Annotated in this window: 53 protein-coding genes and 1 pseudogene (1 of these 54 running past the window's edge); 31 read left to right on the forward strand and 23 right to left on the reverse strand. The window is 64.9% G+C overall.

The genetic code is table 11. The annotated features are described in order from the left end of the window. Window positions 1–150 precede the first annotated feature (150 nt). The 5 genes from XF30_RS06910 to XF30_RS06930 all read right to left on the reverse strand — a co-directional run bounded on the left by XF30_RS06910 (window position 151) and on the right by XF30_RS06930 (window position 5,568). A complete protein-coding gene (locus XF30_RS06910; RefSeq protein ID WP_035996972.1) occupies window positions 151–1,239 on the reverse strand; it encodes a TRAP transporter substrate-binding protein in 1,089 nt (362 codons plus the stop codon). 180 nt (window positions 1,240–1,419) lie between these two features. After that, a complete protein-coding gene (locus tag XF30_RS06915; protein ID WP_109142262.1) occupies window positions 1,420–2,733 on the reverse strand; it encodes an NAD(P)H-dependent oxidoreductase in 1,314 nt (437 codons plus the stop codon). Between the two features lie 153 nt (window positions 2,734–2,886). After that, window positions 2,887–3,687, reverse strand: coding sequence for a phytanoyl-CoA dioxygenase family protein (locus tag XF30_RS06920; protein WP_057028358.1), 801 nt, complete (start codon window positions 3,685–3,687; stop codon window positions 2,887–2,889). Between the two features lie 162 nt (window positions 3,688–3,849). Further along, complete coding sequence (locus XF30_RS06925) at window positions 3,850–4,527, reverse strand: GntR family transcriptional regulator (protein WP_109142263.1); 678 nt, start codon at window positions 4,525–4,527, stop codon at window positions 3,850–3,852. Window positions 4,528–4,668: 141 nt separating this feature from the next. Then, a complete protein-coding gene (locus XF30_RS06930; RefSeq protein ID WP_109142264.1) occupies window positions 4,669–5,568 on the reverse strand; it encodes a sigma-70 family RNA polymerase sigma factor in 900 nt (299 codons plus the stop codon). A gap of 100 nt (window positions 5,569–5,668) precedes the next feature. Between XF30_RS06930 and XF30_RS06935 the strand changes: the two genes are divergently transcribed. After that, on the forward strand, window positions 5,669–6,124 hold the full coding sequence (locus XF30_RS06935; protein WP_109145603.1) for a carboxymuconolactone decarboxylase family protein: 456 nt from the start codon (window positions 5,669–5,671) through the stop codon (window positions 6,122–6,124). 1 nt (window position 6,125) lies between these two features. Here the strand turns inward: XF30_RS06935 and XF30_RS06940 are convergent, their stop codons facing one another. Next, window positions 6,126–6,938: an alpha/beta fold hydrolase gene (locus XF30_RS06940; RefSeq protein ID WP_109142265.1), complete on the reverse strand. Its 813-nt coding sequence runs from the start codon at window positions 6,936–6,938 to the stop codon at window positions 6,126–6,128. 2 nt (window positions 6,939–6,940) lie between these two features. Further along, window positions 6,941–7,759 carry an alpha/beta fold hydrolase gene (locus XF30_RS06945; RefSeq protein WP_109142266.1) on the reverse strand — a complete coding sequence of 273 codons (819 nt, stop codon included), beginning with the start codon at window positions 7,757–7,759 and terminating at the stop codon, window positions 6,941–6,943. A gap of 134 nt (window positions 7,760–7,893) precedes the next feature. Here XF30_RS06945 and XF30_RS06950 point away from each other — a divergent pair, with 134 nt between their 5' ends. Beyond that, window positions 7,894–8,436: a methylated-DNA--[protein]-cysteine S-methyltransferase gene (locus XF30_RS06950; protein ID WP_036020854.1), complete on the forward strand. Its 543-nt coding sequence runs from the start codon at window positions 7,894–7,896 to the stop codon at window positions 8,434–8,436. A 128-nt stretch (window positions 8,437–8,564) separates the two neighbouring features. Here the strand turns inward: XF30_RS06950 and XF30_RS06960 are convergent, their stop codons facing one another. Both XF30_RS06960 and XF30_RS06965 read right to left on the reverse strand, forming a co-directional pair. Then, window positions 8,565–10,109 carry an acyl-CoA synthetase gene (locus XF30_RS06960; protein WP_109142267.1) on the reverse strand — a complete coding sequence of 515 codons (1,545 nt, stop codon included), beginning with the start codon at window positions 10,107–10,109 and terminating at the stop codon, window positions 8,565–8,567. 118 nt (window positions 10,110–10,227) lie between these two features. After that, window positions 10,228–11,400 carry an acetyl-CoA C-acetyltransferase gene (locus XF30_RS06965; protein WP_109142268.1) on the reverse strand — a complete coding sequence of 391 codons (1,173 nt, stop codon included), beginning with the start codon at window positions 11,398–11,400 and terminating at the stop codon, window positions 10,228–10,230. 232 nt (window positions 11,401–11,632) lie between these two features. On the opposite strand from XF30_RS06965, the gene XF30_RS06970 reads away from it, so the two are divergent. From XF30_RS06970 to XF30_RS07000, 7 genes are all read left to right on the forward strand, one after another. Continuing rightward, entirely contained in the window at window positions 11,633–12,211 is a 579-nt protein-coding gene (locus tag XF30_RS06970; RefSeq protein WP_244608878.1) for a TetR family transcriptional regulator, read from the forward strand. Between the two features lie 55 nt (window positions 12,212–12,266). Beyond that, window positions 12,267–13,025, forward strand: a complete 759-nt coding sequence (locus tag XF30_RS06975) for an SDR family NAD(P)-dependent oxidoreductase (RefSeq protein ID WP_024337318.1) — start codon at window positions 12,267–12,269, stop codon at window positions 13,023–13,025. Between the two features lie 240 nt (window positions 13,026–13,265). After that, on the forward strand, window positions 13,266–14,072 hold the full coding sequence (locus tag XF30_RS06980; RefSeq protein WP_109142270.1) for an enoyl-CoA hydratase/isomerase family protein: 807 nt from the start codon (window positions 13,266–13,268) through the stop codon (window positions 14,070–14,072). Between the two features lie 43 nt (window positions 14,073–14,115). Further along, window positions 14,116–15,987, forward strand: coding sequence for an AMP-binding protein (locus XF30_RS06985; protein ID WP_109142271.1), 1,872 nt, complete (start codon window positions 14,116–14,118; stop codon window positions 15,985–15,987). A gap of 158 nt (window positions 15,988–16,145) precedes the next feature. Continuing rightward, window positions 16,146–17,273 (forward strand): acyl-CoA dehydrogenase family protein, encoded by a 1,128-nt coding sequence (locus tag XF30_RS06990; protein ID WP_109142272.1) that lies wholly within the window; start codon window positions 16,146–16,148, stop codon window positions 17,271–17,273. A 118-nt stretch (window positions 17,274–17,391) separates the two neighbouring features. After that, complete coding sequence (locus tag XF30_RS06995) at window positions 17,392–18,633, forward strand: acyl-CoA dehydrogenase (protein ID WP_109142273.1); 1,242 nt, start codon at window positions 17,392–17,394, stop codon at window positions 18,631–18,633. A 127-nt stretch (window positions 18,634–18,760) separates the two neighbouring features. After that, the gene (locus XF30_RS07000; RefSeq protein WP_035997043.1) at window positions 18,761–20,005 is read left to right on the forward strand and encodes an acyl-CoA dehydrogenase; all 1,245 of its coding nucleotides are present in this window, start codon (window positions 18,761–18,763) and stop codon (window positions 20,003–20,005) included. A gap of 69 nt (window positions 20,006–20,074) precedes the next feature. Here XF30_RS07000 and XF30_RS07005 read toward each other — a convergent pair whose 3' ends face one another. Beyond that, a complete protein-coding gene (locus XF30_RS07005) occupies window positions 20,075–21,670 on the reverse strand; it encodes an ABC transporter substrate-binding protein (protein ID WP_035997046.1) in 1,596 nt (531 codons plus the stop codon). Window positions 21,671–21,869: 199 nt separating this feature from the next. On the opposite strand from XF30_RS07005, the gene XF30_RS07010 reads away from it, so the two are divergent. The 12 genes from XF30_RS07010 to XF30_RS07065 all read left to right on the forward strand — a co-directional run bounded on the left by XF30_RS07010 (window position 21,870) and on the right by XF30_RS07065 (window position 34,942). Continuing rightward, window positions 21,870–23,531 carry an ABC transporter substrate-binding protein gene (locus XF30_RS07010; RefSeq protein ID WP_109142274.1) on the forward strand — a complete coding sequence of 554 codons (1,662 nt, stop codon included), beginning with the start codon at window positions 21,870–21,872 and terminating at the stop codon, window positions 23,529–23,531. A gap of 193 nt (window positions 23,532–23,724) precedes the next feature. Next, window positions 23,725–24,678: an ABC transporter permease gene (locus XF30_RS07015; protein WP_074447673.1), complete on the forward strand. Its 954-nt coding sequence runs from the start codon at window positions 23,725–23,727 to the stop codon at window positions 24,676–24,678. 3 nt (window positions 24,679–24,681) lie between these two features. After that, window positions 24,682–25,587, forward strand: coding sequence for an ABC transporter permease (locus XF30_RS07020; RefSeq protein WP_035997066.1), 906 nt, complete (start codon window positions 24,682–24,684; stop codon window positions 25,585–25,587). Window positions 25,588–25,590: 3 nt separating this feature from the next. Beyond that, a complete protein-coding gene (locus XF30_RS07025; RefSeq protein WP_192893058.1) occupies window positions 25,591–26,652 on the forward strand; it encodes an ABC transporter ATP-binding protein in 1,062 nt (353 codons plus the stop codon). After that, window positions 26,649–26,846, forward strand: a complete 198-nt coding sequence (locus tag XF30_RS07030; protein ID WP_109142275.1) for a hypothetical protein — start codon at window positions 26,649–26,651, stop codon at window positions 26,844–26,846. Before XF30_RS07025 ends, XF30_RS07030 begins: the two co-directional genes overlap by 4 nt. Beyond that, entirely contained in the window at window positions 26,843–28,258 is a 1,416-nt protein-coding gene (locus XF30_RS07035; RefSeq protein ID WP_035997075.1) for an Asp-tRNA(Asn)/Glu-tRNA(Gln) amidotransferase GatCAB subunit A, read from the forward strand. The genes XF30_RS07030 and XF30_RS07035 overlap by 4 nt, the downstream gene beginning before the upstream one ends. After that, on the forward strand, window positions 28,255–29,232 hold the full coding sequence (locus XF30_RS07040; protein WP_035997077.1) for an ABC transporter ATP-binding protein: 978 nt from the start codon (window positions 28,255–28,257) through the stop codon (window positions 29,230–29,232). Before XF30_RS07035 ends, XF30_RS07040 begins: the two co-directional genes overlap by 4 nt. A gap of 102 nt (window positions 29,233–29,334) precedes the next feature. Beyond that, window positions 29,335–29,604: a GlsB/YeaQ/YmgE family stress response membrane protein gene (locus XF30_RS07045; RefSeq protein ID WP_109142276.1), complete on the forward strand. Its 270-nt coding sequence runs from the start codon at window positions 29,335–29,337 to the stop codon at window positions 29,602–29,604. 254 nt (window positions 29,605–29,858) lie between these two features. Beyond that, window positions 29,859–31,607 carry a type I secretion system permease/ATPase gene (locus XF30_RS07050; RefSeq protein WP_035997082.1) on the forward strand — a complete coding sequence of 583 codons (1,749 nt, stop codon included), beginning with the start codon at window positions 29,859–29,861 and terminating at the stop codon, window positions 31,605–31,607. A gap of 10 nt (window positions 31,608–31,617) precedes the next feature. Next, entirely contained in the window at window positions 31,618–32,949 is a 1,332-nt protein-coding gene (locus tag XF30_RS07055) for an HlyD family type I secretion periplasmic adaptor subunit (protein ID WP_109142277.1), read from the forward strand. 168 nt (window positions 32,950–33,117) lie between these two features. Next, on the forward strand, window positions 33,118–34,587 hold the full coding sequence (locus XF30_RS07060) for an AMP nucleosidase (protein ID WP_109142278.1): 1,470 nt from the start codon (window positions 33,118–33,120) through the stop codon (window positions 34,585–34,587). 46 nt (window positions 34,588–34,633) lie between these two features. Then, window positions 34,634–34,942 carry a DUF1488 family protein gene (locus XF30_RS07065; protein ID WP_225149371.1) on the forward strand — a complete coding sequence of 103 codons (309 nt, stop codon included), beginning with the start codon at window positions 34,634–34,636 and terminating at the stop codon, window positions 34,940–34,942. A 16-nt stretch (window positions 34,943–34,958) separates the two neighbouring features. On the opposite strand, the gene XF30_RS07070 is transcribed toward XF30_RS07065, so the two are convergent. Beyond that, complete coding sequence (locus XF30_RS07070; RefSeq protein WP_109142279.1) at window positions 34,959–35,441, reverse strand: CinA family protein; 483 nt, start codon at window positions 35,439–35,441, stop codon at window positions 34,959–34,961. A gap of 145 nt (window positions 35,442–35,586) precedes the next feature. Between XF30_RS07070 and XF30_RS07075 the strand changes: the two genes are divergently transcribed. From XF30_RS07075 to XF30_RS07085, 3 genes are read left to right on the forward strand one after another with little or no spacing between them, the layout of a single operon-like run. Next, window positions 35,587–36,645 carry an amidohydrolase family protein gene (locus tag XF30_RS07075; protein WP_035997107.1) on the forward strand — a complete coding sequence of 353 codons (1,059 nt, stop codon included), beginning with the start codon at window positions 35,587–35,589 and terminating at the stop codon, window positions 36,643–36,645. Window positions 36,646–36,670: 25 nt separating this feature from the next. Next, window positions 36,671–37,783 carry an amidohydrolase family protein gene (locus tag XF30_RS07080; RefSeq protein WP_035997110.1) on the forward strand — a complete coding sequence of 371 codons (1,113 nt, stop codon included), beginning with the start codon at window positions 36,671–36,673 and terminating at the stop codon, window positions 37,781–37,783. A 51-nt stretch (window positions 37,784–37,834) separates the two neighbouring features. Further along, window positions 37,835–38,248, forward strand: coding sequence for a Rieske (2Fe-2S) protein (locus tag XF30_RS07085; RefSeq protein ID WP_109142280.1), 414 nt, complete (start codon window positions 37,835–37,837; stop codon window positions 38,246–38,248). 77 nt (window positions 38,249–38,325) lie between these two features. On the opposite strand, the gene XF30_RS07090 is transcribed toward XF30_RS07085, so the two are convergent. Together XF30_RS07090 and XF30_RS07095 are read right to left on the reverse strand one after the other, a co-directional pair. Continuing rightward, the gene (locus XF30_RS07090) at window positions 38,326–39,654 is read right to left on the reverse strand and encodes an MFS transporter (protein WP_109142281.1); all 1,329 of its coding nucleotides are present in this window, start codon (window positions 39,652–39,654) and stop codon (window positions 38,326–38,328) included. 144 nt (window positions 39,655–39,798) lie between these two features. Then, window positions 39,799–40,698, reverse strand: a complete 900-nt coding sequence (locus tag XF30_RS07095) for a transcriptional regulator GcvA (protein ID WP_109142282.1) — start codon at window positions 40,696–40,698, stop codon at window positions 39,799–39,801. Between the two features lie 110 nt (window positions 40,699–40,808). Between XF30_RS07095 and XF30_RS07100 the strand changes: the two genes are divergently transcribed. Next, on the forward strand, window positions 40,809–41,012 hold the full coding sequence (locus XF30_RS07100; protein ID WP_109142283.1) for a DUF1127 domain-containing protein: 204 nt from the start codon (window positions 40,809–40,811) through the stop codon (window positions 41,010–41,012). Between the two features lie 68 nt (window positions 41,013–41,080). Next, entirely contained in the window at window positions 41,081–41,704 is a 624-nt protein-coding gene (locus XF30_RS07105; protein WP_109142284.1) for a GNAT family N-acetyltransferase, read from the forward strand. Window positions 41,705–41,886: 182 nt separating this feature from the next. On the opposite strand, the gene XF30_RS07110 is transcribed toward XF30_RS07105, so the two are convergent. Together XF30_RS07110 and XF30_RS07115 are read right to left on the reverse strand one after the other, a co-directional pair. After that, on the reverse strand, window positions 41,887–42,717 hold the full coding sequence (locus tag XF30_RS07110; RefSeq protein ID WP_109142285.1) for an enoyl-CoA hydratase: 831 nt from the start codon (window positions 42,715–42,717) through the stop codon (window positions 41,887–41,889). A 123-nt stretch (window positions 42,718–42,840) separates the two neighbouring features. After that, window positions 42,841–43,542, reverse strand: coding sequence for an SDR family NAD(P)-dependent oxidoreductase (locus tag XF30_RS07115; RefSeq protein WP_109142286.1), 702 nt, complete (start codon window positions 43,540–43,542; stop codon window positions 42,841–42,843). Between the two features lie 34 nt (window positions 43,543–43,576). Between XF30_RS07115 and XF30_RS07120 the strand changes: the two genes are divergently transcribed. The 3 genes from XF30_RS07120 to XF30_RS07130 are packed head-to-tail and all read left to right on the forward strand — an operon-like array spanning window position 43,577 to window position 46,681. Beyond that, a complete protein-coding gene (locus XF30_RS07120; RefSeq protein ID WP_109142287.1) occupies window positions 43,577–43,780 on the forward strand; it encodes a hypothetical protein in 204 nt (67 codons plus the stop codon). Continuing rightward, a complete protein-coding gene (locus XF30_RS07125; RefSeq protein WP_109142288.1) occupies window positions 43,764–45,548 on the forward strand; it encodes an acyl-CoA dehydrogenase family protein in 1,785 nt (594 codons plus the stop codon). The genes XF30_RS07120 and XF30_RS07125 overlap by 17 nt, the downstream gene beginning before the upstream one ends. A gap of 44 nt (window positions 45,549–45,592) precedes the next feature. After that, the gene (locus XF30_RS07130) at window positions 45,593–46,681 is read left to right on the forward strand and encodes a Zn-dependent alcohol dehydrogenase (RefSeq protein ID WP_035997137.1); all 1,089 of its coding nucleotides are present in this window, start codon (window positions 45,593–45,595) and stop codon (window positions 46,679–46,681) included. Window positions 46,682–46,825: 144 nt separating this feature from the next. Here XF30_RS07130 and XF30_RS07135 read toward each other — a convergent pair whose 3' ends face one another. The 6 genes and pseudogenes from XF30_RS07135 to XF30_RS07160 form a co-directional block, all read right to left on the reverse strand. Then, window positions 46,826–48,298 (reverse strand): amidase, encoded by a 1,473-nt coding sequence (locus XF30_RS07135; protein ID WP_109142289.1) that lies wholly within the window; start codon window positions 48,296–48,298, stop codon window positions 46,826–46,828. Window positions 48,299–48,391: 93 nt separating this feature from the next. After that, on the reverse strand, window positions 48,392–49,540 hold the full coding sequence (locus XF30_RS07140) for an alpha/beta hydrolase (protein WP_109145606.1): 1,149 nt from the start codon (window positions 49,538–49,540) through the stop codon (window positions 48,392–48,394). A 174-nt stretch (window positions 49,541–49,714) separates the two neighbouring features. Beyond that, complete coding sequence (locus XF30_RS07145) at window positions 49,715–50,584, reverse strand: MBL fold metallo-hydrolase (RefSeq protein ID WP_109142290.1); 870 nt, start codon at window positions 50,582–50,584, stop codon at window positions 49,715–49,717. A gap of 100 nt (window positions 50,585–50,684) precedes the next feature. Beyond that, window positions 50,685–51,296 carry a glutathione S-transferase family protein gene (locus tag XF30_RS07150; protein WP_109142291.1) on the reverse strand — a complete coding sequence of 204 codons (612 nt, stop codon included), beginning with the start codon at window positions 51,294–51,296 and terminating at the stop codon, window positions 50,685–50,687. Between the two features lie 133 nt (window positions 51,297–51,429). Continuing rightward, window positions 51,430–52,271 (reverse strand): annotated as a pseudogene (locus XF30_RS07155) (fumarylacetoacetate hydrolase family protein). Between the two features lie 84 nt (window positions 52,272–52,355). After that, complete coding sequence (locus XF30_RS07160; protein WP_192893059.1) at window positions 52,356–53,204, reverse strand: MBL fold metallo-hydrolase; 849 nt, start codon at window positions 53,202–53,204, stop codon at window positions 52,356–52,358. 125 nt (window positions 53,205–53,329) lie between these two features. On the opposite strand from XF30_RS07160, the gene XF30_RS07165 reads away from it, so the two are divergent. Beyond that, on the forward strand, window positions 53,330–53,806 hold the full coding sequence (locus XF30_RS07165) for a DUF3775 domain-containing protein (RefSeq protein ID WP_035997316.1): 477 nt from the start codon (window positions 53,330–53,332) through the stop codon (window positions 53,804–53,806). A gap of 160 nt (window positions 53,807–53,966) precedes the next feature. On the opposite strand, the gene XF30_RS07170 is transcribed toward XF30_RS07165, so the two are convergent. Together XF30_RS07170 and XF30_RS07175 are read right to left on the reverse strand one after the other, a co-directional pair. After that, complete coding sequence (locus XF30_RS07170) at window positions 53,967–54,749, reverse strand: SDR family oxidoreductase (RefSeq protein WP_035997153.1); 783 nt, start codon at window positions 54,747–54,749, stop codon at window positions 53,967–53,969. A 130-nt stretch (window positions 54,750–54,879) separates the two neighbouring features. Beyond that, window positions 54,880–55,392, reverse strand: a complete 513-nt coding sequence (locus tag XF30_RS07175) for a CvpA family protein (protein ID WP_036021099.1) — start codon at window positions 55,390–55,392, stop codon at window positions 54,880–54,882. A gap of 121 nt (window positions 55,393–55,513) precedes the next feature. Here XF30_RS07175 and XF30_RS07180 point away from each other — a divergent pair, with 121 nt between their 5' ends. Continuing rightward, a protein-coding gene (locus tag XF30_RS07180; RefSeq protein WP_109142293.1) for an SDR family oxidoreductase crosses the window boundary here: on the forward strand, window positions 55,514–55,879 show its 5' end (the start). The gene runs 396 nt beyond the window's last position; the window shows 366 of its 762 coding nt (coding positions 1–366); it begins with the start codon at window positions 55,514–55,516; its stop codon lies off the right edge, out of view.

Below are 55,879 nucleotides of genomic sequence, written 5' to 3' on the forward strand. Positions count from 1 at the left end.
CAAAGGCGCGCGATGCGCGCCGTGCCCACGTCTTCTCAGCTTCCACGTGGGTACGCTTCGCTTTGCCCACCCTACGAGAGCCGTTCAACGGCAAAAAGCCCCGGAGACATCTCCGGGGCTTTGTTTCAAGCGCTGCGAACCGTCGTCGCCTTACGTCCGCGTCCGCATCCGCATCATGAAGGTATCGAAGCTGAGCTCGGCCACCTGCATCCAGGCGAGCGACTCGCTGCGGAAGGCGGTGAGGCTCGCATACATCTTGCCGAAATGCGGGTTGTTCTTGGCGAGATCGGCGTAGATCTCGTTGGCTGCGCCGTAGCAGGCCTCGAGCACCTCCTGCGGGAACGGCTTCAGGATTGCGCCGGACGCCAGCAGCCGTTTCAGCGCGGGCGGGTTCACCGAATCGTACTTGCCGGTCACCCAGGTGAAGGTGTCCATCGATGCCGTGCTGATGGCGGCCTGGTAGTGCTTCGGCAGCCCATTCCACTTTTCGAGGTTCATGATGTTGTGGCCCTGGCCGGTGCCTTCCCACCAACCGGGATAGTAGTAGTACTTCGCCACCTTGACGAAGCCGAGCTTCTCGTCGTCATACGGACCGACCCACTCGGCAGCGTCGATCGTCCCTTTCTCCAGCGCGGGATAGATGTCGCCGGCCGCGATCTGTTGCGGCACGCCCCCGACCTTTGCGACAATGGTGCCGGCGAAGCCGCCAACCCGGAATTTCAGGCCCTTGAGATCATCGACGGTCTTGATCTCCTTGCGGAACCAGCCGCCCATCTGAGCCCCGGTCGAGCCGGTCGGCACGCCGATCGCGTTGTGCTCTTTCAAGAGATCATTGAGCATGTCCTGACCGCCGCCCCATATCAGCCAGGAAATGTGCTGACGCGTATTGAGGCCGAACGGCAGCGAGGTGCCGAAGGTGAATGCCGGGTTCTTGCCCCAATAATAGTAGAGCGCGGTGTTGCCCATTTCGACGGTGCCGTTGGACACGGCATCGAGCACTTGCAGGCCCCCGACGATTTCGCCGGCCGCGAAGGGTTGGATCTGGAATCTGTTGTCGGTGATCTCCGCGACCCGCTTGCAGAAATACTCGCAGCCGCCGTAGAGCGTATCCAGTGATTTCGGCCAGCTAGCCGCCAGCCGCCATTTCACCTCGGGCATTGATTGTGCGACAGCCGGCGCTGCAATTGCGCTTGCGGCAAGGCCCAGTCCGCCTGCCTTCAGAAATTTACGACGTTCCATGCGTTTCCCTCCTGCGGTGTCGTGTCCTCGACGAGGGATCGCGGTCTTGACGCCGCTTCATCTTTCGCCGGTGGCCGACGTTTCTTGGTGTCCGAAATTCAATGTTCCCGGATCGCAGGCAGCATGACCAAAGGGGAACAGCAAATCAAGCTCGCTTTGGTTGTGCGCCTGCCAAGCCGATCAATGCTGCGGCGCGAACGCGGCTTCCATGGCCTTGCGCGCCTTCACCGTTTCGTTGCCCGGGTCGAATTCGACATCGCTCCAGCGTACCAACGTGCCATGGGCGACGTCGTGCTTAAGCTTGAGGCGATGTGCGAGCCCGATCGGCAGGGCCCCAGCCCTGAGGCTCGCGGCCGCCGGTATCAGCTTGCCCCATACCGTGTAGCCGCCTTCGCCGTCGAGCATCTCCCCGGCACGCAAGTTACGTTTGGCCACGGCGGCGACGTCGCCGCGAAAGCCGTAAGGCTGCCCGGTGGGCTCGCCCCGCAGCGCGGCCGACAGCACCGAGATGTTCAGCTCGAGCCCGATCAGATGGTAGGGCTTGTACATCGCGGCATAGCGTCCGCTCCCATCGGTCTTGAGGCCGTATTGCCTGAAGCAATCGGCGGCATAGTCGTTGGGCGCCTCCAGTACCACATAGACGCCCCAGCGCAGGTCGCGAAACACCGGCCGGCCGTCGCGCTCGAGCGAGGAGACGACTTCGACGACACCGGATCGCTCCAGCACACCGCCGCGCGAGCGCGGCCGCATGATGTGCGGCAGATCATCGACGCCGCACGGCGGAAACGCCAGGCCGTCCGCGGGCACGTCGAGGCCGCAGGCATTGGCGATCGCGGCCATCTCGATCGCCGATTTGGTGCCGTCGAGGAACGAGTTGAACATCTGCGGATTCATGCCGGCCGACTGCGCTTCGCCCGCGGTCAGGCCGTAATGCTGCCAGACACCGTCGGGCGTCACGTCGTGATAGGCCGGCAGGTACTTCGTGCCCTTGCCGGCGGCAATGACGTGAAATCCAGTGGCGCGGGCCCAATCGACCATCTCCGCCGTCAGCGCCGGCTGGTCGCCATAGGCGAGCGAATAGACCACGCCGGCTTTGCGCGCTTCGTCGGCGAGCAGCGGGCCCGCCAGCACGTCGGCTTCGACATTGACCATCACGATATGCTTGCCCGCCGCGATCGCGGCGCGCGCGTGGGCAATGCCGACGGCGGGATTGCCGGTCGCCTCTACCACCACGTCCATGGCGCCGCCGGCAATGGCGCGCGCGCCGTCATCGGTGAACACGGTCGCGGCGATGCGTTCGGCATCCCAGCCGACGGTCCGGCAGGCCTCGCGGGCCCGGTCGCGGTCGATGTCGACGATGATGGGCACCTCCAGCCCCGGCGTGTGCGGCACCTGTGCGAGGAACATCGAGCCGAACTTGCCGGCGCCGATCAGCGCGACACGGACGGGCTTGCCGGCGGATGCGCGGGCTTGCAGGAGGCGGAAGAGGTTCATGGGGGGTCCGAGATCGCTATGGCTGTCAGGTGACACTGTCAAACTTCGTCATTCCGGGGCGCGCGAAGCGCGAGCCCGGAATCCATTTCTCCACAAGCACTGCGGCCCGATGGATTCCGGGCTCGACGCTCCGCGTCGCCCCGGAATGACAGGTTACTCCGCCGCCTGCCGTGGTGCCCGTGCCAGCCGCAGCAGCGCGTCGTCGTCCACCGTCTTGATCGGCGTGAAATCGCGATGCGCGATGTAGTCCGGCCGGGTCGGTGTACGGATATGGTTCGAGACCGCATTCAGCGTCAGGTACACGATCTTGCGCGGATAGGGCGTGATGTTGCCGCTGGAGCCGTGCACGAGATTGCCGTGGAACATCAGCATGCCGCCGGGCTTGCCGGTGGGCGCGACGATGCCGCCCTGCTTGACGAGGCGCGTGACCGTATCCTCGTCCAGCGTCCATAGCGGATAAGAGGTGGTGGCGAGATCGTGCGAAGCCTCGAGATCGCCGGCGTTCTGGCTGCGCGGCACCAGCATCAGGGGACCGTTGATCGGCATCACCTCGTCGAGGAAGATCGCGATGTTCATCGCCCGCGGCTCCGGCATGCCGTCATCGCGCTTCCAGGTGCCGTAATCCTGGTGCCATTGCCAGACGTCGCCGGTGAAGGCCGACTTGGCGTTGATCTTGAACTGGTGCATGTAGACGGGCTCGCCGAACAATTGCTCGACCGGCTCGATCATGCGCGGATGCGCGCCGAGGATCGCGAACGCCTCGTTGTAGAGATGCGCGGCAAAGGCCGTGCGCGGAGCGCCACTCTTCTCGCGCCAGACCTCGGGCCGGTTGGCGTCATAGATGGCGACCGCCTCGCGCGCGAGCAGGTCGACCTCCTCTGGGGCGAACAATTCGGGCAGGAACAGCCAGCCCTCGCGGTGGAAGAACTCCAATTGCTCCTGAGACAGTTTCATGGGTCGTCCTCCTGTTTGCTTTGTTTTGTCATTCCGGGGCACGCGAAGCGTGAGCCCGGAATCCATTCCTCCGCAGTCTCTGCCGCCCGATGGATTCCGGGCTCGACGCTCCCGGGCCGCGCTTCGAGCGGTCCCGTCGCGTCGCCCCGGAATGACGGCGTGCTACGCCGCCGCCTCTTCCGTCACCCGCAATCTCTCCTCGGTCATCCGTCCCGCCGTCTGCGCATGCGCCAGCGCCGCGCGTTCGGCCGCCTTCGCGCTGCCGCTCAGAATGTGTCCGGCAATATCGGCATGCTCCGCCCAGGCGCTGGCGCGATAATCGAGCTCGGAGAGCACCGTCGCCATCGAGCGCCGCATGTGCGGCCATTGCGGCGCCATGGTCTCCTCGATCACGGGATTGCCGGCGAGCTGATAGATCGCGCGGTGAAAATCGACGTCGAGCGCGATGAGCTCGGATAGCGTGGTGTCGCGGTCGCTGCGGCGTCCGGCGGCGAGCGCTGCCTCCAGTCGCGCGCGTCCCGCTGCGTCGCTGGCCGCGCGCTGAGCGGCCAGCCCGGCCGCCAGCGCATCGATGGCGCCGCGCACCTCGTAGAGCTGACGGATGCGCGCGGGATCGAGCTGTGTCACTTCAAAGCCGCGGCGGCCGCTCTCGGCGACCAGGCCCTGCCGATGCAACAGATGCAGCGCATGCGACACCGGCTGGCGCGACACGCCGAGCCGATCGGCGAGCTCGTTCTGCCGGATGCGCTGGCCGGGCCGAAGCGTGCGGTCGGAGATCGCCTCCAGGATCCGCGCATAGACTTGGTCGATCAGGTTCGGGAGCGGGTCGAGAGGGATCACACCGGCAGCTCCAGAAGAACGAAGGAATACGGAATTCCGTATTCGAACTTACGCTCGGCAAGGTGGAGCGTCAAGCCGTATCTCGGGCGATCCCAAGGGCTTCACGTCACCCGGGTAAGCTGTTGAATTTCCTGAGTCCGTCTACTGTGCATGGGGTTGTTTTCGCGACAACGGGTCCGGATCTGACCCATCCAGCACCTCCACCTCCATCGTGGCGATGTCGTCCGCATCGGCCACCGCCTCGATCGCCCCGATCCGCTCGCCCACGAACGTCACGCGCAGGGCAATGCGCAGCTGTCCGCCGAGGATGACGGCAGCACCCAACTCACCATCGACCAGCGCCGTGCGCGCCGTCCGGGCGCGGCCCTTGTAGAGCTGCGCGACAGCCTCGGCGCCGCGCACCTCCGCCAGCGAGCCGAGCCGCACCGCCGCCTGATCGGCGCGGAATACCACGTCGGGATCCAGCACCGCGAGCAGCCCTTCGAAATTGCTCTCGCGCGAGGCTTTAAGAAATGCATCGACGATCCTTCGCTGCTGCGTCAGATCCGTCTCGGGCACCGGTGCGCCCTGCACGCGCCGCCGGGCGCGGCTCGCCAGCTGCCACGAGGCATCGACCGAACGGCCGACGATCGGCGCGATCTCCTCGAACGGAACGGCGAACATGTCGTGCAGCACGAAGGCGAGCCGCTCCGCGGGCTGCAGCGTTTCCAGCACGACCAGCAGTGCCGCGCCGACGGAATCGGCCATCTCCGCCTCTCGCTCGCTTGTATCGTCGACCGGCTCGGGTACGTGCGGACCCATCGGATCCTCGCGACGCGATTTCCGGGCGCGCAGCATGTCGAGGCAGATGCGCGCCACGACCGTGGTCAGCCAGCCGCGCAAATTCGCGATGTCGGACAGGTCGTAGCGGCTGACCCGCAGCCACGCCTCCTGCACGGCATCGTCGACCTCGGCGCGCGAGCCCAGCATGCGGTAGGCGACCGCACGCAAATGATCCCTGCTCGCCTCGAACTGCTCGGTCAGAAAATTTTCTTCGGTCATCGGTCACATTCCCTCGTCGCGATCCGTCATGCCCATGACGAAGCCAATCCGGCCGATGTGACCGGAACCTTCGAAATTCGACAGATGGAGACGCAACATGATGCACGCCCGCATGAAACACCCTGTCATGGTCCTGCCGGAGGCCATGAATGTCCTTCAGTCCCTCGGCAACCTGACAAAGCAGGGTCTGCCGGAAAGGCTCCTCGAACTGGTGCACCTGCGCGCCAGCCAGATCAATGGTTGCAGCGTGTGCGTCGATATGCACCCGAAGGTCGCCCGCAGACTGGGCGAAACCGACGAGCGCTTGTTCGCCGTATCCGCCTGGCGCGAGGCACCCTACTTCACCGACGCCGAGCGCGCCGCGCTGGCCCTGACCGAAGCCGTCACGCGCCTCGCCGATCGCGAGGATCCGGTGCCCGATGCGATCTGGAACGAAGCCGCCAAGCACTTCGACGAGCGCGAGCTCGCCACGCTGATCGTTGCGATCGCGACGATCAACGTCTGGAACCGCCTGAACGCGACGATCAAGATGCCGGTCGGCGTGTGGAAGGTGTGAGCTACTCCGTCAGGAATCTGCTCACCACCTCGCCGAACTCGAGCGGCGCCTGCTCGAACATCCAGTGGCCGGCGTTCGCGATCACTGCCGTCTCGGCGCCCGCGATGTGCGCGGCCAGCACGCGCCACATCACCGACAGGCTGCCGGTGGTGGCGCCGCCGCCGATCAGCAGCGTCGGCGTCCTGATCGCCTGCGCATCGCTGAGGGTGTAGGGCCGGCGCTGCTCGTTGATCTGGCCAAGGAAGGTGAGCGCGTTGTCGCGGAGTTGTTGCTTGGCCGCAGCCGGCACGCGCCGCCAGGAACCGTCGCCCTCGATGCCTTCGTAGAAATTCCGCACCGCGCCCTCGAGGTCGCCGCCGCGGATCATCTCGACGGAGCGCGCCGTGCGGGCCGCCAGCGACGGATGCGCGGGCGTGCCTTCGAGCACAGGCAGGGATGGGTCGAGATCGCCGCCGGGCTCGGCCAGCACCAGCTTGTGCAACAGATCAGGCCGCGCCTGCGCCACGCGGAAGGCGATGTGGCCGCCGCGCGAATGGCCCATCAGGTCGACGGGGCCGGGCCTGACCTGCTCGATGAAGGCAATCGTATCGGCGACGTGCTGCGCCATCTTGTAGTCGTCGCCGACGGCGTCCCAATGCTCGGGAAAGAAGTGCCGCAGGCTGACCGCGATCACGCGATGGGATTTCGACAGCGGACCGAGCACCGAATACCAGGTGCGGAAATCACCGAGTGTGCCGTGCACACAGACCAGTGGCGGGCCCTCACCGACCTCGAGATAGGCCATGTCGTAACCGTTGACGCGGAAGCTTTGCATGGTCAGCTCGCCAGAAAATCCAAAACCACTTCGGAGAATTTCTGCGGCGCCTGCTCGAACATCGGATGCGTCGCGTTCGGGATGATCGCCGTCTTGGAATAGGGCACATGCGCGGCCAGCGCATGCAGCACTTTCGGCAAGAGGCCCTTGGTCCGCGCGCCCAGGATGAACAGCGTCGGCATCTTGATCGCCTCCGCATCCGCCTTCGAGAACGGCGGGCGGCTGTCGCGGACCTGGCCGATCAGCGTAAAGGCATTGTCGCGCAGGTTCTGCTTCACCATCGCGGGCAATCGCGGCCAGGTGCCGGGGCCTTCCAGCGTGTCAACGAAGACGGCGAGCCCGCCGTCGACATCGCCGGCCGCGATCTTCTCGGCCGAGGCCGTGAAGCGCGCCAGCAGCGGCGAGGGGCCGCCGACGTAGTCCGGATCAAGGCTCGCATCGAGCTCGCCCCCGGGCTCGGCCAGGATCAGCCGTCGCAAGAGATCGGGCCGCTGCTGCGCCACGCGGAAGCAGATATGCCCGCCGCGGGAATGGCCCATTAGGTCGACCGGCCCGAGATCGAGCTTGTCGATGAAGGCGATGACGTCCTCGACATGCTGGGCGATCGAATAGGTCTCACCGACGCCATCCCAGCGCTCCGGGAAGAAGTGGCGCAGGCTGACCGCGATCACCCGGTGCCGCTGCGTCAGCGGCCCCAGCACGCAGCCCCAGACGCGAAAATCGTTCAGCGATCCATGCACGCAGACCAGAGGCGGACGGCCCCTGTCTTCGCCCACATCGAGATAGGGCATGTCGTAACCGTTGACGTGGAGGCTCTGCATGATGGACTCGGGAGAGGATTGGAACGCCTGTGCAAGATTCCCGGAAACCGGGTGGATCGCAACTATTTCCAAGCCTAGATTTGGCACGACATCAAAGTGGGGGCCTGCAACGGAAGCAAGCCAGGAACCTAGACATGACCGACCAGCATTTTGCCCTGTTCGACACAAGGATCGGCCTGTGCGCCATCGCCTGGGGCCCGCGGGGCATCAACGGCACGCAATTGCCGATGGGCGGCGAGCAGAAGATCCGCACCCGCATCAGCCAGCGTCATGCCGACGCCGTTGAGACCGAGCCGACCGCCGAGGTGCAACAGGCGATCGACCGCATGACGAAACTGCTCGCCGGCGAGCCGGATGATCTCACCGACATCCCGCTCGATCTCGACGGCGTGCCCGAATTCAACCGCGGCGTCTACGACATCGCCCGCGCGATTCCGCCCGGCAAGACCGTCACCTATGGCGACATCGCCAAGCAGCTCGGTGGCGTCCAGCTGTCGCGCGACGTCGGTCAGGCGCTCGGCCGCAACCCGTGCCCGATCGTCGTGCCCTGCCATCGCGTGCTCGCCGCGGGCAACAAGCCCGGCGGCTTCTCGGCGAATGGCGGCGTGGTCACGAAGCTGAAGATGCTGGAGATCGAAGGCGCGCTGGTGAACCACACGCCGAGCTTGTTCGATTGAAGATACCAAAGCTTGCTCGGCGTCATGGCCGGGCTTGACCCGGGCATCCACCTGTTCCTTTGCGGTACAAAGAACGTGGATGCCCGGGACAAGCCCGGGCATGACGGTGTTGAGAGCGGCCGCTCGCCCTAAATCTTCGTCGCCGTCTTCGGCCAATACCGATCACGCAAATGCCGCTTCACCAGCTTGCCGGTCGGCGTGCGCGGCAGCTCGGCTTCGAAATCGACCGAGCGCGGGCACTTGATGGCGGAGAGGCGGTCCTTGCAATAGGCGATCAGATCGGCCTCGAGCGCCTTGCCGGCGCGGCTCATGTCGTGCGGCTGCACCACCGCCTTGACCTCTTCGCCCATCTCCTCGTTCGGCACGCCGAACACCGCGACGTCGGCGACCTCAGGGTGCGTGATCAGCACGTCCTCGGTCTCCTGTGGATAGATGTTCACGCCGCCGGAGATGATCATGTAGGACTTGCGGTCGGTGAGATAGAGGAAGCCGTCCTTGTCGAGATAGCCGACATCGCCGAGCGTCGACCATCCCTTGACGTTGTAGGCCTTCTTCGTCTTCTCGGGGTCGTTGTGATAGGTGAAGGCGGGCGCGTCGGCGAAATAGACGGTGCCGATCTCACCGACCGGCTGCTCCTCGTCGTTCTCGTCGAGAATCTTGATCTTGCCGACCACGGCGCGGCCGACGCTGCCGCGATGCTCCAGCCATTGATGCGAGTTGCAGACGGTGACGCCATTGCCTTCAGACCCGGCGTAATACTCGATCAGGATCGGCCCCCACCATTCGATCATCCTCGCCTTGACGTCGACCGGGCAGGGCGCGGCGGCGTGGATCGCGCCCTTCAGGGTGGAGACGTCGTACCTCGTGCGCACCTCGTCCGGCAGCTTCAGCATGCGCACGAACATGGTCGGCACCAGCTGCGATTGCGTCACCTTGTACTTCTCGACCAGCTTCAGGAACTCTTCGGCGTCGAAATGCTCCATGATGATGGAGGTGCCGCCGAGCACGATCGCCATCATGTTGAAGCGCAGGGGTGCCGCATGATAGAGCGGCGCCGGCGACAGATAGGTGCTCTCCGCATTCATGCCGCACATGTCGGCGCAGAGCACGCGGAGGAAGGCGTTCGGCACGTCGATCCTGTTGCCTTCGAAAGCCTTCTTGATTCCCTTAGGGCGCCCGGTGGTGCCCGACGAATACAGCATGTCGTAGCCGGCGACCTCGTCGGCGATCGGCGTCGTCGGCTGCGCGGCGGCTTCCTTGTCGTAGGAGCGGAAGCCGGGCAGCGGGTCGTCCATCATGTAGAAGATCGGCTCGCCGGGCGTGCCTTTGATCAGGCCCTTGATCTGGTCAGCGCATTTCGGCGTCGTGATCACGACCTTGGCGCCGCAATCGGCGATGATGTAGTCGATCTCGTCTTGCTTCAGGTAGCGGCTGATCGCGGTGTAATAGAGCCCGCTGCGCTGTGCCGCCCAGCACAGCTCCATGAAGGCGAGGCGGTTCTCCATCAACAGCGCAATGTGGTCGCCGGCCTTGAGGCCAAGCGAGCGGAACAGATGCGCGCCCTGGTTCGAGAGCTCGTCGAGCTCGCGATAGGTGATCGCCTTGCCGGTCCCGGCCATCTGGTAGGCGATCTTGTCGGGCGTCGTCTTGGCGTGGATACAGGGGTGGGTCATGGCGTTTCCTCAAAACGTGAAATGGCGAGTAGCGAGTGGCGAATAGGGAAGAAGGGCAAACCGCTCTTCGCCTACTCACCAGTCGCTACTCGCCACTCGCTACTCGCTTTTGTTTTTCTTACAGCCGCTCCACGATCGTCACGTTGGCCATGCCGCCGCCTTCGCACATGGTCTGCAGGCCATAGCGCTTGCCGCGCTGGTGCAGCGCGTGGACCAGCGTCGTCATCAGCTTGGTGCCGGAGCCGCCGAGCGGATGGCCGAGCGCGATGGCGCCGCCGTTGACGTTGAGACGCTCCGGGTCGGCGCCGGTGGTCTTCAGCCAGGCGGTCGGCACCGAGGCGAAGGCCTCGTTGACCTCGAACAGGTCGATGTCGCCGATCTTCATGCCGGCCTTCTCCAGCGCGCGCTTGGTGGCGTGCAGGGGAGCATCGAGCATGATCACGGGATCGCCGCCCGTCATGGTCATGTGATGGATGCGGGCGAGCGGCTTGACGCCGAGCTGCTTCAGGCCCTTCTCGTTCACCACCATGACGCCGGAGGCGCCGTCGCAGATCTGGCTGGCGCTGGCCGCGGTGAGCTTGCCGTTCTCGGCGATCAGCTTGACGCCCTTGATGCCGTCGAGCGTGACATCGAAGCGAATGCCTTCGTCGATGTGGTGAGTGTCCTTGCTGCCGTCGGCGCGGGTGATCTCGAGCGGCACGATCTCCTTCTTGAAGTGACCTGCTTGCGTCGCCGCGATCGCGCGCTGATGGCTGTCGTAGGAGTACTGGTCGAGCTCATCCTTGGAGAGGCCGTACTTCTCGGCCATCATCTCGGCGCCGGTGAACTGGCTGAACACGATATTCGGATACTTCTTCTCGATGCCCGGGCTCTTGTAGTTGCCAAAGCCGTTCTTGGCCGGAAGCTGCGATGACAGGCCCATCGGCACCCGCGTCATCGATTCCACCCCGGCCGCGATCACGACGTCCATCGCACCCGACATCACCGCCTGCGCGGCGAAGTGCAGCGCTTGCTGCGAGGAGCCGCACTGACGATCAATCGAGGTGCCTGGCACACTCTCCGGAAGCTTCGAGGCCATGATCGCGTTGCGCGCGACATTGTTGGACTGTTCGCCGACCTGCATCACGCAGCCCATGATCACGTCCTCGACCTGGGCCGGATCGACCTTGGTGCGGTCGACCAGCTCGTCCAGCACCTTCGCGGCGAGATCGGCCGGATGCCAGCCGGCGAGACGGCCCCCCTTGCGCCCGCCGGCGGTGCGCGCAGCGGCGACGATGTAAGCCTCGGCCATGTCGGTCTCTCCCTGAATTCTTTATTGGGTGGGTTGTCGGGCGGATTTAAGGGTCGGACCAGCGTTTAGTCAATCGATCAATTAACTCTTGTGATGAGGCGCTGCTTGCGCTTATCTGCGCCCCGCTTCCAGCGGCCAAACAGGGATCTCCGTGGCGACCAGCGTACCGAACAGGCTCCCCAGCGGGAAAAATTCCACGGCAGAGAAATTGCTGGTGGCCGCGAGCGAGCTGATGATCGAACGCTCCTCGATCGAGATCTCACTCTCCGACATTGCGCAGAAGTCGGGCGCCAACGCCGCGCTGGTCAAATACCACTTCGGCAACAAGGACGGCCTGCTGCTGGCGCTGCTGGCGCGGGATGCCGCGACCGAGATGACCAATCTCGAATATCTGCTGGCACAGCCGATCACGTCGACAGCGAAGCTGAAGCTGCACATCGCCGGCATCATCCGTGCCTATCACCGGTTCCCCTACATGAACCGGCTGATCCACTATCTCTTGCACGAAACCAGCGCGAGCTCTGCCGACGAAGTCTCGAAATTCTTCGTTGCCCCGCTGCTGGACTTCCACCGCCGCCTGCTGGCGGAAGGCGTCAGCCGCGGCGAATTCCGCCCGACTGATCCGGTACTGTTCTACACCAGCCTGATCGGTGCCTGCGATCACCTGTTCTTCGGCCGGCACGCGATGTCCCGCGCCACCGGCGTCGGCCCGGTCACTGACGATGTCTGCCGGCAATACATCAAGCACATGGAAACGCTGATCTGCGGCGGCATCCTCACGCAAGCCGGGGAAGCCGCTGCGGCCGGATAGTCCGGCCGACACGTGACAAGTCTAGAGAAGAAACGCTCAAGGAAAGGTACAAGCGATGCAATTAAAAGACGTAGCCGTTCTCATCACCGGCGGCGGCTCGGGCCTTGGTGCCGCGACCGCCCGCGCCATGGCCGCCAAGGGCGCCAAGATCGGCGTGATCGATCAGAGCAAGGAAAACGCCGAGAAGGTGGCCGCCGAAGTGAAGGGCGTCGCGCTGCACGCCGACGTCACCAGCGAGGAGCAGATCAAGGCAGCGATCGCCAAGGCGGAAGCCGCACACGGCGTCGCCCGCGTGCTGATGAACTGCGCCGGCATCGGCGGCTCGCAGCGCATCGTCGGCCGCGACGGTGTCTATCCGCTCGAAAAGTTCGCACGCATCATCAACGTCAATCTGATCGGCACCTTCAACTGCCTGCGGCTGTTCGCCGAGCGCCTCGTTACTGCGGAGCCGATCGGCGAAGAGCGCGGCGTCATCATCAACACGGCCTCGGTTGCCGCCTACGAAGGCCAGATCGGCCAGATCGCTTATTCGGCCTCGAAGGGTGGCGTCGTCGGCCTGACGCTGCCGGCCGCGCGCGATCTCGCCAGCCAGAAGATCCGCGTCAACACCATTGCGCCCGGCCTGTTCTTCACGCCGCTGCTGATGGGCCTGAACGAAGAGGCCCGCAAGAGCCTGGGCGCCCAGGTGCCGCATCCCTCGCGTCTCGGCGATGCCAACGAATACGGCATGCTCGCGGTGCACATCGTCGAGAACCCGATGCTGAACGGCGAGACCATCCGCCTCGACGGCGCGATCAGGATGGCGCCGAGGTAGGTGCTTTCTTCCTTCTCCCCTTGTGGGAGAAGGTGGCATAGGCGGCCTTAGGCCGCCGTTCTTAAGAACGCCGAAGCGAAGCTTCGGCTACGGCGCCGGATGAGGGGTTGTCTCCACAATCTCATTTGTGGAGGCAGACCCCTCACACAAGCGATTGTGCGGCTAGCGATTTACATGCCCTCTCCAAGGGGAGAGGGCGCAGCAATCGGCGCCGCGACTCGCGGCAAGTGCGAGGCACCCATGTCCCAACCGCTGCTGATCGAGCATGACGATGGCGTCGACCGGGTGACGCTCAATCGGCCCGAGCACCTCAACGCCCTCGATCCGGCGCTGATCGATGCGCTCAACGACTATTTCCAGGGCCTGCAACGCAATCGCGACACGCGCGTCGTCGTGCTCAAGGGCGCCGGCAGGAATTTTTGTGCCGGGCTCGATCTCAAAGCTGCGATGGCGCGCCGGGCCGGACAGCAGGAGCCGCCGGGCGTCACGGAGTCGCTGGATTCGCAGCGGCGCATCGCCGACATCGTGATGCTGATGCGGCGCTGTCCGCAGCCGATCCTGGCGCTGGTGCAGGGCGCGGCGGCCGGCGGCGGCTTCGCGCTGGCGCTGGCCTCCGACATCCGCATCGCGACGAGATCGGCGCGGATGAATTGCGCTTTCATCAAGCTCGGGCTCGGCGGCTGCGATATCGGCACCAGCTATTTTCTGCCGCGCCTCGTCGGCGTCTCCGTCGCATCCGAGCTGATCCTCACCGGGCGCTTCATCGGAGCGGAGCGCGCGCTCGCGGTCGGCCTCGTCTCGGAGATCGTGGACGAGGACAAGCTCGATGACGCGGCCGCGCCTTATGTCGAGGCGATGATGACGGCCTCGCCCGTGGGCCTGCGGCTATCCAAGGAATGCCTCAACATGAGCGTCGATGCCAGCTCGCTGGAAGCTGTGATCGCGATGGAGGATCGCAACCAGGTCCTGTGCAGCCGCTCGGAAGAGTTTTCGGAAGGCATCAGGGCCTTCCTTGAGAAGCGAAAGCCTGTCTATATCAGGCGCTGAACGATGAAGATCCGCAAAGGACAGTAATTCCGGGAGACGCAAAATGAGTGGAAGCGCGGCGGCAGTGATGACGAAGCCCGCCTTTCGCAAGGTGCAGTGGCTCGCGCGCGACATCGACGTCGAGCGTCGCGGCGACGGCACGGTGGTGCTGAAGTCGCGCATTCCGCTGCAGCCTCATGAGAAGCACATCCCGGCCTCGCTGGCGAAATGGGCCAAGGAAGCACCCGAGCGCATCTGGCTGGCGCAGCGCGGCGGCCCGAACCGCGAATGGCGCAAGGTGTCCTATGGCGAAGCCAAGCGCATCGTGGACGCGCTGACGCAAGGCCTGCTCAATCTCGAGCTCAAGGGCCGGCCCGTCACGATCCTCTCCGGCAATTCGATCGAGCATGCGCTGATGACGCAGGCCGCGATGCAGGCGCGCGTTCCGGCAGCGCCGGTATCGCCGGCCTACTCGTTGATGAGCCACGACCACGTCAAGCTCAAGTACCTGTTCGACCTGATCAAGCCGGCCGTACTGATGGTGCAGGACGGACCGATCTTCGAGAAGGCGCTGAAGGCGCTCGACCTCAGCGGCGTCACCGTGGTTCACGTCGCGCGGCCCTGCGAGGGCATCAAGAGCGTCAGCTTTGCCGAGCTCGCGGCAACGCGTGTCACGGCCGATGTCGAGGCCTCGATCGCGAAGATCACGCCGCAGACCGTCGGCAAGCTGCTGTTCACATCAGGCTCGACCGGCATGCCCAAAGCCGTCATCAACACGCAGGAGATGATGTGCGCCAATGCAGCGATGATGATGCAAGTGCGGCCGCGCGATCCGAACGGACCGATCTCGACCATGCTGGACTGGATGCCCTGGAACCACACCATGGGCGGCAATGCCGCGTTCCACCCGATCCTGGTCGACGGCGGCACGCTCTATATCGACGACGGAAGGCCGATGCCGGGCCAGTTCGAGGAGACCCTGCGCAATCTGCGCGAGATCTCGCCGACCTATTATGCCAACGTGCCGGCCGGCTATGCCGCGCTGGCAGCGGCCATGGAGAAGGACGACGCGCTCTGCCGTTCCTTCTTCAAGAATCTCTCGATCATGGCCTATGGCGGCGCGCGTCTGCCCGACGATCTCTACGAGCGCATGCAGGCCCTCGCAGTGAAGACCACCGGCGAGCGCATCGTGTTCTACACCGGCTGGGGTTCGACCGAGACCGCGCCGACCTCGACCGGCACCTATTGGGACACCGAGCGCGTCGGCCTGATCGGCCTGCCGTTCCCCGGCGTCGAGTTGAAGATGGTGCCGTGCGGCTCGAAATACGAGTTGCGCCTGCGCGGCGTCAATGTCACGCCCGGCTATTTCGGCCAGCCTGAGCTGACGAAGAAGATGTTCGACGAGGAAGGTTTTTATTGCATCGGCGATGCCGGCGTCTTCGTCGACGATTCCGATCCGGTGCAAGGCATCATCTTCGCCGGCCGCGTGGTGGAGGACTTCAAGCTCACCACGGGCACATTCGTACATGTCGGCTCGCTGCGGACCGATGCGATCGCGGCCGCCACGCCCGTGGTGCACGACGCGCTGGTCGCGGGGCAGGACCGTCCCTTCATCGGCCTCCTGGCCTGGCCGAACCTGCACGCCTGCCGGCAGCTGGTCGGCAATCCCGATCTCAGCTTTGCGGATGCTGTGAAGCATCCCGAGGTGATCGCTTGCTTCAGGCGCGGCCTGGAAGCCCACAACCGTGAATGCGAAGGGGCCAGCAGCCGTATCATCGCGCGCGCGATGCTGATGGTCGAGCCGCCCTCGATCGACGGCAACGAGCTCACCGACAAGGGCTACATCAACCAGCGCGCCGGCCTGGAACGCCGCGCGGCGCTGGTGGAGCGGCTCTATGCGGACAAGCCGGATCAGGATGTGATCGTGCTGAAATGAAGACGACACTCGCTCCATTCGTCATTCCGGGGCGCGCGCAGCGCGAGCCCGGAATCCATCGGGCCGCATATGCGTGGCGAAATGGATTCCGGGTTCGCCGCTGCGCGGCGCCCCGGAATGACGGCAATAAATGACAACGAATAAGAGGTAAGCCCGCCATGAACTTCGACTTCTCCGACGATCAAAAGCAGCTCCGCGACCAGGCGCGCAAGTTCCTCGCCGAGAAATGCTCGCCCAAGGCGGTGCGTGTCGTGCTCGACGGCAAGGCGCCTTACGACAAGGAGCTGTGGAAAGGCCTCGCCGAGATGGGCTTCCTCGGCGTCGCGATTCCCGAGGAGTTCGGCGGCGCCGGCGCCGGTCATCTTGAGCTGTGCGTAATCGCGGAAGAAATGGGCCGGGCCAACGCGCCGGTGCCGTTTTCCTCGACCGTGTACCTCGCCGCCGAAGCGCTGCTGATCGCCGGCAGTGACGCGCAGAAGAAGAAATGGCTGCCGGCGATTGCTTCCGGCGAGGCCATCGGCACGCTGGCGCTGTTCGAGGGCAAGGGCAACCCGTCGCCGAAGAACGTCAAGCTGACGGCTGCAACCGGCGTGCTCAACGGCGTCAAGAAGCCGGTCGCCGACGGTGCGATTGCCGATTTTGCGGTGGTCGCCGCGCGCACGGGATCGAGTGGGCGCGACAATGACATCTCGCTGTTCCTGGTCGATCTCAAGGCCGGCGGCGTCGATGTGAAGAGCCTCACCAACCTCGATCCGACCCGCGGACAGGCCGAGATCACCTTCAAGGACGCCAAAGCCGAGCCGCTCGGAGCTGCGGGCGACGGCTGGAGCATCCTCACCCAGGTGCTCGACCGCGCCGCGGTGCTGTGCGCGTTCGAGCAGGTCGGCGGCGCCGATCGCGCGCTGGAGATGGGCCGCGACTACGCGCTGGACCGCATCGCCTTCGGCCGGCAGATCGGCTCATTCCAGGCGGTCAAGCACATGCTCGCCGACATGTACGTCTCGGCGACGCTGGCGCGCTCCAACAGCTATTACGGCGCCTGGGCGCTCTCGACCAATGCGGCCGAACTGCCGGAAGCCGCCGCCGCCGCGCGCATCAGCGCGACGCAAGCGTTCCAGCACTGCGCCAAGAACAACATCCAGGTCCATGGCGGCATGGGCTTCACCTGGGAATTCGACTGCCACATGTACTATCGCCGCGCCAACGCGATGGCGCTCGGGCTCGGCAGCCTCACTTATTGGGAAGATCAGCTGATCGATCGGATGCGGAAGAAAAACGCAGCGTAACGACAGGTGCGTAGGGTGGGTTAGCCGAAGGCGTAACCTACCACCGACCGGCAGTGCTCGACAGAATTGGTGGATTACGCCTCCGGCTAATCCACCCTACGGACAACAGAGAACCAAGATGAACTTCGACGACACCCCGCAGGAAGCCGAGTTCCGCGCCACCGCCCGCGCCTGGATCAGTGCCAACGCGCCCAAGCAATACGAGGACGAGCTGCGCAAATCCTCACTCGGCCGCACCGTGCTCAAGAACGCTGACATTCTCGAAGTGGCAAAAGCCTGGCAGAAGAAAAAGGCCGACGCCGGCTGGGCCTGCCTGCACTGGCCGAAGGAATATGGCGGCCGTGGCGCCTCGCCGATCGAGCGCGTGATCTGGCAGCAGGAGGAGGGGCCGTTCGGCCAGCTGTCCCGCATGTTCATCATCGGTCACGGCATGTGCGGGCCGACCATGATGGCGTTCGCGCGCGAGGAGCACAAGCGGACCTATCTGCCGCCGCTCGCCTCCGGCGAGAAGGTCTGGTGCCAGCTGTTCTCCGAGCCCGCCGGCGGCTCGGATGTCGCGGGCCTGCGCACACGCGCCGAGAAGGACGGCGACGACTGGATCATCAACGGCCAGAAGATCTGGACCTCGGGTGCACATTATTCAGACTACGGCATCCTGCTCACGCGCACCGATCCGACCGTGCCCAAGCACAAGGGCCTCACCATGTTCTTCCTGGACATGAAGAGCCCGGGCGTCGAGGTGCGGCCGATCAAGCAGGCGAGCGGCGCCTCGGACTTCAACGAGGTTTATTTCACCAATGTCCGCATCCCCGACCATCAGCGCCTCGGCGAGGTCGGTGACGGCTGGAACGTCTCGCTGACCACGCTGATGAACGAGCGCAGTGCGATCGGCGCGGCCGTCTCGACCGGTTTCCCCGAACTGTTCGAGTACTGCTCCAGCCTGATGCTCGACGACGGCCCGGCGATCGAGGATCGCGCGGTGCGATCCAAGCTGGCGAACTGGGCGGTGAAGGCAAGCGGGCTGAAATACACCAGCATGCGCGCGATCTCGGCGCTGTCGAGGGGCGAACGCCCAGGACCGGAGAACTCCATCGGCAAGCTGGTGGCCGGCTCCATGATCCAGGACGTTGCGACCTATGCGCTCGATCTGCAGGGCGCGTCCGGAATCGTCAGCGGCGAGGATGGCGAACTGGCGGGCCGTTTCCAGGCCATGCTGCTGCGTGCGCCGGGTACACGCGTCGAGGGCGGCACCGACGAGATCATGCGCAACATCATCGCCGAACGGGTGCTGGGCCTGCCCGGCGACATCCGCGTCGACAAGGACGTGCCGTTCAACAAGATCCCGACGAAGGGAAGATGACTTCGAATTCGTAGGGTGGGTTAGCGAAGCGTAACCCACCACGTTCGCAACGATACTCGATAGAAGTGGTGGGTTACGCCTTCGGCTAACCCACCCTACGCACCGCGCAAGGATTGAGAGGTCCGCCATGAATTTCGACGACACCCCGCAGGAAGCCGCGTTCCGCGAGACCGCGCGCAAATGGATCGAGGCCAATGCGCCGAAGGAATTGCAGGCCGAGCTGTCAAAGTCCTCGCTCGGCCGCATCCGCCTTGCCAATCGCGACATCGTCGATGTCGGCAAGGCCTGGCAGAAGAAGAAGTTCGAGGGCAATTGGGCCTGCCTGCACTGGCCGAAGGAGTATGGCGGCCGCGGCGCGACGCCGATCGAAAAGGTGATCTGGCAGCAGGAGGAGGGCGTCTACGGCAAGCTGACGCAGCCGTTCCAGATCGGCGAGGGCATGTGCGGCCCGACCGTGATGGCGTTCGGCAGCGAGGAGGCCAAGCGCCGTTACTTGCCGAAGCTCGCATCGGGCGAGGAGATCTGGTGCCAGCTGTTCTCCGAACCGTCTGCCGGCTCCGACGTCGCAGGGCTTCGCACCCGCGCGGAGAAGAGGGGCGACGTTTGGGTCGTCAACGGCCAGAAGATCTGGACCTCGGGCGCCCATTATTCCGACTACGGCCTTCTGATCGCGCGCACCGATCCCAACGTGCCCAAGCACAAGGGTCTCACGATGTTCTTCCTGGACATGAAGAGCCCCGGCGTCGAGGTGCGTCCGATCAAGCAGGCCAACGGCATGCAGGAGTTCAACGAGGTCTATTTCACCGATGTCGTGATCCCCGACAGCCAGCGGCTGGGCGCCGTCGGCGACGGCTGGAACGTCTCGCTGACCACGCTGATGAACGAGCGCATGTCGATCGGTGCGCGGCTCGCGACCGGCGTGCCCGAGATGTTCGAGCTCTGCTCGAACCTGATGCTGGAGGATGGCCTCGCCATCGACGATCCCGCCGTGCGCTCGAAGCTTGCGAGCTGGGCGGCCAAGTCGAACGGCCTGAAATACACCAGCTACCGCACAATCTCGGCGCTGTCGAAGGGCGAGCGGCCGGGCCCGGAGAATTCGATCGGCAAGCTGGTCTCGGGCATGATGCTGCAGGACATCGCGACTTACGCCATGGACCTGCAGGGCGCGGCCGGTGTTCTCACCGGAAATGACGAGGAAACGGCCCAGGGCCAATTCCAGCAGATGCTGCTGTCCTCGCCCTCGATGCGCATCGCCGGCGGCACCGATGAGATCCTGCGCAACATCATCGCCGAGCGCGTGCTCGGCCTGCCGGGCGACATCCGCGTCGACAAGGACGTGCCGTACAACAAGATCCCGACCAAGGGGCGGTGATCGCGCGCGCTGAGCATGCACCAAGGGTGGGCAAAGGCGCAAAGCGCCGTGCCCACCCTTGCGTGTTGCTCACTCCACCCCGATCGTCGTCAGATCCTGGAACCAGTGCTGCGCCTGCACGAACTGCTTGATCTTCGGTGACAGCGCGTGCGGGTTGGTATCGTGGACGACCCACACCAGCGTGGCATCGTCCACAATCAGCGCGTGCGCCTGCGCCAGCAATTGGTCCTGCTTGGTGCTGTCGAACGTCTGCTTGGCCTCGTCGATCAGCGCGTCGACCTTGGGGTTCTTGTAGCCGCCCCAATTGACGCCAACCGGCGCGATCTGGCCCGAATGGAAGAAGCGGACGATGGCGTAGAGCGGATCCGAGGTGACATAGGCGATGTTGTTGGAGGTGATGCCGGCGTTCATCTCGTCGGCGGCGCCCTTGCGCCAATGCGTATAGAGCGTCTCCAGCTCGACCACCTTGAAGTCGATCTCGATGCCGATCTCCTTGAAGCTCTGCTGCAGGAATTCGTTCATCGGCAGTGACAGCATCTGGCCGGTGCCGCCTTGCGCGATGATGAAGGTGGTCTTCAGCGGCTTTGCTTTGGAATAGCCCGCTTCCTCCACCAGCTTCTTGGCGGCGGCGAGATCATATTTCAGCTCGAAGCTGGGCTTGCCGAACCACGGGCTCGACGGGTCGACCTGGCCCTTGGCGGGCTTGGCGAGGCCGTTCATCAGCCCGACGACTTCGTCGCGGTTGATCGCAAGATTCAGCGCCTTGCGCAGGCGGATGTCGGTCCAGGGCGAGCCCGGCAGCACGCTGAGGTGATAATTCCACACATGCGGCGTGACGTTGTCGACCAGCTTCATGCCCGCCGCCTTCAGCTGCGGCACGGCATCCGGGGCCGGCGTCTCGATCAGGTCGACCTGGCCGGCGAGCAGCGCATTGGTGCGCGTCAGCGCTTCCGGCATCGGCACCAGCACGATCTTGTCGGCCTTGGGAATGCGCTTCTTGTTCCAGTAGTCCGGATTTTTGCTGAGCTCGGCGAGCTCGCGCGGCACCAGCTTCGTCAGCTTGAACGGGCCGGTTCCGGAGGGCTGGCTGGCGAACTTGTCCCAATCCTTCCCGAGCTTCTCATATTGCGCCGGGCTCGAGACCAGGAACCACAGCATCTGATAGGGGAAGAAGGAATCCACCGTCTTGGTGGTGATCTCCACGGTGAAGTCGTCGATCTTGGCGTAGCTGGCGACGGAGGGAAGGCGGGTCTTGACCTGCGCGCTCTGCCGCTTGTCGAATTGCGGCGCCTTGTCGTTGAGCACCTTGTCGAGATTCCAGATCACCGCATCGGCGTTGAAATCGCTACCGTCGTGAAACTTCACGCCCTTGCGCAGGGCGAAGCGCCACTTCGTCTTGTCGGCGTCGTCCACCTTCCATTCGGTGGCGAGGCCCGGCACCAGCTTGCCGGGGCGGTCGGCGACGTCCATTTCCCAGGCCACCAGCGGATCGTAGATCGTATAGGCCGTGAACTGATAGGCGCCGGCGCCACGATCTGGCTGGCCAGTGGTGAGTGGAATATCCGCCATCGAGATGCCGTAACGCACCACCGTTTCGGCGTGCGCCGTGATTACGGACACCGCCAATGCAAGCACGGCGAGACAGGTCGATAGGCGAATACGCATGGCCCAAAGCTCCAGGGGGGATCTGGAACCGAACCTGCAATCTTGATGCCAGAATAGGCAGCGCGCCGATTTCGCCCGTGCGTCATCACAAGGACTTGTCGTCGCAGGGGCAATTCGCAGAAAAAGTTTTCCCTTGGCATAGCCATTGCATACGATTGCATCAAAATTAATCATCGGAAGCCGGAAAGGGACTGAGGCGATGTTTATCAAGAACAACAACACACGGGCGGCGCTGATCGCGCTGGTGGCGCTTGGCAGCGCAGCTGCATGGCCGCGGGTGGCGGCTGCCGAAACTGTGCTGCGCATCGGCATGACTGCTGCCGATATTCCGCGCACGCTCGGCCAGCCCGATCAAGGTTTCGAGGGCAACCGCTTCACCGGCCTCACCATGTACGATGCGCTGACCAGCTGGGACCTGTCCTCTGCCGACAAGGCGAGCGTGGTGATCCCCGGCCTTGCCACCGAATGGAAGGTCGACGATGCCGACAAGACCAAATGGGTCTTCAAGCTGCGCCCCGGCGTCACCTTCCATGACGGCTCGCCGTTCAACGCCGACGCGGTGGTGTGGAACGTCGAGAAGGTGCTGAAGCAGGATGCGCCGCAATTCGACGCCAGCCAGGTCGGCGTCACGGCCTCGCGCATGCCGACGCTGGCCTCCGCGAAGAAGATCGACGACATGACCGTCGAGCTCACCACCAAGGAGCCCGACAGCTTCCTGCCGATCAACCTAACCAATCTGTTCATGGCAAGCCCGGCGAAGTGGCAGTCCTTCTACGACAAGGCCGAAGGCGCCGATGCCAAGGCGAAATCGCAGGCCGCATGGACCGCCTTCGCCAGGAGCGCCTCGGGCACCGGCCCGTGGAAGATGGCGAGCTTCACCCCGCGCGAGCGGCTCGAGCTGGTCAAGAACGCGACCTACTGGAACAAGGCGCGCGTGCCCAAGGTCGACAAGATGGTGCTGCTGCCGATGCCGGAAGCCAACGCGCGCACCGCGGCGCTGCTGTCCGGCCAGGTCGATTGGGTCGAGGCGCCGGCACCGGACGCGCTGCCCGAGCTCAAGCAGCGCGGCTTCAAGCTCTATTCCAACGAGCAGCCGCACGTCTGGCCGTGGCAGTTCTCGCGCGTCGAGGGCTCGCCCTGGAACGACATCCGAGTGCGCAAGGCCGCGAACCTCTGCGTCGACCGCGAAGGCCTCAGGGACGGTCTGCTCGCGGGGCTGATGGTGCCGGCGTCCGGTACCTTCGAGCCCGGTCATCCCTGGCGCGGCAATCCCACCTTCCAGATCAAGTACGACAAGGCGGCTGCGCAAAAGCTGATGCAGGAGGCCGGCTACGGTCCCAATAAGAAGCTGACCGTGAAGACGCAGACGTCGGCGTCCGGCTCGGGCCAGATGCAGCCCTTGCCGATGAACGAGTATCTCCAGCAGGCGTTGGCCGAATGCTATTTCGACGTCCAGCTCGACGTCATCGAATGGAATACGCTATTCACCAACTGGCGCCGCGGCGCCAAGGATCCCAGCGCCAACGGCTCGCACGCGACCAACGTCACCTACGCGGCGATGGACCCGTTCTTCGCGCTGGTGCGCTTCCTGCAGTCGGGCATGGCGCCGCCGGTCTCGAACAATTGGGGCTTCATCAACAACCCCAAATTCGACGAGCTGGTGAAGAAGGCGCGCCAGACCTTCGATCCCGCCGCGCGCGACGCCGCACTCGCCGAATTGCACGCAGCCTCCGTCGATGACGCCGCCTTCCTCTACGTCGCCCACGACGTCGGCCCGCGCGCCATGAGCCCGAAGGTGACAGGCGTCGTGCAACCGAAGAGCTGGTTCATCGACTTCTCGCCGGTGTCGATCGCGCAGTAGCTCTGTCGATTTGCTCGGTGCACCCTCTCCCCTTGTGGGAGAGGGTGGCTTCGCTTTAGGGAAGCCGGGTGAGGGGTCTCTCTCCGCGGATGCGGACCCTTCGATTGGAAAAGTTGCGTCCGCGGACCGAACCCCTCATCCGGCGCTTGCGCGCCACCTTCTCCCGCAAGGGGAGAAGGAAGAAAGAAGACCAGTGCTCGCCTATACCGCCAGACGCATTGTCTACGTCGTCCCGATCGTCATCAGCGTCGCGCTGGTGTGCTTCTTGCTCGTGCACATCACGCCGGGCGATCCGCTGGTCGCCGTGCTGCCGGCCGATGCGTCGCAGGAGCTCGCCGCGCAGCTGCGCGCCGCCTACGGCTTCGACCGGCCGCTGCCGGTGCAGTTCGGCCTGTGGCTGTTGCGTGCCCTTCACGGCGATCTCGGCAATTCCATCGCGACGGGGCGTCCGGTGCTGGCCGAGGTGATGCGCGCGGTCGGCAACACCGTCACGCTCGCGATTGCCGCCGCCATCATCGGCTTCACCATGGGCGTCCTGCTCGGCCTGATCGCCGGCTATTTCCGCGAGACCTGGGTCGACAAGGTCGCGACCTCCTTTGCCATCGCCGGCGTCTCGGTGCCGCATTACTGGCTCGGCATGCTGCTCGTCATCATTTTCTCGGTCCAGCTGAACTGGCTGCCCGCGGTCGGCGCCGGCCCCAGCGGCTCCAATTCCTGGGCCTGGGATTGGGCGCACCTCAAATATCTCGTGCTGCCGGCGATCACGACGTCGGTGATCCCGATGGGCATCGTCACCCGCACGGTGCGCGCGCTCACTGGCGACATTCTCTCGCAGGACTTCGTCGAGGCTTTGCGTGCAAAGGGCCTGCGCGAAACCGGCGTGTTCCGCCACGTCATCAAGAATGCCGCGCCCACCGCGCTCGCGGTGATGGGGCTTCAGCTCGGCTACATGCTCGGCGGCTCGATCCTGATCGAGACCGTGTTCTCCTGGCCTGGCTCGGGCTTCCTGCTCAACTCGGCGATCTTCCAGCGTGACCTGCCGCTGCTGCAGGGCACGATCCTGATCCTGGCGCTGTTCTTCGTCTTCCTCAATCTCCTGGTCGACATCGCCCAAGCCGCGATCGACCCGCGCATCAAGCGGGGCTAGCCGATGAGCGAGCTTCCGTTGTCCGCCACCGCCAGCGATGCCGCGCTGCAGGCCGCGCCCGCCACCAAGGCGCGCGGTTATTGGGCGACCGTCGGCCGGCGCATCATGCGCGACAAGGTCAGCATGGCCTGCGCTCTGGTGCTGCTGCTGATCTTCCTGTCCGCGATCCTCGCGCCGTGGCTCGGGCTCGAAGACCCCTACAAGGGTTCGATGATCCGCCGCCTCCGCCACATCGGCACCACAGGCTATCCGCTCGGCACTGACGAGCTCGGCCGCGACATGCTGGCCCGGCTGATCTATGGCGGGCGCCTGTCGCTGGTCATCGGCATCCTGCCCGTGATCCTGGCCTTCTGCATCGGCACCTCGCTCGGCATCATTGCCGGCTATGTCGGCGGCAAGCTCAACACCGCGATCATGCGCACGGTGGACGTGTTCTACGCCTTCCCGTCGGTGCTGCTGGCGATCGCGATCTCCGGCGCGCTCGGCGCCGGCATCCTCAACTCCATCGTGGCGCTGACCATCGTGTTCGTGCCGCAGATCACCCGCGTCGCCGAGAGCGTCACCACCGGCGTGCGCAACATGGACTTCGTCGAGGCCGCACGTGCCTCCGGCGCGGGCGCCTTCACCATCATGCGCGTCCACATCCTCGGCAACGTGCTGGGCGCGATCTTCGTCTATGCCACCAGTCTGATCTCGGTCTCGATGATCCTGGCGGCCGGTCTGTCCTTCCTCGGCCTCGGCACCAAGCCGCCGGAGCCGGAATGGGGCCTGATGCTGAACACGCTACGCACCGCGATCTACGTTAATCCCTGGGTCGCAGCCTTGCCGGGCGCGATGATCTTCGCGGTCTCGATCTGCTTCAATCTGCTCTCGGACGGCCTGCGTAGCGCCATGGACATCAGGAACTAGGCCATGAGCGAAACCAACACCTCCGTCGAAATGCTGGAGCCGGTCGAGGACCGCGGTGGGCTCGCGCAGCCGCTGCTGCAGGTCAACGGCCTGACCAAGCATTTCCCGGTGCGCGGCGGCCTGTTCGCCGCCAAGCGCACGGTGCGTGCCGTCGACAATGTCTCCTTCTCTGTCGCCAAGGGCGAGACGGTCGGCATCGTCGGCGAGTCCGGCTGCGGCAAGTCCACCACCGCGCGGCTCCTGATGCACCTGATGCCGCGCGATGACGGCGACATCATCTATGACGGCATGACCGTCGGCCAGTCGCTAAGCTTGCGCGAGCTGCGCCGCGGCATGCAGATGGTGTTCCAGGATTCCTACGCCTCGCTCAACCCGCGCCTGACGATCGAGGAATCCGTCGCCTTCGGTCCAAAGGTCCATGGCATGGCCGATGGCGCGGCGCGCAACCTGGCGCGAGAGCTGCTCGGCAAGGTCGGCCTGCGCCCGGAAAACTTCGCCAACCGCTATCCGCACGAGATTTCCGGCGGCCAGCGCCAGCGTGTCAACATCGCGCGCGCGCTGGCGCTGTCGCCGCGGCTGGTGATCCTGGACGAGGCCGTCTCGGCGCTCGACAAATCCGTCGAGGCGCAGGTGCTCAACCTGCTCGCCGATCTCAAGCGCGAATTCGGCCTCACCTATCTCTTCATCAGCCACGACCTCAACGTGGTGCGCTACATCTCGGACCGCGTGCTGGTGATGTATCTCGGCGAGGTCGTCGAGCTCGGCCCGGTCGACCAGGTCTGGGACAGCCCGGCGCATCCCTACACCCGGGCGCTGCTCGCCGCGATGCCGTCTTCGGATCCCGACAAGCGCACCGAGACGCCGCCGATCACGGGCGATCCGCCCAATCCGATCGATCCGCCCCCCGGCTGCCGCTTCCACACCCGCTGCCCGTTTGCGGAGCCGCTCTGCGCAAATGCGACACCAAAGCTCACCGCGCTGGATAATATGGGTCACGAGGCCGCGTGCTACATGGCGATACCGGGTTCAGGCCACAGCCGCGCCCCCAGGGGAGAAACCGCATGACGAGACCGACACCGAAAGAGATCAAGCCGATCGCGCATATCGCCGGCGTCCCCGTGGACGACGAGATCGCAACCCGCATCTCCAACGCCATCGGCCCCGCCTTCGAAGGCTTCGCCGCGATCGCCGGCACGCTGCCGTTCGATCTGGAGCCCGCAACTTACGTGCTCGCGCAGACGCAGAAGGTGTCCAAATGAGCCGTGAGCCCGCTCTGATGACGCTCACCGAGGTCGCGCGCGCGATCGCGATGAAGCAGGTGTCCTCGCACGAGGCGACGCGTGCGCTGCTGCAGCGCATCGCGCAGTGGCAGCCGCATCTCAACGCCTTCATGTCGATCGAGGCAGAAGCGGCATTGAAAGCGGCGGATGCCGCCGATGCCGAGCTGGCCAAGGGCAATGTCCGCGGTCCCCTGCATGGCGTGCCGCTTGCGCACAAGGACATGTATTACGATGCCGGCCACGTCTCGACCTGCGGCTCGCTGATCCGCCGCGACTTCGTGCCGAACGTCACGTCCACCGCCTTGCAGCGGCTCAAGGACGCCGGCCAGGTCCGGCTCGGCACGCTGCATCTCGCCGAGTTCGCCTATGGCCCGACCGGACACAACGCTCATTACGGTCCGGTGCGCAATCCCTGGAACGTCGCCCATATCACCGGCGGCTCCTCATCCGGCTCCGGCTCGGCGGTGGCCGCGCGCCTGACCTATGCGGCGCTTGGCTCCGACACCGGCGGCTCGATCCGCATGCCCGCACATTTCTGTGGCGTCACGGGGCTCAAGACCACGGTCGGCCGCGTCAGCCGCGCCGGCGCAATGCCGCTGTCGCAATCGCTCGACACCGTCGGCCCGCTGGCCCGCACCGCCGAGGATTGCGCGCTCTTGCTGGCGCTGATGGCCGGGCCCGATCCCGCCGATTCGACCTGCAGCCACGAGCCGCTCGCGGACTACGTCGCAGCCACCAAGGCTTCGCTGAGGGGTCTCAAGATCGGCGTGCCCGCCTCATTCTATGTCGACGATCTCGACAGCGAGGTCGCGCGCGTGCTGGACGAGACCATCGCGGTGCTCAAGCGCGAGGGCGCCGACATCGTCAAGGTCGAGCTGCCGGACCAGCGGCAATTGTCCTCGGCCAGCCAGCTCGTGCTCGCCGCGGAAGCTGCCGCCTTCCACAAGCGCTGGATGATCGAGCGTCCGCAGGACTATGGCCCGCAGGTCTTGATGCGGCTTCAGAACGGCCTCGCCGTTCCCGCCATCACCTATCTCGAAGCGATGCGTTGGCGCGGGTCGGCGCTCGCGGCCCACAATGCCGCGACGGCAGGCGTCGATGCGGTGATCGCGCCGGCGTCCCCGGTGCCGGCGCCGACGATCGAGGAGAGCGACGTCGGCGGCGGCCCGAACGCGCCGGCGCTGTTGCAGCGGCTGACGCTGTTCACCCGCCCGGTGAATTTCCTGGGCTTGCCGTCACTGACCATTCCTTCGGGCTTCACCACGACCGGCCTGCCGGTCGGCATGCAGCTGATCGGCCGCTCCTTCGACGAAGCCACCCTGCTGACCATCGGCGCCGCGTACCAGCGCGTCACCGACTATCACGACCGATTGCCGAAGCTGCCGTCATGAGAAACCTCGTCGAGATCTCAGGCCTCAACATCCGCTTCACCGGCGAGCGCACGGTCTATGCCGTGAACGATCTCAGTCTCTCGCTCGGCAATAGCGAGGTGCTGGGCCTGCTCGGCGAATCCGGTTCGGGCAAGAGCGTGACGCTGCGTGCCTTGATGCGCCTATTGCCGAAGAAGCGCACGCAGATTTCGGGGACGGTCAACGTCATGGGACAGGACGTGCTGGCCATGAACGACGAGCAGCTGTCGTCGTTCCGCGGCCAGACCGTCTCGATGATCTTCCAGGAGCCGGCGCTTGCGCTCGATCCGGTCTACACGATCGGCGCGCAGATCGCCGAAAGCGTGGTGCGCCACGAAGGCAAGAGCTTTGCAGAAGGGCGCGCACGGGCGCTGGAGATGCTCGAGGTCGTGCGCATTCCCTCGGCCAAGCGCCGGCTGGATGCCTATCCGCACGAAATGTCCGGCGGCATGCGCCAGCGCGCGATGATTGCGCTGGCGCTGGCCTGCCGGCCAAAAATCCTGCTGGCGGACGAACCGACGACGGCGCTCGATGCCACCGTGCAGATCCAGATTCTGCTCTTGCTGCGGGAGCTGCAGCGCGAGTTCGGCATGTCCGTCATCTTCGTCACCCACGACATCGGCGTCGCCATCGAGATCTGCGACCGCGTCGCGGTGATGTATGCGGGCCAGATCGTGGAGCAGGGCACCTTGCGCGACATCGTCCGCTCGCCGGTGCATCCCTATGCCAAGGGCCTGCTCGCCTCCACCATCCACGGCGCCAAGCGCGGACAGCGGCTGGAGACCATCCCCGGCACGCCGCCGTCGCTGGCCGAGAAGCCGCACAATTGCTCCTTCGCTCCCCGCTGCAAGCTCGCCGAGCCGCGCTGCCTGGAGCAATTGCCCGGGAATGTCGCGGTCGGGCCGGGTCGGGCCGCCAGATGCGTCCTGGCGGAGCCGGCCACCGTGCTGTCATAGTTCGGATGAGTTGAACCGGGCTGTGCGAGCCTTTCCAGCATTCACACCCCGTTCATTCCGGTTCCCGTTCCATGGCGCCTTTCACGGAGAGGGACCTCACGGATGTACATTTCCAACGAAGGCCTTCTCGTCATCCTGTTCGTCGGTCTCGTCGCCGGTTGGCTCGCCGGCAAGATCGTGCGGGGCGCCGGGTTCGGCCTGATCGGCGACATCGTGATCGGCATCTGCGGTGCGCTGGTGGCGAGCCTGCTGTTTCCAAAGCTCGGCATCCGCCTCGGCAGCGGCTTGATCTCCCAAATTGTCTATTCTGCCATCGGCGCGGTCATCCTGCTGCTGGTGGTACGCCTTGTGCGCGGCGGGGGCCGGCTCTAGCCTCTGCATTCGGCTGAGCGGAACTTGAGCCGCGCTTTTCGCGGAAGCGGCTGAAAGCCTGCAAGAAAAAGCCGCAAGCCTGTGGAATTCCGGACTTGCGTGGAAGGCTATCGGGGGTAGATGTGGCCCATGAGGCCTCGGATTAAATTCGACCGCGTTGGACGGCCGGAAAACAGATGTTAATCCAAGGCGAGTACTCCTTGAATCGCCTTTGAAATCAGGGCTTTGCCCGTTAGCCGAAAGAGATCAGACTGATGGCAGCCATCCCTGGCGTCCGCCGTTCGGAGCTCGGTGACGCCTTGCGCGCTTGTCGCACGGCCTTCATCGGCGTCGGCCTGATGAGCTGCATGATCAACCTGCTCTATCTGACCGGGTCGATCTTCATGCTGGAGGTCTATGACCGGGTGCTGCCGAGCCGCAGCATCCCCACCCTGGTCGGCCTGATCATCCTCGCCAGCTTCCTCTACATGGCGCAGGGCGTGCTGGACATGATCCGCAACCGCATCCTGGGGCGGATCGGCACCGCGCTCGACGAGGCCCTCAATAAGCGCGTGTTCGACACCATCGTGCGCCTGCCGCTGCTGGTCGGCAGCCGCAACGAGGGCCTGCAGCCGCTGCGCGATCTCGACAATGTCCGCTCCTTCCTCGGCAGCATGGGCCCCAGCGCATTCTTCGACCTGCCCTGGCTGCCGCTCTATCTCGCCATCTGCTTCGCCTTCCATGTCCTGATCGGCGTCACCGCGCTGGTCGGTGCCATCATCCTGGTCGGGCTGACGCTGGTCACCGAGTTCATGTCCCGCCAGCCGGCGAAGGAAGCGATGGGCCTCGCCGCCCAGCGCAACGATCTCGCCCAGGCCAGCCGCCGCAACGCCGAAGTGATGGTGTCGATGGGGATGGCCGGCCGGATGAACCAGCGCTGGAGCGAGGCCAACGAAAAATACCTCGCCGGCAATCAGCGGGCGAGCGACGTCGCCGGTGGTCTCGGCGCGGTCGCAAAGGTGCTGCGGATGATGCTGCAATCGGCCGTGCTCGCGGTCGGCGCCTATCTCGTCATCCACCAGGAGGCGACGGCCGGCATCATCATCGCCGGCTCGATCCTGTCCGCCCGCGCGCTAGCGCCGGTCGATCTCGCCATCGCGCATTGGAAATCCTTCGTCGCGGCGCGCCAGAGCTGGCAGCGGCTGACGCGCCTGTTGGAGCAGATGCCGGCGCAGGCGATGCCAACCCAGCTGCAGGCGCCGACCAGCCGGCTCTCGGTCGAGGGCGTCGCCATGGTGCCGCCCGGCGATCAGCGTCTCGTGGTGCAGGATGTCACCTTCGCGCTCGCCGCCGGCAACGGCCTCGGCGTGATCGGCCCGAGCGGTTCCGGCAAGTCGTCGCTGATCCGCGCGCTGGTCGGGGTCTGGCAGCCGGTGCGCGGCAAGGTGCGGCTCGACGGCGCGGCGCTCGATCAATGGACGAGCGACGCGCTCGGCCGCCATATCGGCTATCTGCCGCAGGACGTCGAATTGTTCGGCGGCACCATCGCGCAGAACATCAGCCGGTTCGATCCCGAGGCCACCTCCGAGGCGATCATCGCCGCGGCCAAGGAGGCCGGCGTGCACGAGATGATCATCAAGATGCGCGAGGGCTACAACACCCAAGTCGGCGAGCAGGGCGCCGCGCTTTCCGCAGGTCAGGCCCAGCGCGTGGCGCTGGCGCGCGCGCTCTACGGCAACCCCTTCCTGATCGTGCTCGACGAGCCCAATTCCAATCTCGACACCGAAGGCGACGAGGCGCTGACCCGCGCCGTCCGCTCGGCGCGCGAGCGCGGTGCCATCGTCGTCGTGGTGGCGCACCGCCCGATCGGCGTCGAGGCGGTCGACCAGATCCTGGTGCTGCGCGACGGTCGCATGCAGGCCTTTGGGCCGAAGGAGCAGGTGCTCGCCCAGGTGCTGCAGCCGCGCGTGACGCCGCCGGCGCCGATCAAGATCGTCAGCGAAGGCGGAGTGGCCAAACCATGAGCACGAAGCCATGAGCACGTTGGCCATCGGCGGCACCAAGGCGGCCGCGAAGACCGTCCGCGACTCCATCAGGTTCCACCTGATGCTCGGCCTTGTGATCGTGCTGGTCCTGGTCGTCGGCCTCGGCGGCTGGGCCTCGACCGTCCTGATCTCGGGCGCGCTGATTGCGCCGGGCCAGATCGTGGTCGAATCCAACGTCAAGAAGGTGCAGCATCCGACCGGCGGCGTGGTCGGCGAGGTGCGCGCCCGCGACGGCGACCTGGTCAAGTCCGGCGACATCGTGGTGCGGCTCGACGACACCGTCACCAAGGCCAATCTTGCCATCGTCACCAAGAACCTCGATGCGGCGCAGGTGCGTGCGGCGCGATTGCAGGCCGAGCAGCGCGGCCTCGAGCGAATCGAGTTCCCGCAAGGCCTCATCGAGCGGGCGGGCGATCCCGACGTCAAGGCGCTGCTTGCGGCCGAGACCAAGCTGTTCGAGGTCCGCGTCAATGGCCGCACCGGGCAGAAGGCGCAGCTCCGCGAACGCATCACGCAGCTCAACGAGGAGATCGCCGGTCTCAGCGCCCAGGAAAAAGCCAAGGACCAGGAGATCGCGCTGGTGCTGAACGAGCTCACCGGCGTGCGTGAGCTCTACGAGAAGCGTCTTGTGCAGATCTCGCGCCTGACCCAGCTCGAGCGCGACTCGGCCCGCCTCAACGGCGAGCGCGCGCAGTACATCGCCGCGCGCGCCCAGGCCAAGGGCAAGATCACCGAGACCGAGCTCCAGATCATCCAGATCGACAAGGACGTGGTCAGCGAGGTCTCCAAGGACCTGCGCGAAACCAACGACAAGATCGGCGAGCTGATCGAGCGCAAGGTCGCGGCCGAAGACCAGCTCCGCCGCGTCGACATCCGCGCGCCGCAGGATGGCATGGTGCTGCAATCGACGGTGCACACGATCGGCGGCGTCGTCACGGCCGGCGATACCTTGATGCTGATCGTGCCGCAGACCGACGATCTCCAGGTCGAGGCCAAGGTCAATCCGGTCGACATCGACAAGCTCCAGATCGGCCAGAAGACGCTGCTGCGCCTGTCCGCGTTCAATCAGCGCACCACGCCCGAGCTCAACGGTGTCGTCAGCCGCGTCTCGCCCGACGTCACCACCGACCAGCGCACCGGCCAAGGCTACTACACCATCCGCGTCTCGATGCCGCCGGAAGAGATCGCCAGGCTCGGCGACGTCAAGATGATCCCCGGCATGCCGGTGGAAGCCTTCGTCCAGACCGGCGACCGCACGATGCTGTCCTATCTGATGAAGCCGCTTCACGACCAGCTGATGCGCGCCTTCCGCGAGAAGTGACGCACGACAGCGCGTCGTGGTCTCGTAGGGTGGGTTAGGCGAAGCCGTAACCCACCGCTTCTCTAACCGAGGATGCGGAAGTGGTGGGTTACGCTGCGCTAACCCACCCTACAACACCGCCTTCTTTGCTATAGTTCGACTCAGGCCCAATCACCCGGCGGTCGAACCATGCAATCTCCACCCTCCATCCCCACCGCATCCTTCTCCGACGCGTCCCTCGCCGTTGCCCGCCTCGAGGAAATCTACGAGCGCAACACGAAATTCCTGCGCGACCGGTTTGAAGCCTATGTCGGCGGCGAAGCGATCACGATGCGGGTTCGCGCCTACTATCCCTTCGTCCGTATCACCACTGCGACGCATGCGCGGCTGGATTCGCGCCTTGCTTACGGCTTCGTCGCCGGGCCCGGCGTGCATGAAACCAGCGTGACGCGGCCGGATCTGTTCCGCAGCTATCTCACCGAGCAGATCGGCCTCTTGATCCAGAACCACGGCGTGCCCGTCGAGATCGGCGAGTCCGCCGAGCCGATCCCGATCCACTTCGCCTATCGGCGCGACATCAATATCGAAGCCGCGATCACCACCAGCGAGAACTCGCCCGTGACACGCTCGCTGCGCGATGCGTTCGACGTGCCCGTTCTCGCGACCATGGACGATTCGATCGCCGACGGCACTTTCGAGCTCCAGCCTGATACGCCGGAGCCGCTGTCCCTGTTCCGCGCCGCCCGCGTCGATTACTCGTTGCGCCGGCTTTATCACTACACCGGCACCGATCCCGAATATTTCCAGAACTTCGTGATCTTCACCAACTACCAGTTCTATGTCGATGCCTTCGCGCAAGCGTGCCAGCAGCGGCTGCAGTCCGGCGAAGCCGGGCTCGAAGCTTTCGTCGCGCCGGGCAACGTGATCACGAACAGCGGCGGCGCGATCAGCGGCACCGCGCCGGCTCGCGCACCGCAGATGCCGGCCTTCCATCTGGTCGCACCTGGCTATCGCGGCATCACGTTGATCAACATCGGCACCGGTCCGTCCAATGCACGCAACGTCACCGACCACGTCGCGGTGCTGCGGCCGCATGCCTGGCTGATGCTCGGCCATTGCGCCGGCCTGCGCAACACGCAGCGGCTCGGCGATTACGTGCTCGCGCACGGCTATGTGCGCGAGGATCACGTGCTCGATCGCGAGCTGCCGCTGTGGGTGCCGATCCCTGCGCTGGCCGAGATGCAGGTCGCGCTCGAGGAGGCGGTCGAGGACGTCACCGGGCTTGAAGGCTTCGAGCTCAAGCGCCTGATGCGCACCGGCACGGTCGCGAGCGTCGACAACCGCAATTGGGAAATTTCCGGGCCTGAGGTGATCCGCCGGCTGTCGCAATCGCGCGCGGTCGCGCTCGACATGGAATCGGCCGCCATCGCCGCCAATGGCTACCGCTTCCGCGTTCCCTACGGCACGCTGCTGTGTGTCTCCGACAAGCCGCTGCATGGCGAGATCAAGCTCGCGGGCATGGCCAGCGAATTCTACCGCCGCCGCGTCGGCCAGCACCTCGAGATCGGCCTGAAGGCGCTGGAGCGGCTCAAGCAGCAGGAATCGGAACGGTTGCATTCGCGCAAGCTCCGCAGCTTTGCCGAAGTGGCGTTCCAGTAGGGCCGAAGCCGCACTTTGCTGCTGACAAGCGGAGCGATTTTCAGCATTGTCCGACGCGGGGCTCGACCGGGACGACTTGATGCCGCTCATGCGCCACAAGATCATTGGCCATGATCTGGAACGGCTGGCCTTTCGCTTCACCATGTTGAACGACGGCGAGGTCGTGCAGTGCCAGATCAGCGACGCCGCGATGGACGAGCTCGCGGGCATGCAGGGCACCGAAAGCAGCGCACGTCAGGCGCAATTCCTGTCGCTGCGCGAGACCATCGAGCGGATCGCGTCGGATCTCTACGACGAGGCACCGCGGTTTCAGGGCTATGTGGTGCGGATTTTCATGCGGCATTTAGGACGGTAGCTGTCGCTCCTCTTTCTCACCCCTCCAGCTTCCTCAGCAGCAACCGCAGCGCCGCCGCTGCGAACATCTGCATGTTGCCGAACCGGTCATTGCTCCCCGTCTCCAGCGTCATCACCTCCATGGCGGGCCCTGCAACCGCCATGCAGCTATGGCCCGCCGAATCGCCGTAGCGGTTGCCGGTGGGGCCGGCGGCGCCGGTCTCGGACAGGCCCCAGTCGCTGTCGAAGCGCGTTCGCATCTGCTCGGCCAGCAATTGCGCGTAGGGCTCTGACGAGGACCGAAAGCCCTTCATTCCTTCGTCCGAAATATCCATCAGCACGCGCCTGGCATCGCGCGTATAGACCACCGCGCCGCCGAGGAAATAGGCGGATGCGCCGGGCACCGCGAGCAGGCTGGCCGCGATGAGGCCGCCGGCGGAGGATTCGGCAACCGCAATGGTCTGTTTGCGCGCGATCAGTTTGGCGGCGACCTGTTCCGCAATGCCGACGAGCTCTTTCATGTCGTAACCCCTCATTCCTTCGCAACCGAGCTCAGCCTTCCTAGCATATGACAGGACGCTTGGCCGAGTTGCGGGCGGCGGGCAGGCCTGCTTGAATGGCGGGGACAAGAAGAGACATGCGAGGAAACGTGAGAAGGGAGACGTGATGGCATCCCTGATCGCCGGCGGCATCGATTGCGACGTGCATCCGGCCGTGCCGCATCTGACCAGCCTGCTGCCGTACCTGAACGATTATTGGCGCGATCAGGTCACGACGCGCGGCATGGTCGACCTTATCTCGCAATCCTATCCGCAGAACTCGCCGATCACCGCGCGGCCGGACTGGCGCCCCGAGACCGGCAAGCCCGGCGAGAGTCTGGAGGCCATGCAGCGTCACGTGCTCGATGCTTTCAAGCTCGAATACGCCATCTGCAATCCGCTCTACGGCGTGCAGATGGTGTTTTCGGAAGACATGCAGGCCGCCTTCTGCCGCGCGCTGAATGATTGGCTGGCGAAGGAATGGCTCGATCGCGACTCGCGGCTGCGCGGCTCGATCGTGATCCCCACGCAAAGCGTCGAGAAAGCCGTTGCCGAGATCGAGCGCTGTGCACCGGACGAGCGCTTCGTGCAGGTGCTGATGCTGGTCATGGGCGATACGCCGCTCGGCAAGCGCGCGCTGTGGCCGATCTACGAGGCCGCGGAACGTCTGGAACTCCCGGTCGGCATCCACGCCGGTTCCGCCTATCACAATCCGCCGACCGCCGTGGGTTGGGGGTCCTATCACATCGAGGATTATGTTGGGCAGGCCCAGGCGTTCCAGACCCAGCTCACCAGCCTGATCGTCGAGGGCGTGTTCGCCAAATATCCGCGGCTGAAAATGGTGATGCTGGAGTCCGGCGTGTCCTGGATCGCGCCCTATCTCTGGCGCCTGCACAAGTTCTGGCGCGGGGTACGGATGGAGACGCCGTGGGTCGATCGCGCGCCGCTGGAGATTGTGCGCAGCAACATCCGTTTCTCGTTACAGCCATTTGATGCGCCGCCGGAACCTCAGACATTAATTCGCCTGTTTGATCATATGCAGTCCGACGAATTGGTCCTATTCTCCACGGACTATCCGCACTGGCAGTTCGACGGCCAGGACGCGCTGCCCGAAGGTCTGTCCCCCGATCTCGTGCGCAAGATCATGATCGACAATCCGCATGCAACCTATCCCCGCCTGAAATGAGCCCGCTGCCAAAGGAGGCAAGGCGATGAATATCCAGTTCCGCGAGAACCAAGAAGCCGCTTCCCCACTGAACGTCAAAACCGCAATCGCGGACTGCGACATCCATCCGGCGCGTACGACCCACACCGAGCTCTACCCCTACCTCGCCAAACGCTGGCAGCACCATCTCGAGGTTTACGGCGTCCATGCCTATCAGGGCATGATGGAAGGCCCGCCCTATCCGAAGGCCCAGCCCAACGCCTCGCGCCGCGATGCCTATCCGCCGGAAGGCGGCCCGCAGGGCTCCTCGCTCGCCTTCATGCAGAAGCAATTGCTCGATCCCAACAACGTGCAGCTGGGCGTGCTCAATCCACTCAACACCGGGCAGGGCATCCGCAATCACGAGCTCTCAGCCGCTCTGTGCTCGGCGATCAACGATTGGCAGATCGACAAATGGACCAGCAAGGACAAGCGGCTGAAGGCCTCCATCGTCGTGGGCAATGAGGATGGGCTGTCGGCTGCGGCCGAGATCCGCGAGCGCGCCGGGGACAAGAATTTCGTGCAGGTGCTGCTGCTCAGCCGCAATGTCGAGCCGCTCGGCCAGCGCCGCTATTGGCCGATCTATCAGGCTGCGGAAGAGGCCGGCCTTCCCGTCGGCGTCCACGCCTTCGGCTTCGGTGGCAATCCGATCACACCCTCAGGCTGGCCGTCCTATTACATCGAGGAGATGGTCGGGCATTCGCAGTGCCAGCAATCGGCGCTTGCGAGCCTGGTTTTGGAGGGCGTGTTCGAGCGCTTCCCGAAATTGAAGATGGTGATGATCGAGGCCGGCTTCGGCTGGGCGCCGTCGCTGGCGTGGCGGCTGGACAAGGCCTGGCAGCGGCTCAGGAGCGAGGTGCCGCATGTAAAACGGCCGCCGTCGGAATATATCCGCGAGCAGGTGTGGTGGACGACGCAGCCGATGGAAGATCCTGAAAGGCGCGAGGATCTGTTCGATGTCATCAAATGGATCGGCTGGGATCGTCTCTTGTTCGCCACCGATTATCCGCATTGGGACTATGACGAGCCGTCGCGCGTGCTGCCGGCGGGAGTCAGCGAGGACAATCGCGAGGCGTTCTATCTCGGCAACGCAAAGAAGCTGTACGGGATAACCGCATGATCCGAAAAAGTGTGAAGCGGTTTTTCGGTCAGATCATGCGGAAAACATAGCATGGCGCGGCATGTGATTGCCGCGGTCGACGAGCTTCCGCCCGGCACGCGAAAATTCCTGGAGATCGACGGGCGGCCGATCGCAGTCTTCAACATCAAGGGCGAATATTTCGGCCTGATGAACCGCTGCCCGCATCAAGGCGCGGCGCTGTGTGAGGGCCCGCTGATCGGTCTCGCACAGTCGAGCAACCCCGGCGAGATCGAATACACCAAGTTAGGTGAGATCATCCGCTGCCCCTGGCACGGCTGGGAGTTCGACATCCGCACCGGCCAATCCTATTGCGACCCCCGCCGTTTCCGCGTGAAGGCCTATCCCGCCCATGTCGAGCCGGGCGCGAGCGTGGTGAAGGGACCCTATGTCGCCGAGACGATTCCGGTCAGGATCGAGAGCGATTACGTGGTGGTGGAGCTGTAGGCGGCACGGGCAGTACGCCCCTCGCCCCGTTCTTACGGGGAGAGGTGAAGAGAGTGCGCGTCCCGAAATGACACCGTCTAGCGGCCCGCCACCGGCTCCGGCACCGCATCATAGGCCGGCACTGTGCCGCCGCCGCGATACACCGTCGAGGCCGCGATGATGCCGAGCAGGGCGGCGAACATCAGCCAGAAGCCGGGCGCGGCCTTGTCGCCGGTGCGCTCGATCAGCCAGGTCGAGGCGAACGGCGTGAAGGTGCCGAACAGGGCGGCGGCGAGCGCGAAGGCGAGCGAGAAGCAGGTGGTGCGCACATGCGCCGGCACGATCTCGACGAGTGCGCCGAGCATGGTGCCGCTGTAGACGCCGAAATAGAACGAGAACATCATCTCGACCGCGAGCAACTTGCCGAACGTCGGCGCGGCCACCAGCCAGTGCAGCGCCGGATAGGCGGTGATGAGCGAAAGGCCCGCGATGGCGAGCAGTACCGGCTTGCGGCCGATGCGATCGGACAGCGCGCCGCCGACCGGATTCCAGACGAAGTTGCTCACCGCCACCAGCAGCGTGACCAGCAGAGCATCCTGGGTCGACAGCTTCAGCACGGTCTTGCCGAAGGTCGGCGTGTACACCGTGACGAAGTAGAACGTCGTCGTGGTCAGGATCGCGATCATCATGCCGAGCACCACGATGCGCCAGTTGGCGAGGGCGGAGGCGAGCACCTCGCGCGTCGTCGGATGCTTTCTCATCGCGAGGAAGGCTGGTGTCTCCTCCAGCGTCCGCCGCAGGACGAAGATCAGCGGAATAATCAGGCAACCGACGAAGAAGGGAATGCGCCAGCCCCAGGCGGCCACCGTGTCGGCCGGCATCACCTCGGAAAGAATGAAGCCGAGGATCGAGGCCACGAAGATCGCGACCTGCTGGCTCGCGGATTGGAACGAGGTGTAGAAGCCGCGATTGCCGGGCGTTGCAATTTCGGCGAGGTACACCGACACGCCCCCGAGCTCGACGCCTGCCGAGAAGCCCTGCAGCAACCGGCCGATCAGCACGATGACCGGCGCGGCGATGCCGATGGTCGCGTAGCTCGGGCAGAACGCGATGACGACGGTGCCGAAGGCCATGATGCCGAGCGTGACGATCAGGCCTTGGCGGCGGCCGATGCGGTCGATATAGGCGCCGAGCACGATCGCGCCGACGGGACGCATGAGAGCGCCGAGCCAGAACACGCCGAACGTGTTGAGTAGCGAGGCCGTCTCGTTGGTGGAGGGGAAGAACGCCTTGCCGATCGCGGCGGCATAGAAGCCGAACAGGAAGAAGTCGAACTGCTCGAGGAAATTGCCCGAGGTCGCGCGCAGGATGGCGCCGATGCGCGATTTGATTGCGGGTGGATTGGTCGATGCGGCTGATCCAGCCATGGCGTTCTCCCCTTGGAAAGGCGTGGCCGGCCGAGAATCGTTCTCTCGGCAAGGCGACAGATTGATGCTGCGACAATCTGCCATGCCCCTTCCCGCGCGGGGCGAGGCGAGTCAACCGATTTCGCCGGGGAAGCTGATGAATTTTCAGGCTTTATTTTGCGCTGCAGCGATCATCCAGTCGCGAAAAGCGACCAGCTTTGGCGCCTCACGACGGCCCTCGGGCGAGACCAGGTAAAAGCCGGCGTCCGCCGGCAGCGCGATCTTGAAGGGGACCACGAGCCGGCCCTTGGCGATGTCGTCCTGCACGTAGGAGGTCCGTCCTATCGCCACGCCGATGCCGTCGATGGCGGCCTGGATGGTCATGAAGATCATGTCGAAGGTGATGCCAGGGTGTCTTGCGATATCGGCCGGCAGGCCCGCCGCGGTCAGCCACAGCCGCCAGTCGTCGCTGTTGGTGCTCGACGTGTGCAGCAGCGGATGGTTGCGCAGATCCTCGGGGCGGCGCAGCGGCTTGTCGCCGCGCAGCAGCGACGGGCTGCACACCGGAAACAGCTCGTCCGCCATCAGCCAGTCGGCGCGCAGGCCCGGCCATTGGCCGCGACCATAGCGGATCGCGGCATCGACATTGTCGCGCTGGAAGTCGACGAGGCTGGTCGAGGTGGTGATGCGCACATCGATGCCGGGGTGCTGCTCCTGGAAATCGGTCAGCCGCGGCAGCAGCCATTTGGCGGCGAGCGAGGCCAGCGTCGACACTGTCAGCACCTTGTCGTCGTCCTTGCGCAGGAGACGGTCCGTGGCGAGGCGCAAATCGTTGAAGGCGGCGCGGACGCCCGGCAAATAGTCGCGCGCCTCCGGCGTCAGCGCCAGCGCGCGGTTCTGCCGGATGAACAGGCGGATGCCGAGCTCCTCCTCCAGCCTGCGGATCTGATGGCTGATCGCGGTCTGGGTCACGTTCAGCTCGCTGGCTGCGAGCGTGAAGCTGAGATGGCGCGCGGCGGCCTCGAACGCCCGCAATCCGTTCAGGGAGGGCAATCTGGCAGTCATTTGGCAGCAGGATGCATGACGTTATTTCATGCGAAAAGGTACAAATTGTCGTTTGTCGCGGCGCAACAGAAGGCAGATATTAGCGGTCAACTTAGCTCAAGGAGCTGAAAATGTCTACATTGACCGACAATTCGATGACAAATCATCATGCGCACGGACTCCTTTACCAGATCGGCGAGACCCTTCACCTCTGGCACGAACGCTACCGGACCCGGCGCGAGCTGACCCACTGGACCGCCCGCGACCTCCACGACGTCGGGCTGTCCTGGTCCGACATTGCCTACGAGGCCGAAAAACCCTTCTGGCGGGCCTGACAGGCCGCCAGGCCGGCGCCGCCTGAGCACAGGGGCGCCGGCGGTCCCTTTTCCGCAAGGCATGTGTCATGAGCACCCTTCGCCTCGACGACCTCAAGCAATATTCGGACGTGCTGCGCGCGAGGCATGGCGAGCGGCTCAATGTCCGTTTCGTCGAGCCGCGCGACACCGACGAGCTGCAGCACTATTTCCGGTCGCTCTCGACCCGCTCGCGCTACAACCGCTTCTTCGGTGCGATCAGCGAGTTGCCGAAGGGCCTGCTGCACGATTTCCTCGACGTCGGCGAGCGCGAACGCTTCACAATCGTTGCGACCATGATGGTCGACGGCTTCGAGACCATCGTGGCCGAAGCCCGCTATGCCTTCCATGCCGAGACCGCGACGCTCGAGTTCGGCCTCTCGGTCGATGACCGCTGGCAGGGCCACGGCATCGCCACCGCGCTGATGAAGAATCTCGAATGCCGCGCGGCCGCGCTCGGCGCCGAGCACATCTACGGCGACACGCTGCGCGCCAACGAGACCATGGTCTCGCTCGCGCGCAAATCCGGCTTCACGTTCGTCAACCACCCTGATGACTGGAAGCTGGTGCACTTCGACAAGGAGATCAGTGTCGAACCGAAAGACATTCCCTGCGCGAGCTGGCGCCTCGCCGCCCTTTCCCGTCAGGCCGACAGCCCCTCAGCCTCGGCCTGACATGACTGCAGCCCGGCCTGGCCAAGCCAGAGCCGGGCTTTTTTTGCGCTCTATCTCCCCTCGTCATTCCGGGGCGCGCGTAGCGCGAACCCGGAATCCATTTCACCGCGCGTTTTTGCGGCCCAATGGATTCCGGGTTCGATGCTGCGCATCGCCCCGGAATGACGGCGCTTGTGTCGGAGCTACTTTCCCGTGAACACCGCCTTGCGCTTGTCGATGAAGGCCTGCACGGCCTCCTTGTGGTCGGCGGTCGTGGTGAGGCGGACCAGCCGCTCGGCTTCGTGGTCGCGCGCGGTTTCGAAGTCGAACAGCAGGGCCTCGTCGAGATTGTCCTTCATGTAGCGGAGCGCGAGGCGCGGGCCTTCGGCGAGCGATTTGGCCAGTGCGAACGCCTCGGTCTGCAATTTGTCGTCGGGCACGACGCGGTTGACGAGGCCGATCGCCTCGGCGCGCGCGGCATCGACGCGCTCGCCGGTGAACATCAATTCGCGCGCCCGCGCGGTGCCGACCAGCCGAGTGAGCAACCAGGCGATGCCATAATCGCCGCTGAGCGCGATGCGGGCATAGCCGGTGGCAACGAAGGCCGATTGCGCGGCGATGCGGATGTCGCAGGCCATGGCGATGGCGAGCCCGGCGCCGACTGCGGGGCCGGGCAGCGCAGCGATCGTCGGCTTGCGCACAGACACCAGCGCGCCGGTGAGCAGCCGCTGCCGCTCCTGCAGGTCGGCGACCTTGTCGTCAAAGGACATGTCGAGCTTCGCCTTGTCGCGATGCGCACCCATGCCCTTGACGTTGCCGCCGGCGCAGAAGGCTTCGCCCGCGCCGGTCAGCAGCAGCGCGCCGACATCGGGATTCTCGCCGCAGCTCCGGATCATCGTGCGTAGCGCCGGCGTCAGCGCGTCCGACAGCGAATTGCGCGCCTCCGGCCGGTTCAGCGTGATCACGGCGACGCGGTCGCGGATCGTGCAGAGGAGCTCATTGGTGCCGGTGTCGATGGTGGTTTCCGTGGTCATGGTTTCTCCCTTCCTTCGTCATTGCGAGCGAAGCGAAGCAATCCAGAATCTTTCGGCGGAGACAGTCTGGATTGCTTCGTCGCTTCGCTCCTCGCAATGACGGGTATTGTTGTCAGCTTGCCTTCAAAACCTCTCCACCCAGGGCCGCAGCTCCAGCTCCCAGCTCCAGGCGCTGCGCGGCTGCTGCAGCACGTTCCAATAGCTCTGTGCGATCGCGTCGGGATCGAGCATCGAGTCCGGCTTGTCAGCCGGATCGCTTCGCGTCGCGCTCCTGATGCCGCCGTCGATGACGAAATGCGCGACATGGATGCCCTGCGGCGACAATTCGCGCGCCATGCTCTGGGCAAGGCCGCGCAGCGCGAACTTGCCCATCGCGAAGGGAGCGGACTGCGCATAGCCCTTGACGCTGGCGGAGGCGCCGGTGAACAGGATTGCGCCGTGCTGGTTCGGCAGCATGCGCTTGGCGGCCTGCTGCGCCACCAGGAAGCCGCCATAGGCGCTGACCGCAATCGCCTGCGCGACGTCGGCGGGCACGAGATCGACGAACGGCCCGCGCGTGCGGCCGGAGGCGTTGTAGACGACGAGGTCGGGCGTGCCGATCTCGCGCTCGACCAAACCGAACAGCCGCTCCACCTCGTCGGGCTCGGTGGCGTTGCAGGCATAGGCCTTGGCCCCGGTCTCGGTGCAGAGCACGCCAAGCTTCTCGATCTTGCGTGCGGCGAGCGCGATGCGGATGCCCTGCGCCGCTAGCAGGCGCGCCAGCGATGCGCTGAGGCCTTCGCCGGCACCGACGATGAGGGCGATCTTGTACTTCGGGTGTTCCATGGCGTGATCTCTCGGAGGTAGGAGCCGCTGATCTATGCATGGTCCGCGCAGACAACCAGCCGGCGCGATCACAATTCCGCAGGGCGAGTTGCTCCCTCGCGGCGATCATGCCGCCCTGACATTTTGCGGCTTTATCGCTGTCCGCGACTGGAGCATGATCGACATCATCCAAAGCGGCAAGCGCAAAGAATTGCCGTCGGACGGAAACGAAGAGGACGATCATGCCAAGACCGGTTAAAGCGCAGCCAAAAGATATCGCGGCCGCATCCTCCGGCCTGCTGGCGCCCGATACATCCGGCATGAATTTCTACCGCGCCGATCCCGCGCTCACGGACCTTCTGCGCATCCATCTGCCGGAGAATCTGTTCCGCCACATCGAGCCGCATCTCGACCGCCTCGGCGAGCTCGCCGGCGGCCATCTCGACGAATGCGCGCGGCTCGCCGACCGGCACACGCCCATCCTGCACCAGCGCGACAAGTTCGGCCGCGACGTGCAATGGATCGAATATCATCCGGCCTATCGCGAGCTGGAGAACGCCGCGTTCGGCGAGTTCGGCATCCACGCGCTTTCAATCCGCAAAGGCATCATGGGCTGGTCGGACAAATACCCTGTTGTGGCCAAGCACGCCTTCACCTTCCTGTTCAACCAGACCGAATTCGGCATGGGCTGCCCGATCAACGTCACCGATGGCTGCGCCAAGCTCTTGGCGAATTTCGGCAGCGAGGCGCTCAAGGCGAAATATCTGGATGGCCTGACCTCGACCGACATGAGCAAGCTGACCCAGGGCGGCCAGTTCATGACCGAGAAGGAAGGCGGCTCCGATGTCGGCACGCTGACCACGCGAGCCGTGCAGGAAGGCGACCATTGGCGCCTCTATGGCGAGAAATGGTTCTGCTCGAATGCCGACGCCAAGGTCGTGATGCTGTTGGCGCGCCCTGAAGGCGCCGGCCCCGGTACGCGCGGCGTCGGCCTGTTCCTGATGCCGCGCTTCCTCGACGACGGTTCGCAGAACCACTACCGGATCGTGCGCCTCAAGGACAAGCTCGGCACCCGCTCGATGGCCTCTGGCGAGATCAAGCTTGAAGGCGCGATCGCCTACGCTGTCGGCAAGCTCGACCGCGGTTTCGTGCAGATGGCCGAGATGGTGAACTCCTCGCGGCTCTCCAACGGCGTCAAGTCCACCGCGCTGATGCGCCGCGCTTATCATGACGCGATGACGGTGGCGACCAACCGCGTGGTGTTCGGCCAGCGCATTATCGATCTGCCGCTGGGGCGGCGACAAATGCTGAAGATCATGCTGCCGGTGGAGCAGGGCCTGTCGATGAGCTTCCTCACTGCTGATGCCCTCGACCGTGCCGAGGCCGGCAGCCAGGATGCCGCGGCGCTGCTGCGCATTCTCACGCCGACGCTGAAGTTCCGCGCCACGCGCGATGCGCGCAAGGTTTGCGGCGATGCGCTCGAGATGCGCGGCGGCATCGGCTATATCGAGGAATTCGCCACCGCCCGCCTGCTGCGCGATGCGCATCTCGGCTCGGTCTGGGAAGGCACCGGTAACATCGTCGCGATCGATGCGCTGCGGCGGGCAGTCGGCCGCCACGGCGCGGAATCCGCGCTCGCAGCCGATCTGCACGCCCGGCTCGGCGACAGCGCCTCGGTGCCGCAGGCTTGGCGCGATCATCTGCGTGGCCTCACCGACCGCGCCGTCGGCTTCGCACGCGAAGTTGCGGCCAAGTCCGAGAACGAAGCCGATGCGCGCCGCGCCACCAGCGCGCTCTATCACGTCGCCAGCGCAGTCGCGCTCGCCTGGGAAGCACACCGCATTTACGAGATGCGCGGCGATGCACGCCGGCTGCTGCTGTCGCGCCTCGTGACCGACCACCGCGTGGCGCCGAACGATCCGTTCCGGCTGACGGAAAATGCCGCGCAGGCGAAGATGGCCGAACTGCTGCTCGGCGATCGCGCAGCCGGCATGAGCGAGGTTGGCGAACTGGTTCTGGCGGCGTAGGCTGCGCGCTGCGATCAAACAAAAAGCGCGATAGGGAGTGTTCGATGAAGGCCGCCGTCCTCTATGAAGTCAACCAGCCGCTCGTCATCGAGGACATCAGCCTGCCGAAGCCGGGACCGCGCGAGGTGCTGATCCGCACCGCCGTCGCCGGCCTCTGCCACTCCGACCTGCATTTCATGGAAGGGCTCTATCCGCATCCGCTGCCGGCAGTGCTCGGACACGAATCCGCCGGCGTGGTCGAGCAGGTCGGCTCCGATGTCACCTATGTGAAGCCCGGCGACCATGTCGTCACATGTCTCTCCGTCTTCTGCGGCACCTGCGACAATTGCACGACCGGCCGCACCGTGCTCTGCACCGACGCGACGGTGAAGATGCTGCCGGGCGTCTCCAACCGGATGCAATGGTCGAAGCCGGAGAAGCTGCACCAGTTCCTCAATCTCTCCTCCTTCGCCGAGCAGATGCTGGTGCACGAGAATGCCATTGTGAAGATCCGCAAGGACATGCCGCTCGATCTCGCCGCGCTGATCGGCTGCGGTGTCATCACCGGCTATGGCGCGGTGGTGAACACGGCGAAGGTGACGGCCGGCGAGACCGTGGCGGTGATCGGCTGCGGCGGCGTCGGCATGGCCGCGATCAACGGCGCGCAGATCGCCGGCGCCGGCCGTATCATCGCCATCGATACCAATCCCGCAAAACTCCAGCTCGCGACCAAGCTTGGCGCGACCGACATCATCAACCCGGCCGACGGCGATGTCGTGAAGCAGGTCCGCGACCTCACCAATGGCGGCGTGCATCATTCCTTCGAGGTGCTCGGCCGCAAGGAGACGGCCGAGCAGGCTTTTGCGATGCTCGCCTCCGGCGGCACCGCCACCATCGTCGGCATGATCCCGTTTGGGCAGAAGATCGAGCTGCACGGCTTCGACTTTCTGCGCGAGCGCAAGATCCAGGGCTCCTCGATGGGCTCGAACCACTTTCGGGTCGACATGCCGCGCCTAGTCGACTTCTATTTGCGCGGCCGGCTGCATCTGGAAGACTGGATCTCGGCCAAGCTGAAGCTCTCCGAGATCAACGAGGGTTTTGCCAACATGAAGGCAGGCAAGACGCTGCGCAGCGTGATCGTGTTCGATAGCTAGCGGCCGTTACGGTGTCATCGCCCGGTCAAGCCGGGCATGACAGTTCGTAGCCCGGATGGAGCGAAGCGCAATCCGGGATCTTTGTCGCGGATCGGCTGTCCCGGATTTCGCTTCGCTCCATCCGGGCTACAGGACTTCGAAGCATCAATCATCGAACATCTTCGGCGGCACGAAGCCGCCGAACTCGCGCTCGATCAGCTCGGCGAGCTTGAGCGGCGTCCTGTCCTCGAGGAAGGGACCGACGATCTGCACACCGACAGGCAGACCGTGTTTCGACAGGCCGAGCGGAACGGCCGTTGCCGGCAGGCCCGGAAGCGTTGCGATGCCCGGCCAGGCGAGCTGGTCGGAATAGGGGTAATCCTTGCCGTCGATGCTGATCGTTCGCAGGCGTTGTTCCGGCGAATGATCGTGCGGAAAGGCCGGCGTCGGCATGATCGGGCAGATCACCGCGTCGAAGCTCTTGAACAACGCCCGCCATTGCGCGCGGAGCACGGCGCGGGTCCCTGCGTCGAGGACCCAGGCGCGGTGGCTCGCGGTGATGCCGCGCAGTCGCTCCGCGCCGAGGCTGCGATCTTCCGGCGAGAGCTGGCTCGCCCGCGCCTGCGCATCCGCCAACTCGTCGGGAGGTAGGAACGCGCCGAGGAAACCCAGCAGCATGCGCATGTAAAGCCGGGACGTCTCCGCGAAGTCCGGGAGCAGCGCGCTCTCGCGTGCGACGGTGACGCCGGCCTTCGCAAGATCGATTGCGAGCTTGTCGATTGCGCTGCGGACATCCCGGTCGCTCGGCAGCAGAGGATGGCTGTCGATCACCAGGATACGAAAATCCCGCAGCGACTGATGCCGCGCAGCCGGCAAATCGAGCTTGTAGGCGATACCGATGTCGAGAGGATCGGGTCCCGCCATGACGTCGAGCAGCAAGGACAGATCCGCCGCCGTGCGCGCCATCGGCCCGATGACGGCGAGGTCGCCCTCGCGCGGAATGGCTGGAAACGGCGGCGGGGTCTCGCCGCGCGCCGCGCAGAGATTAAGGGTCGGCTTGTGCGCGAACACGCCGCAATGAAATGCCGGCACACGCAGGGAGCCGCCGATGTCCGAGCCGGTGGCGAGCGCGCAATAGCCTGCGGCGAGGGCTGCCGCCGATCCCCCGGACGAACCGCCCGGCGTGCGGCCGAGATCGTAGGGGTTGTTGGTGGTGCCGTAGATGTCGTTGTAGCTCTGCCAGTCGCCGAGGCCGACCGGCACGTTGGTCTTGCCGAGGATCTCGCCGCCGGCCTGCTTGATGCGGGTCACCGCCAGCGCGTCTTCCACGGGCTTGAAGCCCTTCTGCGGCACGAATCCCCAGGTCGTCGGCAGGCCTGCGATGTTGAAGGATTCCTTGATCGTCGTGGGCAGGCCGAGCAGCGGCTTGTGCTCGCCGCGCGCCAGCGCCGCATCCGCCTCGCGCGCCGCAACGAGCGCGCGATCGAAATCGCGCACGCACACCGCGTTGATCCTGCCGTCGTGCCGTTCGATACGCGCAATCGAATCCTGCGTGAGCTCGACCACCGAGACCTTCTTCGCACGCAACGCGGCCGACAATTCGCCCGCACTCTTGAAACTCCATTCCGATCCGGCCACGGCGCTTCTCCCGCTCTGGTTGCTCGAAGATGATGCGCAGTCTGGCCGAATCTCGCAACGGCTGTTTGATGAAGATTGTGGTTCCCGGTCAAATCAGGCCATGCCGGCTCTGGCGAGGAAGTCGAGCAGCAACCGGCTGACCGCGGCCGGCTGCTCCTGCTGGACCCAATGGCCGGCGCCGTCGACGAGATGGCAGCCGAGCATCTTCGTGCACGCGCTGCGCTGCATTGTCTCGAAAGCGCCGGCCCGTTGATAGGTGCCCCAATCCTGCTTGCCCGAGATGAAGCAGGAGGGCACATCGATGCTGCGGCCGGCAAGCAATTGCATCTCGTCATTGAGCATGCCCGATGTGCCGTAGCGGTACCATTGCAGCCCGCCCTGAAATCCGGTGCGGCTGTACTCGGCGCTGTAATAGGCAAGGTCGCTGTCCCGCAGCCATTGGTTCGCGGCGATCGCGGCCGGCGAGGGCATCTCCTTCGCGACCGTCTCGGCCATGGTCTCGTGCAAGTCCATCACGTAATAGGTCGGCAGCTTCGCCAGCTCCTGCGCCGACCATGCTTGCAGCGGATAGGGCTTGTTGTCGGTCCAGTCCGCGCTCTTGTGATGATAGTAGGCGCGCAGGAAATCATGCACGCCCTGCGGTGCCTGCTGCATATCGGCATTGGCTTCCCGTGTCGAATAATACCATTGATAGTGCTTGCGTGGCCGCGGCAGCGAGGCGAGCTCACGATGCACCGGGTCTTCCACCGCGGGCTTTGCCGGATTGTCGACCGTGCCGAACGGCAGCGGCGGCGGACCGCCGAACGGCGCGCTCATCATCGTCACCGAACGAAACACGTCGGGCCGGATCAAGGCGCACCAGGCTGCGACCGGGCTGCCAAAATCATGTCCGACCACATCGACCTGCCTGTAGCCGAACGCCGACACCAGGCCGAGCGCATCGCGCACGAGATTGAGAAGCGAGAACGGCGCGAGAGGGCCGTCGTACTCCGCGCTCCATCCCGTGGTGCGTCCGTAGCCGCGCTGGTCCGGTGCGATCACGTGGTAGCCGGCCGCGCTGAGCGCCGGCATCACCTTGCGCCAGGAGAAGGCGAGCTCGGGAAAGCCGTGCAGCAAGAGGATACAGCGCCGTCCTTTGGTCTCGAATCCGGCCTCCAGCACATGCATCCGCAAGCCGTTGATGCCCTCGACGTGACGCGAGCGGATGCCGGCGGGCAGGGGGATGTCGGGGAGCGCGGTCATGGTATTCTCCACACGGGCAGTATCGTAGGGTGGGTTAGCCCCGGGGATTGCGCGAAGCGCAAGCCGCGCGGCGTAACCCACCTCTTTATTCTCCGCGGAGGCAGAAGTGGTGGGTTACGCTCGGCGTCTGCGCTTCGCGCAGCCGCAGAGCTAACCCACCCTACGACAGCCAGACTAAACCGCCACACATTCGAACGCGTTGCCCTTGCTCCTGATCTTCCCGACCGACGGCGAGGGGAAATGCGCGGTGCAGCACAGCGTGTCGGTGTCGCAATAGCGTTCCAGGAAGCTGCGGCGCGTCTTCGCGGCTGCGGCCGGATCGACGTCGAACTTGATCGACAGCTCCGGATAGAGCGTCTGCAGCGGCGAGTGCATGAGATCGCCGGAGAACACCGCATCGTCCTTGCCGCGGCCCATCGTGATGGCGATATGGCCGGGCGTGTGACCCGGCGTCGGCAGGATGCGGACGTGGTCGCCGATTTCGTGGTCATTGCCGACGAGCTCGTGCCTGTTGGCCTCGACGACCGGCAACACGCTGTCGACGAAGGGCGGAATCTCCGTCTTCGCGTTCTGCGCGGACCAGTGATCGAACTCCTGCTTGGCGAACAGATAGCGCGCCTTGGGGAAGGTCGGCACCCAGCGGCCGTTCTCCAGACGCGTATTCCAGCCGACATGATCGACATGCAGATGCGTGCACATCACGAAGTCGATGTCGTCGACCGAGAACCCCGCGGCATCGAGTCCCCGCAGGTAGGTATCGTCCGTCTTCATGTTCCATTTCGGACGATTGGGCCGCGGCTTGTCGTTACCGACGCAGCTATCGACCAAAATGGTGTGATGCGGCGTCTTCACCACGTAGGATTGGAAGCACAGCAGCAGCACGTCCTCTTCGTCCAGCGCCTTCGACTCGCGCATCCAGGTCCGGTTCTCGGCCAGCACGTCCGGCGTCAGTCCCGGCAGCATCTCCAGCGCCGGGACGAACGAGGTCTCCTGCTCGATGATGCGATGGATGGTGAGATCGCCGACCGAGAACTTGAGGCTCATGAGAACTCCCGAGATACCAGCATGATCCGGAAAAGTGTGCAGCGGTTTTCCGACAAGATCATGCTCAAACAACAAGCTAAAGCGCGACGATGGTCGCGCTTTAGCTGGCCGGCGGCACCGAGATCTTGACGGAGGGCCGCTCCAGCATCTTCTGGTGGAATGCGTCGAGCTTCGGAAAGGCCTTACGCCAGCCGCAATCGGCGAAGCGGAAGTCGGCATAGCCGAGCACGCAAACGAGGCCGATCTGCGAGATGTCGAACGGGCCGTTCAGCACGTCAGGCATGTTCTCGAAGCGCGCCATGCCGGTCCAGGCCCTGTTCCAGTGGTCGTCCGACCAGGCCTGCCATTGCAGGCCCTGCGGCCGCACCATCTTCTCGTAGCGGCACAGCAGCATGGAATCGAGCATGCCGTTGATCAGCGAGTGATTGGTCTTGGCTTTCCAGCGCCGCGGGCCGTAATCCGGGATCAGGCTGCCGCCGGCGATCTCGTTGAGATATTCGACGATGACATAGGAATCCAGGATCACGTCGCCGTCATTGGTGATCAGCACCGGCAGCTTCTTCAGCGGCGTGATCTTCGAATAATCCTCGTTGGCGGTGCCCGGCGTGACGCTCGCGGGCACGAGCTCGATCTTGTCGATCAGCCCGAGCTCGATCGCAGCGATGCGCACCTTGCGGGCAAAGGGCGAGGCAGGGGAGAAGGTGAGCTTCATGGAGAGTATCCCACAAATGAACGTTTTGTTTCGTCATTGCGAGGAGCGAAGCGACGAAGCAATCCAGAGTGTTGCCGCGGAGGGATTCTGGATTGCTTCGCTTCGCTCGCAATGACGGCGAGAGGGCGGAGGCTTACGCCGCCACGATCTCCTGGCGCTGCTCGCCGAGGCCCTCGATGCCGAGCGTGACGACGTCGCCGACATTGAGGAAGGTCGGCGGCTTCATGCCGAGGCCGACGCCGGGCGGGTGCCCGTGGTGATGACGTCGCCGGGCAGGAGCGTCATGAACTGCGAGACATAGGAGATGCACTTGGCCATCGAGAAGATCATGGTCTTGGTCGAGCCGGTCTGGCGGCGCTGGCCGTTGACGTCGAGCCACATCGACAGTTCCTGCACGTCCTTGATCTCGTCCTTGGTGGCGAGCCACGGCCCGAGCGGGCCGAACGTGTCGTGCGACTTGCCCTTGGTCCACTGGCCCAGGCGCTCGATCTGGAAAGCGCGCTCGGAGACGTCGTTGCAGACGCAATAGCCGGCGACGTGGTTCAGCGCGTCGGCTTCCGAGACGTATTTGGCGCGGGTGCCGATGATGGCGGCGATCTCGACCTCCCAGTCGAGCTTGGTCGAGCCGCGCGGCTTCTCGACGGGATCATTCGGGCCCGACAGCGAGGTATTGGCCTTCATGAAGATGATCGGCTCGCTCGGGATCTCGGCGCCGGTCTCCTTGGCATGGTCGGAATAGTTGAGGCCGATCGCGACGAATTTCGAGATACCGGTGACGGGGGCGCCGAACCGGGGCTTGCCGGAGACGGCGGGCAGCGAGCCGGGATCGAGCGCGGCCAGCTTCTTCAGGGATTCAGGCGAATAGGCCTCGCCGGTGAGGTCCTTCAGATGCGCCGACAGGTCGCGCAACTGGCCGGATCTGTCGATCAGGCCGGGCTTTTCCGCACCCTTCTCGCCATAACGAACAAGCTTCATTCTCGTTTCTCCCTGGGAATGGACCGATCGGTTAACTGCTTCATGGAACAGGGCGGCGGGAAATTCAACCGCCCAAAACGGGCATCACCCCAGCGCCACGAACCTGAATGCGTCGCCGTCTCGCTTGATATGTCCGGCGGAATAATGACCGCCGATCACCAGTGTGGGTGTGTCGGCAAAGCGCGAGAACACCGCGTGCCGGCTTGCCGCCGAACGCGCGGGATCGGTATCCACGGTCGAGCACCAGTCGAGATGGGCCATCTGGCAGGGATGATGGGCAACGTCGCCGGTCAGAAGCGCCTGCTCGCCATCGGACTCGATCAGGACGCTCATGTGCCCCGGGCTGTGACCGGGGGTCGGGATCATTTCGATCTCCTCGCAAAGCCGATGGTCACTCGGGACCAGATCGGCCTGGCCGGCATTGACCACTGGCTTCACGGAGTCGTTGAACACCGCGACCTTGTCCGGCTCGGCCGTGTAATCACGCCAGTGCTCATATTCGGTCCTGCCGAAAACGTAGCGCGCCTTCGGGAACGTCGGCACCCATCGGCCGTCAACCAGCCGCGTATTCCAGCCGACATGGTCGACGTGAAGATGCGTGCACAGCACGGTGTCGATGCTGTCAGGCGGAAACCCCGCCGCGGTCATGGTCTCCAAGAACGGCGTGCTGCGGTTGTTCCAGGTGGGGACGCCGCGGCCTTGCTTGTCGTTGCCGAGGCCGGTGTCCACCACGATCCGCCGCGTCGGCGTCTCCACCACCAGCGAGTGGATCGACATTTTCAGCCGGCCTTCGTCGGTGGCGAAATGCGGGATCAGCCAGGGCAGCTTCTGGATCTCGTCATGGGTGGCTGCCGGCAGGATGAAGCGGGTCGAGCCGACCGTCTCCATTTCGACGAATTTCGTGATCCTGACCTTGCCGACCTTCCACTGCATCCGCCGCCTCCCATTTTCTTGCTCTTGCGCTGGAACATGCACGTTTTCTGCCATCGGGCGCAATGGATCATCTGAGGTGATGTGGCGTTATCGCGGGGAACTGGATGCTAGCCGAAGAGGACGCCATGCCAGAGCTTGCGATTTCCGCGGAAAAGGTCGCCTTTATCATCGAGAAGGCGCGCGAATTCGACGTCAAGGAGGGGGCTTCTGATCCGGACTCCGGCTCGAACGCGGCCGACGACGATATGATGGACGTCCTCGACGACGATGGCTCCGATCCTGTCGTCCAGGAGCTCGGAAGCTTCATGATCGCCTTGAACGAGGACGAGCAGCTCGATCTCGTCGCGCTGACCTGGCTCGGACGCGGCGATGGCACGATCGATGACTGGGACGATCTGCGCGCCCGCGCGTCGGAGGCGCGCCGTGAATATGGCAGCCCACGCCGCGAAACGGTGCACTATCTGCTCGGCGAGCCCATGCTGGGCGATCTGCTCGCGAACGGGCTCGACGAATTCGGCATCGACTGGACCGATGAGCGCACCACCGCCGATTCCTCCGCTCCGAGCCAGCAGGATGAGGACGAGCCGACCAAGCAGCGGTGATGATTTTACCTCGCCCCGCTTGCGGGGAGAGGTGGGCGCGAAGCGCCGGGTGAGGGGGAGTCTCCGCGAGTCCGACTGTCACCGTGCTTGCGGAGAGAGCCCCTCACCCCAACCCTCTCCCCCGTAAGAACGGGGCGAGGGAGTACATCTGCAAACGCGACTACAGCGTCCCCGGGAACGCGCCACCATCCAGCAGAATGTTCTGTCCGGTGATGAAGCCGGCCTTGGCGCCGCACAGGAAGGCGCAGGCATAGCCGAATTCGTCGGGCTGACCGAAGCGCCCCGCCGGGTTGAGCTTGGCGCGCTCGGCCAGGATCTGCTGCGGTGTGACACCGCGCTTGTCGGCTTCGCCCTTCGCGGTGCTGGTCAGGCGATCGGTCTCGAACGGGCCCGGCAGCAAGCCGTTGATGGTGACGTTGTTGATGACGGTCTTGCGCGACAGGCCGGCGATGAAGCCGGTGAGGCCGGCGCGGGCTCCGTTGGAGAGGCCGAGGATATCGATCGGCGCCTTCACCGCGGCCGAGGTGATGTTGACGATGCGGCCGAACTTGCGCGCCATCATGCCGTCGACGGTCGCCTTGATCAGCTCGATCGGGGTCAGCATGTTGGCGTCGATCGCCTTGATCCAGTCGTCGCGGGTCCAGTTGCGGAAATCGCCGGGCGGCGGGCCGCCGGCATTGTTGATCAGGATGTCGGGCTCGGGGCAGGCCTTCAGCACCGCCTCCCGGCCCGCCGGCGTCGTGATGTCGCCGACGATCTCGGTGACCGTCACGTCGGGATAGGCCTTGCGGATCTCGTCGGCGGTCTTCTTCAGCGCATCAGCGCCGCGCGCGGTCAGCGTGACGTCAACGCCGGCCTCCGCCAGCGAGAAGGCGCAGGCGCGCCCGAGGCCCTTGCTGGATGCACAGACGATGGCGCGGCGACCTTTGATCCCAAGATCCACTGTTTCACTCCCGTAAATGTCAGGCAGGTTTTGGACGGCGGCTACATTAGCCAACTGTGATGCCGCTGATAAGGGATCGGCCCGCACCAAAATGCATGCGCCTCGCGGCTAGCGATGCAAATGCGCCAGATCAGATCCGCCGCTCCTGCTTGAGGCGGTCGATCGCGGCGGCAGCCTCCGGCGGCAGGGACTTGAAGCCCATCTGGCCCGCGGTCGAGAACAGCGGCCGCAGATGCGAGCCGGCGAGGAAGGGCGGCTGGCGGTTCGTCGGCACGATCTGATCGAACACCAGCACCAAGGTGGTGGCGACGAGGCCGACCCTGACGGCGCCGAGCGCCGCGCCGCCGAGCCGGTCGCCGAGGCCGGCCTCGCCGATCGTGTCGTTCAGCGCGATGCGGCCGATATGGCCGAACAGCATGCCGACGACCACGAAGATGGCGAAGAACCAGATCCAGTTCTGCAGCAGCGGCGAGTTCGGATTGCCGGCGATCTGCGGTGCGATCAGCGGCATCAGCGCCACCGCGATCGGGGCGGCGAGCAGATAGGCGAGGATGGTCATGGCGCTGCGTAGCAGCCCGGTCCTGAACCCCAAGCCGACCGCGACTGCCAGCGCGGCATAGACGGCGAGATCGAAACTGTTCATGCGCGAAAGCCCTGCCTCGACGGAACGAATGAACGCCGAGCCGATCATTCCGGTTTCAGATCGCTAAAATCGTCTGTATTGGTGGCTCCAAAGCTTAAAGGAACCGTCCAAGGAACGCGTCATGTCAGACCTATTCGACGTCAGTAAAGAAACCATCCTCGTCACGGGTGCGAGCCAGGGGCTCGGCCGGCAATTTGCCCGGGTGCTGGCGGCGCATGGTGCGGCCGTGGCGCTCGCCGCGCGGCAGGCCGACAAATTGAAGGGCCTGGAAGAGGAGATTCGCGGCAAGGGCGGCCGCGCCGCGGCGGTCGCGCTCGACGTCACCGACACCGCCTCGATCGCCAGGGCGGTCGATGCCGCCGAGGCCGCGCTCGGCCCCGTCACCGTGCTGATCAACAATGCCGGCATCGCCATCGAGAAGCTCGCGACCGAGCAGACCGAGGCGGATTGGGACGCCGTGATCGGTGCCAATCTCAAAGGCGCCTAT

Source organism: Bradyrhizobium sp. SUTN9-2 (genome assembly GCF_003122645.1).
Classification (GTDB): domain Bacteria; phylum Pseudomonadota; class Alphaproteobacteria; order Rhizobiales; family Xanthobacteraceae; genus Bradyrhizobium; species Bradyrhizobium yuanmingense.

What these genes read in the sequence shown, in the direction of transcription:
- XF30_RS07050 (WP_035997082.1), top strand. Translation starts at nt 29,859, where the DNA reads ATGGCAGCCATCCCTGGCGTCCGCCGTTCGGAGCTCGGTGACGCCTTG.
- XF30_RS07095 (WP_109142282.1), bottom strand. Translation starts at nt 40,698, where the DNA reads ATGACTGCCAGATTGCCCTCCCTGAACGGATTGCGGGCGTTCGAGGCC.
- XF30_RS07055 (WP_109142277.1), top strand. Translation starts at nt 31,618, where the DNA reads ATGAGCACGTTGGCCATCGGCGGCACCAAGGCGGCCGCGAAGACCGTC.
- XF30_RS06970 (WP_244608878.1), top strand. Translation starts at nt 11,633, where the DNA reads ATGATCGAACGCTCCTCGATCGAGATCTCACTCTCCGACATTGCGCAG.
- XF30_RS07160 (WP_192893059.1), bottom strand. Translation starts at nt 53,204, where the DNA reads ATGCAGTGGAAGGTCGGCAAGGTCAGGATCACGAAATTCGTCGAAATG.
- XF30_RS06985 (WP_109142271.1), top strand. Translation starts at nt 14,116, where the DNA reads ATGAGTGGAAGCGCGGCGGCAGTGATGACGAAGCCCGCCTTTCGCAAG.
- XF30_RS07175 (WP_036021099.1), bottom strand. Translation starts at nt 55,392, where the DNA reads ATGAACAGTTTCGATCTCGCCGTCTATGCCGCGCTGGCAGTCGCGGTC.
- XF30_RS07040 (WP_035997077.1), top strand. Translation starts at nt 28,255, where the DNA reads ATGAGAAACCTCGTCGAGATCTCAGGCCTCAACATCCGCTTCACCGGC.
- XF30_RS06935 (WP_109145603.1), top strand. Translation starts at nt 5,669, where the DNA reads ATGCACGCCCGCATGAAACACCCTGTCATGGTCCTGCCGGAGGCCATG.
- XF30_RS06910 (WP_035996972.1), bottom strand. Translation starts at nt 1,239, where the DNA reads ATGGAACGTCGTAAATTTCTGAAGGCAGGCGGACTGGGCCTTGCCGCA.
- XF30_RS06975 (WP_024337318.1), top strand. Translation starts at nt 12,267, where the DNA reads ATGCAATTAAAAGACGTAGCCGTTCTCATCACCGGCGGCGGCTCGGGC.
- XF30_RS07005 (WP_035997046.1), bottom strand. Translation starts at nt 21,670, where the DNA reads ATGCGTATTCGCCTATCGACCTGTCTCGCCGTGCTTGCATTGGCGGTG.
- XF30_RS07045 (WP_109142276.1), top strand. Translation starts at nt 29,335, where the DNA reads ATGTACATTTCCAACGAAGGCCTTCTCGTCATCCTGTTCGTCGGTCTC.
- XF30_RS06915 (WP_109142262.1), bottom strand. Translation starts at nt 2,733, where the DNA reads ATGAACCTCTTCCGCCTCCTGCAAGCCCGCGCATCCGCCGGCAAGCCC.
- XF30_RS06990 (WP_109142272.1), top strand. Translation starts at nt 16,146, where the DNA reads ATGAACTTCGACTTCTCCGACGATCAAAAGCAGCTCCGCGACCAGGCG.
- XF30_RS07060 (WP_109142278.1), top strand. Translation starts at nt 33,118, where the DNA reads ATGCAATCTCCACCCTCCATCCCCACCGCATCCTTCTCCGACGCGTCC.
- XF30_RS07140 (WP_109145606.1), bottom strand. Translation starts at nt 49,540, where the DNA reads ATGACCGCGCTCCCCGACATCCCCCTGCCCGCCGGCATCCGCTCGCGT.
- XF30_RS06960 (WP_109142267.1), bottom strand. Translation starts at nt 10,109, where the DNA reads ATGACCCACCCCTGTATCCACGCCAAGACGACGCCCGACAAGATCGCC.
- XF30_RS07110 (WP_109142285.1), bottom strand. Translation starts at nt 42,717, where the DNA reads ATGACCACGGAAACCACCATCGACACCGGCACCAATGAGCTCCTCTGC.
- XF30_RS06980 (WP_109142270.1), top strand. Translation starts at nt 13,266, where the DNA reads ATGTCCCAACCGCTGCTGATCGAGCATGACGATGGCGTCGACCGGGTG.
- XF30_RS07000 (WP_035997043.1), top strand. Translation starts at nt 18,761, where the DNA reads ATGAATTTCGACGACACCCCGCAGGAAGCCGCGTTCCGCGAGACCGCG.
- XF30_RS06995 (WP_109142273.1), top strand. Translation starts at nt 17,392, where the DNA reads ATGAACTTCGACGACACCCCGCAGGAAGCCGAGTTCCGCGCCACCGCC.
- XF30_RS07070 (WP_109142279.1), bottom strand. Translation starts at nt 35,441, where the DNA reads ATGAAAGAGCTCGTCGGCATTGCGGAACAGGTCGCCGCCAAACTGATC.
- XF30_RS06950 (WP_036020854.1), top strand. Translation starts at nt 7,894, where the DNA reads ATGACCGACCAGCATTTTGCCCTGTTCGACACAAGGATCGGCCTGTGC.
- XF30_RS06920 (WP_057028358.1), bottom strand. Translation starts at nt 3,687, where the DNA reads ATGAAACTGTCTCAGGAGCAATTGGAGTTCTTCCACCGCGAGGGCTGG.
- XF30_RS07125 (WP_109142288.1), top strand. Translation starts at nt 43,764, where the DNA reads ATGCCAAGACCGGTTAAAGCGCAGCCAAAAGATATCGCGGCCGCATCC.
- XF30_RS07010 (WP_109142274.1), top strand. Translation starts at nt 21,870, where the DNA reads ATGTTTATCAAGAACAACAACACACGGGCGGCGCTGATCGCGCTGGTG.
- XF30_RS06945 (WP_109142266.1), bottom strand. Translation starts at nt 7,759, where the DNA reads ATGCAGAGCCTCCACGTCAACGGTTACGACATGCCCTATCTCGATGTG.
- XF30_RS06965 (WP_109142268.1), bottom strand. Translation starts at nt 11,400, where the DNA reads ATGGCCGAGGCTTACATCGTCGCCGCTGCGCGCACCGCCGGCGGGCGC.
- XF30_RS07025 (WP_192893058.1), top strand. Translation starts at nt 25,591, where the DNA reads ATGAGCGAAACCAACACCTCCGTCGAAATGCTGGAGCCGGTCGAGGAC.
- XF30_RS07115 (WP_109142286.1), bottom strand. Translation starts at nt 43,542, where the DNA reads ATGGAACACCCGAAGTACAAGATCGCCCTCATCGTCGGTGCCGGCGAA.
- XF30_RS07100 (WP_109142283.1), top strand. Translation starts at nt 40,809, where the DNA reads ATGTCTACATTGACCGACAATTCGATGACAAATCATCATGCGCACGGA.
- XF30_RS07030 (WP_109142275.1), top strand. Translation starts at nt 26,649, where the DNA reads ATGACGAGACCGACACCGAAAGAGATCAAGCCGATCGCGCATATCGCC.
- XF30_RS07020 (WP_035997066.1), top strand. Translation starts at nt 24,682, where the DNA reads ATGAGCGAGCTTCCGTTGTCCGCCACCGCCAGCGATGCCGCGCTGCAG.
- XF30_RS07145 (WP_109142290.1), bottom strand. Translation starts at nt 50,584, where the DNA reads ATGAGCCTCAAGTTCTCGGTCGGCGATCTCACCATCCATCGCATCATC.
- XF30_RS06930 (WP_109142264.1), bottom strand. Translation starts at nt 5,568, where the DNA reads ATGACCGAAGAAAATTTTCTGACCGAGCAGTTCGAGGCGAGCAGGGAT.
- XF30_RS07085 (WP_109142280.1), top strand. Translation starts at nt 37,835, where the DNA reads ATGGCGCGGCATGTGATTGCCGCGGTCGACGAGCTTCCGCCCGGCACG.
- XF30_RS07035 (WP_035997075.1), top strand. Translation starts at nt 26,843, where the DNA reads ATGAGCCGTGAGCCCGCTCTGATGACGCTCACCGAGGTCGCGCGCGCG.
- XF30_RS07105 (WP_109142284.1), top strand. Translation starts at nt 41,081, where the DNA reads ATGAGCACCCTTCGCCTCGACGACCTCAAGCAATATTCGGACGTGCTG.
- XF30_RS07075 (WP_035997107.1), top strand. Translation starts at nt 35,587, where the DNA reads ATGGCATCCCTGATCGCCGGCGGCATCGATTGCGACGTGCATCCGGCC.
- XF30_RS07150 (WP_109142291.1), bottom strand. Translation starts at nt 51,296, where the DNA reads ATGAAGCTCACCTTCTCCCCTGCCTCGCCCTTTGCCCGCAAGGTGCGC.
- XF30_RS07080 (WP_035997110.1), top strand. Translation starts at nt 36,671, where the DNA reads ATGAATATCCAGTTCCGCGAGAACCAAGAAGCCGCTTCCCCACTGAAC.
- XF30_RS07130 (WP_035997137.1), top strand. Translation starts at nt 45,593, where the DNA reads ATGAAGGCCGCCGTCCTCTATGAAGTCAACCAGCCGCTCGTCATCGAG.
- XF30_RS06940 (WP_109142265.1), bottom strand. Translation starts at nt 6,938, where the DNA reads ATGCAAAGCTTCCGCGTCAACGGTTACGACATGGCCTATCTCGAGGTC.
- XF30_RS07120 (WP_109142287.1), top strand. Translation starts at nt 43,577, where the DNA reads ATGCATGGTCCGCGCAGACAACCAGCCGGCGCGATCACAATTCCGCAG.
- XF30_RS07165 (WP_035997316.1), top strand. Translation starts at nt 53,330, where the DNA reads ATGCCAGAGCTTGCGATTTCCGCGGAAAAGGTCGCCTTTATCATCGAG.
- XF30_RS07090 (WP_109142281.1), bottom strand. Translation starts at nt 39,654, where the DNA reads ATGGCTGGATCAGCCGCATCGACCAATCCACCCGCAATCAAATCGCGC.